At 68.7% G+C, this 48,309-nt stretch carries 49 protein-coding genes and 2 pseudogenes (1 of these 51 only partly in view); 7 read left to right on the top strand and 44 right to left on the bottom strand.

All coding sequences use genetic code 11. The features are described from left to right. Positions 1-594: the 5' portion of a zinc finger domain-containing protein gene (locus BIV24_RS15585; protein WP_071366894.1), read on the bottom strand. Its footprint begins 102 nt before the window's first position; the window shows 594 of its 696 coding nt (coding positions 1-594); its start codon is at positions 592-594; its stop codon lies beyond the left edge, outside the window. 2 nt (positions 595-596) lie between these two features. Further along, positions 597-1,490 (bottom strand): helix-turn-helix domain-containing protein, encoded by an 894-nt coding sequence (locus BIV24_RS15590; protein ID WP_071366895.1) that lies wholly within the window; start codon positions 1,488-1,490, stop codon positions 597-599. A gap of 631 nt (positions 1,491-2,121) precedes the next feature. On the opposite strand from BIV24_RS15590, the gene BIV24_RS15595 reads away from it, so the two are divergent. Further along, entirely contained in the window at positions 2,122-2,565 is a 444-nt protein-coding gene (locus BIV24_RS15595) for a helix-turn-helix domain-containing protein (RefSeq protein ID WP_071366896.1), read from the top strand. An 18-nt stretch (positions 2,566-2,583) separates the two neighbouring features. Here the strand turns inward: BIV24_RS15595 and BIV24_RS15600 are convergent, their stop codons facing one another. Further along, entirely contained in the window at positions 2,584-3,468 is an 885-nt protein-coding gene (locus tag BIV24_RS15600; protein ID WP_071366897.1) for an MmyB family transcriptional regulator, read from the bottom strand. A gap of 514 nt (positions 3,469-3,982) precedes the next feature. On the opposite strand from BIV24_RS15600, the gene BIV24_RS15605 reads away from it, so the two are divergent. Genes BIV24_RS15605 through BIV24_RS15615 form a run of 3 tightly spaced genes read left to right on the top strand, consistent with a single transcriptional unit; the run spans position 3,983 to position 6,284 of the window. Then, positions 3,983-4,510: a hypothetical protein gene (locus BIV24_RS15605; protein WP_071366898.1), complete on the top strand. Its 528-nt coding sequence runs from the start codon at positions 3,983-3,985 to the stop codon at positions 4,508-4,510. Continuing rightward, the gene (locus BIV24_RS15610; RefSeq protein ID WP_071366899.1) at positions 4,507-5,688 is read left to right on the top strand and encodes an MAB_1171c family putative transporter; all 1,182 of its coding nucleotides are present in this window, start codon (positions 4,507-4,509) and stop codon (positions 5,686-5,688) included. Before BIV24_RS15605 ends, BIV24_RS15610 begins: the two co-directional genes overlap by 4 nt. Beyond that, positions 5,685-6,284: a phosphatase PAP2 family protein gene (locus tag BIV24_RS15615; protein ID WP_071366900.1), complete on the top strand. Its 600-nt coding sequence runs from the start codon at positions 5,685-5,687 to the stop codon at positions 6,282-6,284. Before BIV24_RS15610 ends, BIV24_RS15615 begins: the two co-directional genes overlap by 4 nt. A gap of 924 nt (positions 6,285-7,208) precedes the next feature. Here BIV24_RS15615 and BIV24_RS15620 read toward each other — a convergent pair. From BIV24_RS15620 to BIV24_RS15710, 20 genes are all read right to left on the bottom strand, one after another. Further along, entirely contained in the window at positions 7,209-8,423 is a 1,215-nt protein-coding gene (locus tag BIV24_RS15620; RefSeq protein WP_071366901.1) for an IS110 family RNA-guided transposase, read from the bottom strand. A gap of 394 nt (positions 8,424-8,817) precedes the next feature. Beyond that, positions 8,818-8,946, bottom strand: a complete 129-nt coding sequence (locus BIV24_RS36045; RefSeq protein WP_281247750.1) for a hypothetical protein — start codon at positions 8,944-8,946, stop codon at positions 8,818-8,820. A gap of 90 nt (positions 8,947-9,036) precedes the next feature. Next, complete coding sequence (locus BIV24_RS15625; protein WP_071366902.1) at positions 9,037-9,837, bottom strand: class I SAM-dependent methyltransferase; 801 nt, start codon at positions 9,835-9,837, stop codon at positions 9,037-9,039. Between the two features lie 10 nt (positions 9,838-9,847). Then, complete coding sequence (locus BIV24_RS33880; protein WP_143064614.1) at positions 9,848-10,210, bottom strand: hypothetical protein; 363 nt, start codon at positions 10,208-10,210, stop codon at positions 9,848-9,850. 114 nt (positions 10,211-10,324) lie between these two features. After that, complete coding sequence (locus BIV24_RS15635) at positions 10,325-10,864, bottom strand: P-loop NTPase family protein (protein WP_071366904.1); 540 nt, start codon at positions 10,862-10,864, stop codon at positions 10,325-10,327. Between the two features lie 142 nt (positions 10,865-11,006). Then, on the bottom strand, positions 11,007-11,723 hold the full coding sequence (locus BIV24_RS15640) for an HAD family hydrolase (RefSeq protein WP_079168280.1): 717 nt from the start codon (positions 11,721-11,723) through the stop codon (positions 11,007-11,009). 21 nt (positions 11,724-11,744) lie between these two features. Next, positions 11,745-12,503, bottom strand: coding sequence for a phosphotransferase (locus BIV24_RS15645; RefSeq protein WP_079168281.1), 759 nt, complete (start codon positions 12,501-12,503; stop codon positions 11,745-11,747). After that, a complete protein-coding gene (locus BIV24_RS15650; RefSeq protein WP_071366906.1) occupies positions 12,500-13,720 on the bottom strand; it encodes a hypothetical protein in 1,221 nt (406 codons plus the stop codon). Before BIV24_RS15650 ends, BIV24_RS15645 begins: the two co-directional genes overlap by 4 nt. Next, on the bottom strand, positions 13,707-14,747 hold the full coding sequence (locus BIV24_RS15655; protein WP_071366907.1) for a hypothetical protein: 1,041 nt from the start codon (positions 14,745-14,747) through the stop codon (positions 13,707-13,709). The genes BIV24_RS15650 and BIV24_RS15655 overlap by 14 nt, the downstream gene beginning before the upstream one ends. Before the next feature lie 21 nt (positions 14,748-14,768). After that, entirely contained in the window at positions 14,769-15,413 is a 645-nt protein-coding gene (locus BIV24_RS34430) for a class I SAM-dependent methyltransferase (protein WP_071366908.1), read from the bottom strand. Further along, positions 15,410-16,516 carry a GHMP family kinase ATP-binding protein gene (locus tag BIV24_RS15665; RefSeq protein ID WP_071366909.1) on the bottom strand — a complete coding sequence of 369 codons (1,107 nt, stop codon included), beginning with the start codon at positions 16,514-16,516 and terminating at the stop codon, positions 15,410-15,412. The genes BIV24_RS34430 and BIV24_RS15665 overlap by 4 nt, the downstream gene beginning before the upstream one ends. Further along, a complete protein-coding gene (locus BIV24_RS15670) occupies positions 16,513-17,532 on the bottom strand; it encodes a monodechloroaminopyrrolnitrin synthase PrnB family protein (protein WP_071366910.1) in 1,020 nt (339 codons plus the stop codon). The genes BIV24_RS15665 and BIV24_RS15670 overlap by 4 nt, the downstream gene beginning before the upstream one ends. Before the next feature lie 35 nt (positions 17,533-17,567). After that, on the bottom strand, positions 17,568-18,080 hold the full coding sequence (locus BIV24_RS15675; protein ID WP_079168283.1) for an NUDIX domain-containing protein: 513 nt from the start codon (positions 18,078-18,080) through the stop codon (positions 17,568-17,570). Next, the gene (locus tag BIV24_RS15680; protein WP_071366911.1) at positions 18,077-18,955 is read right to left on the bottom strand and encodes a phosphotransferase family protein; all 879 of its coding nucleotides are present in this window, start codon (positions 18,953-18,955) and stop codon (positions 18,077-18,079) included. The genes BIV24_RS15675 and BIV24_RS15680 overlap by 4 nt, the downstream gene beginning before the upstream one ends. Next, on the bottom strand, positions 18,952-21,345 hold the full coding sequence (locus BIV24_RS15685) for a pyridoxal phosphate-dependent decarboxylase family protein (protein ID WP_071366912.1): 2,394 nt from the start codon (positions 21,343-21,345) through the stop codon (positions 18,952-18,954). The genes BIV24_RS15680 and BIV24_RS15685 overlap by 4 nt, the downstream gene beginning before the upstream one ends. Then, the gene (locus BIV24_RS15690) at positions 21,338-22,744 is read right to left on the bottom strand and encodes a glycosyltransferase family 2 protein (RefSeq protein ID WP_071366913.1); all 1,407 of its coding nucleotides are present in this window, start codon (positions 22,742-22,744) and stop codon (positions 21,338-21,340) included. The genes BIV24_RS15685 and BIV24_RS15690 overlap by 8 nt, the downstream gene beginning before the upstream one ends. Next, entirely contained in the window at positions 22,741-23,217 is a 477-nt protein-coding gene (locus BIV24_RS15695) for a protein-tyrosine phosphatase family protein (RefSeq protein ID WP_071366914.1), read from the bottom strand. Before BIV24_RS15695 ends, BIV24_RS15690 begins: the two co-directional genes overlap by 4 nt. Then, positions 23,207-24,622, bottom strand: a complete 1,416-nt coding sequence (locus tag BIV24_RS15700; protein ID WP_245766824.1) for a protoporphyrinogen/coproporphyrinogen oxidase — start codon at positions 24,620-24,622, stop codon at positions 23,207-23,209. Before BIV24_RS15700 ends, BIV24_RS15695 begins: the two co-directional genes overlap by 11 nt. A gap of 112 nt (positions 24,623-24,734) precedes the next feature. Next, the gene (locus BIV24_RS15705; protein ID WP_071366915.1) at positions 24,735-25,199 is read right to left on the bottom strand and encodes a GNAT family N-acetyltransferase; all 465 of its coding nucleotides are present in this window, start codon (positions 25,197-25,199) and stop codon (positions 24,735-24,737) included. A gap of 56 nt (positions 25,200-25,255) precedes the next feature. After that, entirely contained in the window at positions 25,256-25,678 is a 423-nt protein-coding gene (locus BIV24_RS15710) for an ATP-binding protein (RefSeq protein ID WP_071366916.1), read from the bottom strand. Between the two features lie 217 nt (positions 25,679-25,895). Here BIV24_RS15710 and BIV24_RS15715 point away from each other — a divergent pair, with 217 nt between their 5' ends. Next, a complete protein-coding gene (locus BIV24_RS15715; RefSeq protein ID WP_071366917.1) occupies positions 25,896-26,753 on the top strand; it encodes a helix-turn-helix domain-containing protein in 858 nt (285 codons plus the stop codon). Continuing rightward, a complete protein-coding gene (locus tag BIV24_RS15720; protein WP_071366918.1) occupies positions 26,750-26,980 on the top strand; it encodes a DUF397 domain-containing protein in 231 nt (76 codons plus the stop codon). Before BIV24_RS15715 ends, BIV24_RS15720 begins: the two co-directional genes overlap by 4 nt. 46 nt (positions 26,981-27,026) lie before the next feature. On the opposite strand, the gene BIV24_RS15725 is transcribed toward BIV24_RS15720, so the two are convergent. From BIV24_RS15725 to BIV24_RS15830, 21 genes and pseudogenes are all read right to left on the bottom strand, one after another. Continuing rightward, positions 27,027-27,767 carry a restriction endonuclease gene (locus BIV24_RS15725; protein WP_071366919.1) on the bottom strand — a complete coding sequence of 247 codons (741 nt, stop codon included), beginning with the start codon at positions 27,765-27,767 and terminating at the stop codon, positions 27,027-27,029. Positions 27,768-27,813: 46 nt separating this feature from the next. After that, positions 27,814-28,497, bottom strand: a complete 684-nt coding sequence (locus tag BIV24_RS15730) for a restriction endonuclease (protein WP_071366920.1) — start codon at positions 28,495-28,497, stop codon at positions 27,814-27,816. Continuing rightward, positions 28,497-28,706: a hypothetical protein gene (locus BIV24_RS15735; protein ID WP_071366921.1), complete on the bottom strand. Its 210-nt coding sequence runs from the start codon at positions 28,704-28,706 to the stop codon at positions 28,497-28,499. The genes BIV24_RS15730 and BIV24_RS15735 overlap by 1 nt, the downstream gene beginning before the upstream one ends. 339 nt (positions 28,707-29,045) lie before the next feature. Further along, positions 29,046-29,570, bottom strand: coding sequence for a nucleotide triphosphate diphosphatase NUDT15 (locus BIV24_RS35410; protein WP_245766825.1), 525 nt, complete (start codon positions 29,568-29,570; stop codon positions 29,046-29,048). Between the two features lie 214 nt (positions 29,571-29,784). Then, a pseudogene (locus tag BIV24_RS35415) lies at positions 29,785-30,336 on the bottom strand (class I SAM-dependent methyltransferase); the annotation flags it as partial. Between the two features lie 31 nt (positions 30,337-30,367). Beyond that, positions 30,368-31,270 carry an NUDIX domain-containing protein gene (locus tag BIV24_RS15755; protein ID WP_245766826.1) on the bottom strand — a complete coding sequence of 301 codons (903 nt, stop codon included), beginning with the start codon at positions 31,268-31,270 and terminating at the stop codon, positions 30,368-30,370. 137 nt (positions 31,271-31,407) lie between these two features. Beyond that, positions 31,408-32,676: a M15 family metallopeptidase gene (locus BIV24_RS31955; RefSeq protein ID WP_177198730.1), complete on the bottom strand. Its 1,269-nt coding sequence runs from the start codon at positions 32,674-32,676 to the stop codon at positions 31,408-31,410. Next, positions 32,673-34,166 carry an NUDIX domain-containing protein gene (locus BIV24_RS15765; RefSeq protein WP_071366925.1) on the bottom strand — a complete coding sequence of 498 codons (1,494 nt, stop codon included), beginning with the start codon at positions 34,164-34,166 and terminating at the stop codon, positions 32,673-32,675. Before BIV24_RS15765 ends, BIV24_RS31955 begins: the two co-directional genes overlap by 4 nt. 143 nt (positions 34,167-34,309) lie before the next feature. After that, positions 34,310-35,332 (bottom strand): NUDIX hydrolase, encoded by a 1,023-nt coding sequence (locus BIV24_RS15770; protein WP_245766827.1) that lies wholly within the window; start codon positions 35,330-35,332, stop codon positions 34,310-34,312. A gap of 94 nt (positions 35,333-35,426) precedes the next feature. Next, positions 35,427-37,367: an ATP-binding cassette domain-containing protein gene (locus tag BIV24_RS15775; protein ID WP_071366926.1), complete on the bottom strand. Its 1,941-nt coding sequence runs from the start codon at positions 37,365-37,367 to the stop codon at positions 35,427-35,429. Between the two features lie 277 nt (positions 37,368-37,644). Then, positions 37,645-38,751: a phosphotransferase enzyme family protein gene (locus tag BIV24_RS15780; RefSeq protein WP_079168285.1), complete on the bottom strand. Its 1,107-nt coding sequence runs from the start codon at positions 38,749-38,751 to the stop codon at positions 37,645-37,647. Positions 38,752-39,147: 396 nt separating this feature from the next. Continuing rightward, the gene (locus BIV24_RS15785; RefSeq protein WP_071366927.1) at positions 39,148-40,152 is read right to left on the bottom strand and encodes a DNA glycosylase family protein; all 1,005 of its coding nucleotides are present in this window, start codon (positions 40,150-40,152) and stop codon (positions 39,148-39,150) included. Between the two features lie 159 nt (positions 40,153-40,311). Further along, positions 40,312-41,031: an HAD family hydrolase gene (locus BIV24_RS15790; protein ID WP_245766828.1), complete on the bottom strand. Its 720-nt coding sequence runs from the start codon at positions 41,029-41,031 to the stop codon at positions 40,312-40,314. Between the two features lie 46 nt (positions 41,032-41,077). Then, positions 41,078-41,659, bottom strand: a complete 582-nt coding sequence (locus tag BIV24_RS15795) for a PIG-L deacetylase family protein (protein ID WP_218149312.1) — start codon at positions 41,657-41,659, stop codon at positions 41,078-41,080. A gap of 26 nt (positions 41,660-41,685) precedes the next feature. After that, entirely contained in the window at positions 41,686-42,558 is an 873-nt protein-coding gene (locus BIV24_RS15800) for a 5'-3' exonuclease (protein ID WP_177198731.1), read from the bottom strand. Further along, on the bottom strand, positions 42,558-43,697 hold the full coding sequence (locus BIV24_RS15805) for a glycosyltransferase family 4 protein (RefSeq protein WP_218149313.1): 1,140 nt from the start codon (positions 43,695-43,697) through the stop codon (positions 42,558-42,560). The genes BIV24_RS15800 and BIV24_RS15805 overlap by 1 nt, the downstream gene beginning before the upstream one ends. After that, positions 43,694-44,251 carry a phosphoribosyltransferase gene (locus BIV24_RS15810; RefSeq protein ID WP_071366930.1) on the bottom strand — a complete coding sequence of 186 codons (558 nt, stop codon included), beginning with the start codon at positions 44,249-44,251 and terminating at the stop codon, positions 43,694-43,696. Before BIV24_RS15810 ends, BIV24_RS15805 begins: the two co-directional genes overlap by 4 nt. Further along, positions 44,248-45,198, bottom strand: a complete 951-nt coding sequence (locus tag BIV24_RS15815; RefSeq protein WP_071366931.1) for a radical SAM protein — start codon at positions 45,196-45,198, stop codon at positions 44,248-44,250. Before BIV24_RS15815 ends, BIV24_RS15810 begins: the two co-directional genes overlap by 4 nt. Further along, positions 45,195-46,229 carry a glycosyltransferase family 2 protein gene (locus BIV24_RS15820; RefSeq protein ID WP_218149314.1) on the bottom strand — a complete coding sequence of 345 codons (1,035 nt, stop codon included), beginning with the start codon at positions 46,227-46,229 and terminating at the stop codon, positions 45,195-45,197. The genes BIV24_RS15815 and BIV24_RS15820 overlap by 4 nt, the downstream gene beginning before the upstream one ends. Next, positions 46,226-46,681 carry a DUF6884 domain-containing protein gene (locus BIV24_RS15825; RefSeq protein WP_071366932.1) on the bottom strand — a complete coding sequence of 152 codons (456 nt, stop codon included), beginning with the start codon at positions 46,679-46,681 and terminating at the stop codon, positions 46,226-46,228. Before BIV24_RS15825 ends, BIV24_RS15820 begins: the two co-directional genes overlap by 4 nt. Further along, entirely contained in the window at positions 46,678-47,187 is a 510-nt protein-coding gene (locus BIV24_RS15830; protein ID WP_218149315.1) for a formylglycine-generating enzyme family protein, read from the bottom strand. The genes BIV24_RS15825 and BIV24_RS15830 overlap by 4 nt, the downstream gene beginning before the upstream one ends. Before the next feature lie 99 nt (positions 47,188-47,286). On the opposite strand from BIV24_RS15830, the pseudogene BIV24_RS31960 reads away from it, so the two are divergent. Further along, positions 47,287-48,287, top strand: a pseudogene (locus BIV24_RS31960) (IS5 family transposase). Positions 48,288-48,309: the final 22 nt, after the last annotated feature.

A 48,309-nucleotide genomic window follows, 5' to 3' on the forward strand; every position in this document is an offset into this window, starting at 1 on the left:
GTCGACGCGTCGGCGTCGGCAGGGCTCGCCCACGGGGGCCTGGCACCATTCGCAGCGGACCGAGAGCGTGTCCGGCTGTCCTTGCGCGATAGCCGCCTCGCGTGCCGCGCGGGCCGGCCGGAAGGGTGAGAGGGCGGCTCGGGCCTCCGGCGGGATACAGGAGCCGACTTCCCTCAGCCGTGCTTCCAGCCTCGGGTCGATCCGGCCGCGTCCGGCGAGCTGCCGGTACTGCACGGGCTGGGCGGTGCCGCTGGCGACGGCGCGGCGGGCGCCGACCAACTCGGCGGTCCAGGCTGCCTGGTCGTCGGGGTCGGCGGACGGGGTGGGGTCGGTGTGCCGCCGGAGGCGGTCGCGCTTGTAGCTCTCCCACGGGCGGGCGATGTCCGCGGGCAGGATCTGGTACGGCGAGACGCGGATGTGCTGGCGGGCGGCGACGCGGGCATCCCAGCCGTGCGGCGTGGCCAAGGGCACGTCACCGAGCAGCTCGTGCCACTGGGCGAGCTGGTCGCGGGCCTCGCCCTGGTCGGTGCGGATAGTGCGGGGGTCGAGTCGGCCGATGTAGGCCAGCAGGGCGGCGATTTCGCGGCGGTCCATGGCTACTCCGTTCCGGTCGGCTCGCCTAGGGCAGCAAGGAGGGCGGCGGTGTGGGCCTCGGCGCGGGTCATGCCCCCGGCGGTGGCAGGGCCGCTGCCCGGCAGGGCGTAGAGGTTCGGGCGGCCGGGGTTGTGCTCCCGGGCGATCCAGGAGCGCCAGTCGGCAGCCCAGGCTCGTGCCGGCTGAGGCTTCCAACCGGAGCGGTGGGCCCGCCACTTCGCGTCGGCAGCTTGCAGGCCTTCGACGCCGAGGCGGGCGAGGTGGCCTTGCTGGCGGGCCCAGGCTTCGGTGGCTGGGTCGATACGCCACCGGTCAGCCGAGGTGACGGCAGCACCACTACTGCTGCCATTCCGGTTCACCTTCGGTTCACTACTGTTCTGGGGGTCGGTTTCCGATCCCCCCGAGGGCCGGAATCCGTACCGTCGAGGGGTCGGATTCCGACGCGAGGGGTTGGATTCCGACCCTGCCGGATTCCGGCGCGAGGGGCCGGAATCCGACCCGTTCTTGGGCCAGATCCCGTACTGCCGAAGCTCCTCGACCCTCAGATCCGGCACCGGATCCGACTCCGTTACCGGACCGGTCTCCGCCTCCGAGCTCTCCTGCGCGGCCTTGACCTTGACCATGAACGCGGCGGCGACGGGCAGGCGGTAGACCGTGGCGCGCTGCGGACCCTGCAGGTCGTCGCGCTGTTCCAACTCGCCGCTCAGGACGAGTTTGTCAAGGGCGTCGCGTACTGCTGTCCGGGACGCGTTGGTACGCTCGATCAGGCTGGACAGGGATGCCCAGGCGGTGCATTGCTCGTCGGGTACTCGGTCGGCGATCGACAGCAGGACCAGACGCGCGGTTCCCCTGCTGGAGCTGTGCTCCCACACCCACTCGCGGGTATCACGGCTCATCGGCCGCTCCCGACGATCCCCCGGGGGGCAGGCGCCGGCGCGTCGCCCGAACGGCGCCGCCCCCCGGTGTGGTTGGGCGAGGGCACGAGGGTGACTGGCGCGCAGACGAGGCCGACGGGCCTTTTGCGCAGGGCAGAGCGCATGCAAGAATCCCCTTTTGTGTTGCCGCGCTGAGACGCCCCCTGGAAGGGATCAGCGTGGTGATGGTGGCGATCTCCGCCCTTGCAGGGGCGGTATGGCCGATTGAGCGTTCGGCGTCCAGGAGTTGGCCCTCCCGGGCGCCGTCGCCGTATACGGGCCTACAAGGCCCGGAGCGCGCGCATACTGCTGCTCCTCGTGCTCGTCGTCCCGCTGGGCGGGCTGCCCGGCAGGACGACGAACATACGCACGACCCCGCGTCAAGATCCAGAGTTGGTTCTTAAACTCTGTAGAAGTCGTTGACGGTCGTGCATGACCTTCTCCCCGGCGACTCTGACCTGCGGTTCGACACTTCAGTGTCGGGTGACGCCACCAAGCTATGTCATGGTGTTCAGTGGCTGTCAACACTTTGGTTCCCACAGAGGGGCGGTGTGTGGGTATCTTGGACACTGAAGTATGTTGTGTGTGCCCTAGGGAGGGAGGTGGAACCGCTATGTCGAGAAGCGATGGCGGCGCAGGTACGCCTCCTGCGGACAAAGCGGTGGTGGCTGCCAGGCTCAGCGCGCTGATGGCCATGAGGAACCCCAGGACGGGGAAGCCGTACACCGCTGCTGACGTGGCTCGGGCTACGGGGATTTCGGCCAGCGCTATTGCCCAGCTCAAGGCAGGGACGAAACCCAACCCCACGCTGAGCACGGTCGAGGCCCTGGCGGACTACTTCGGCGTGCAAACCGACTACTTCAGCAAGCGGATGGACGAAGATCGGGTCCAGAGAGTGGTCGCCGCTCTGGAGCTGCTCGACATGGCCGAAAACGCCGGAGTGCAGGCGCTGTTCGCCCGGGCGAGCGGTCTGTCGGAGCAGAGCCTGGAGATGGTCAAGGCGGTCATTGACACCGCACGCAAAGCCGACGGCCTCGACGACCCCCGCAAGCGCTAGGCAAAGAGTGAGAGGAAGTCAGTGCCGGCGGGCTGCGGTTGACGAAGTCATTGCTGGCTCACCGGGATGATGCCCGCGGTCGGCGGGTACGATGACCATCAAGCGACTGAAGGCCATGTCGTCGATTTTCAATGTCAGTAGGGTCACTTCAAACTCAGTCACTCCCTGGCGGGGCAGATAGAGCCTTCTCGTGGTGGTGGCGCTCGGGTGCGGCAGAACCGGCAGGTTTGGGGAATCCCATAGAGGGCGCGCAACAGGATCCGAGATGACGGTCTGAACCAGCTTCTGCAGTCCGAGGTCGTCCTTCCAAAGCTCGACGCGATAGCGAAGCTGCGCGATCATCGGGAGCGCCCAGTCACTTTCCCAATTGACCAGCTGAGTGCGGGCTTCGGGATACGTCAGCACCCAGCTCATCACGTTGGTGCCGTACAGCATCCAGGGGTAGTCATGCAGAGCTGCTGCGTTGCAGTGCAGCAGATCCCACCGGTGGTCGAATGCATAGGCTGACCAGCTCTGTGCGTCGATGAACTGGCGAACGGCCGGCGGAACCGGTCTTGCGCCGGGAGCGGGCGGCTCGGGGGCCGGGCCGTATCCGGGGCGCTCCTGGGTCAGCCGCCAAACGGCCTCCCACTCGTCCTTGTCGAGTTTCAAGAGGCGCCGGACCGATTCCAGGAAGCCTTTCGAGTAGGTCAGTGGCTTGCCCAGCTCAAGGTTCCGGTACCACTTGGGCGAGACGCCCAGCAGGCAGGCGACTTCCTTCTGTGTCAACCCTCGGCCCTGCTTGGGGCCGAAGGTTGCGGAAAAGCCAGGGATATCGCGAGGGTCGATGCGCTGCCGAGCCTGGCGCAGAACGCGCGTAATGGTCTGCTGCGCGGAACACCGGCTGGCTGAGTCCTCGAACATGATCAATTAGACTTGTGGTTTCGGTCACAACTGGCATTTACGGGTCCGGCAGGCTGCCCGACTTGCGAAGGTTACCAGGGTGTCGCTTACGGCCATTGAGGCGATTAGTCCCCCCTGTGTGCTGCGGGGGAGCGTGAGAGGGGAAGTGATACTTCCCCTCCCCGAATTACGCCAGTGACCGCCACCATGGCCTGCGCCTAAGATCCATACTCGCTGGTAGTTGGATCAAGGTCCGGTCGGTCGAGAAGGTGAGGGTGCAGGCGTGACTCTCCCTTTCAACACCCGTTGCGCTGCGCCGAATTGGCGTCTATACCGCACTCGAAAGGCCACGCCCTGCATCGGCGGCCGAGCCTTTCCGTGTCGGCTTCGTGCGGTTTCGTGTGCCCACCGGTGCGCGGGCGGAGCGAAGTGCCGGACTGATGCGCCGCCCCGTGGGCGACTGTAAGACCCCCGCGCATTAAGGACCTCCATGTTTGATCGGCGGAGGCGCGAGACCTGTGCGCCCCTGAAGGAGATGAACGAGCGTGAAGTGCGTCTCAAGCGGACGTGCAAGGAGGCGCTGGACGGCGTCCGCCTTCAGCGCCCCTTCACCATCGAGTCGTTCTGCGATGCCCTCTCCACCCAGCGCGGCCGTCGCATCGTGCTGCGCGAGATGCCGGACATCGGTGGCCTGGCCGCACCGTGCGGCCTATGGGTCGCCTTCCAGAACGAAGATCACATCTGGCATGTGAAGGCCACAAGCCAGCGGCACCGCAACCAGGTCATCCTGCACGAGATCGCCCACATGCTCCTGGACCACCAGAGCGACGCCGGCAGCTCCAGCCTGCTGGCTGTGCTCCCGCCCGAAATCGCGCCCGCGCGGATACGGAGACTGCTCGGCCGCACGGACTACTCCGCCGAGCAGGAACACGATGCCGAACTGGCAGGCTCCATCCTCGACGAGATCATCGACGGTCTGCCCACGGCACGCTCTACCTCGCGAGACTGCCTGTTCACCAGAGTGGACGAGGCGATGGCCCACCCGCGGAGGCACCGGGGATGAGCTACCAGATACTCGTCGCGGCCCTGCTCTGGGCAGTAGCCCTGTGGAGAGCACCTGCACTGCGGCATTCGCAAAAGCAGCGATCCTTGGAGACGTCCTTCCTCAGCCTTGCTGTGGCCATGACCTTTGAGATACCCGCCGTGTCTTCGAAAGCCGACGCTCTCACCGGTGTCGTCAGCATCGGCTACCTTGCGAAACACATCTTCGGCGTTGTCTCGGCAGCCGCCCTCCTCGACTTCATCATCGCTGTGGTGAGGCCCGGAGGCTGGTACCAGCGGCCTCGACGCGTCATCGCGGCCATGTGCTTGGCGCTGATGTGCATCGCCTTCGCTCTGGCGCCCGACCATGGACGCGAACCCGACGACATCCTCACCAGGCACCAGTCGTCGGTCTGGGCGCTTGCGCATGTCGGCCTCTTCACCGCGTACATCGGCATTGCGATGCTCTTCACGGCCGTCCTCTTCGCGACGGCGGCCCGACACTCCAAGAACCCATGGGTGCGAGCAGGCCACTCGCTGCTGAGCCTGGGCGGAGCGATCGGCGTTCTCTACGCCCTCCAGCGAGTGTCCCATCTCGCGCACATCGCTCTAGGTTCCGTCACGGCGGCGGATGTTCAGCGCGCGGCCGTCATCTCAACCGACCTCAAGGTCGCGGCCATTCTTGCCATCATCCTCGGAAGCTCGTTGTCTCCCGTCTCGGTTGCGGCAGCTGCCTGGCGAGAGCATCGAGCACTGCGGCACCTGGAACCGCTGTGGCTCGGGCTCACCCAGGCGGCGCCTTCGGTCCGGCTCGCCATCGACATTCCCCGGCGCCGTACCCGACTGCGGCTGCACCGCCGACTTGTCGAGATCAGCGATGCCACCCTGGTACTACGCAATTACGTACCCGCCGACGTCCAGCAGCGGGCACAAGAGATGGCGCGACGAGCCGGGTACTCGCCCGACGCCAGCCCGGCAGTCGCAGAAGCCGCCTGGCTGAAGACCGCCGTCCTCGCCGTCGACCACGGTCCATTCGAAGGGGATCACCCGGAGCCGGGCGGTGACGGACTGTGCCCGGCGGAGGAACTCCGCTGGGTCCGCCAGGTCAGCGCCGCCTACGACCGTTGCCCCGCTGTGGCCGCCTTCGCAACGGCCGAAGCAGCAGAGATTCGAGAACAGAACCGGAAACAGCCCGCATGACTTATACCGCGATCGCGAACCCCAGCAGCCAGCGCGCCGCCCGCCTGATCAGCGACAAGCTCCACCCCAAGACCTGGATCGTCGCCGTATGCCTCATGATCGGCTGGCACGCAGATCACCTGCGGGGCGTGGTGTGGAGCCTCGTCGGAGTTCTCTTCGCCGCCGTCATACCGATCCTCTTCATCGACCACGGCATCAAGCAGGGAAGGTGGGGCGACCGCAACGTGGGTGCCCGGAAGGCGCGACTGCTCGTCATGGCCGTCATCCTCCTGTCCGTCCTGACGTGCTTCGCCCTCATGACCACGCTCGACGCTCCGCGCGTCCTCAGCGCTCTCGTCGCCAGCATGCTGGTCACACTCGCCTCGCTGGCCCTCGTCACGTTGGCCTGGAAGATCTCAGTTCACCAGGCCGTCTCAGCAGGCGCCGTCATCATGCTCGCCCAGAGCTACGGACCCTGGGCACTACTGGGCTACATCCTGGTCGCAGTCGTCGGCTGGTCACGTGTCGAACTACGGGATCACACGCCCGCCCAAGTGATCGTCGGAACTCTGCTCGGGAGCGCGGTTGCGGCTGCCACCTTCTCCGCACTCCGGTGAGGAGGTGGCAACACCCAACACTCAAGCCTGAGCTCGCAGGCTTGCTGCGGGCCCGGCTGGAATACGTATACGGCCACCGCGTGATCATCGGGGGATCACGTGGAACACCGGACTTCAACCAAAGAGCGCGAGTCCTGGATCGGCTGGCTGTGGTGGCGTACCCGGGTAGGTCCGGATGGGAAGGCCGAGCTGGACATGGATTGGGCCCTGACGTACCGGCGGGAGCGGAAAGCCGCTGGGGCACCTATCGACTGGCGCCTGTTGAGCGGATCCGAGATCGTGCCCCAGGGACGCGCAGCTGCCGCACGTGGCCGTGGGGAAACCCAAACGGCGCCCCCTCACCGGAACGTTGAAGCACAAGGTTCGTGGGCGGGCACCCAGAGCGCCGGATGCGCGGCGTTGAGACCGGTGTCCGGCGGTTAGGTGATGGCGTCGTCGGCAGCGATCCGGACGATCATGAGCCCGCCAAGGACGGATTGTCTGGCTCCTTCGGCTGCGGCGATCACCTCGGGCGGTGGTTGGTCGATGGATCCTCCAACGCTCGGCTAGCGCTTCTAGGCCGACACGGCAGTCCACGGGCCTGTTTCCCACCACGAGCGGATGGGGGCGGCTCCGCTGCCCTTGGCGAGGGATCCATTCGGGTGGCGGTCCGGCAGGCCCAGGAGCTGCTGCTCGATCGGAGTGAGAGCGGGGTCCCTCCGGAGGTCGGTGGCTGGGTCGTCGACGGGGGGGTGCCCCTATCTGTTCCGTCAACCCTGGCGGGGCTAGTTCGTAGGGGTTCGTGCTGGTTTTCGGGAACGTCGCGCGAAGCGTGACGTTCCCGGCGGATCGGGTGCCGTGTGGGCAGGCCGGTGGCCGGCTCGGCGGGGTGGCCGTGCCGGTGAGCGGGCGTGACGGGGTGGGAAGGGTAGGTGGGTGGGGTGTTCAGGCGGCGAGGTCGAGGGTGCGGGGCTCGTAGAGGGTGCCGGTGCGGATCATCGCGTGGATGACGTTCACGCGTTGCCGTGCCAGGCGGAGGATCGCCTGGGTGTGGGTCTTGCCGCGGGCGCGCTGGCGGTCGTAGTAGACCCGCGAGGAGGGGTCGCTCTTGCAGCCGATCGCGGCGAACGCGGCCTGGAACAGGGCGCGTTTGAGTAGGCGGTTGCCGCGATGGGGTGCGTGCTCGCCGCGGATGGAGGTCCCCGAGGACTTCGTCGCGGGGGCGAGTCCGGCGTAGGAGGCGAGGTGTCCGGCGGTGGGGAAGCCGCTGCCGTCGCCGATGGCGACGATCACGGCGGCCGTGGTCCTGACGCCCATGCCGGGCAGCGACGTCAGGAGATGGAAAAGAGGGAGGGCCTCCAGCAGGGCCGCGATCTCCTGCTCGGTGGCCTGTCGCTGGGCGTGGGCGGCGGCGAGCTGGGCGGCCAGACCGGGCACGATCAGCGCGGACGCCTCGGTGCCGGGAACGACGAGAGTCTGCTCGGCGAGTGCATCGAAGATCTCGGTGGTGAGGTGGTGGGCCTTGCGTGAACCGTGTGCCTTGAGCAGGGCCTCGCAGCGGGCCCGGCCCAGTTTCCTCAGTCTCGCCGGGGAGCCGTGCCGTTGGAGGAGGGCCTGGACATAGGGGTAGGCCAGGCGCGGGCCGAGCACGCGCTCGAGGGAGGGGTGGATCTGGGAGAGCAGGCCACGCAGTCGGTTGGTGGCGCGGTTGACCTCGCCGGCCAGGTCATTGTCGTAGCCGGTGAGCATGGTCAGCTCAGCCAGCACCTCGTCGTCACGGTCCACCGCGCGCAGGGTGTGCGGCATGGTCCGGGCGGTCTCGGAGATCACGAAGGCGTCGCGGGCGTCGGTCTTGGCCTCGCCCGGGTGCAAGTCAGCGGCCCGGCGCATCGACAGCCCAGGCAGGTAGGCCACCCGGCAACCCGCCGCGCGGGCCACCGTCAACGGCAGCGCGCCGATGTTGGCGACCTGGTCCACGACCACCAAAACGGTGCCGAACTTCGCCACCAGCTTGCTGAACAGCTCCAGCAGTTTCGGCTCGGTGTTGGGCAGCCGCTTGTCGTGCACGGTCCTGCCATCCGCGGTCCGGCCGTGGGCGTGGTGGAACTCCTTGCCCAGGTCCAGACCGAGGAAGAGATCTATCGCGGTCGTGTCGACCATGTGCGCATGCCCCTCGCCTCTTGTGTCCCCAATTCTCGGCCGTCCCTGCGGCACCACACGCCGGCAACCACGTTACGCAGACATCCCCGCCCTGAAGCCGTCCGGCGTTGCACCGGACCAGGCGGTCGTCAGGCCCCTCATCAGCGGTCAAGCGGTGCCCCGAGGCCCGGCGGCAACACCCCCCAGGTCATGCGTACGACAGGGGGCAAACAGCCATACCGGACCCGGGGGCCAGGCGCCCCATTGCGGGGCCACGAGAAAGGTAACGGGGAGCCAGCGGTCCGTACTGGAGCATCAGAGCGATGCGGGGCCAGCCGGAGAGGTTGATGCCCCCGGTGTGCCAGGTTCGGTTCTCGAACAGGACGGTGTCGAGGGGGGTCTCCCCACCTGTCCGTCAGTGGACGCGATGCTGCTTGAGCCAGTCGTCGTCGAGGAGAATGAAGGCCCAGTTCTCGGCCTCGGCCTCCTCACGTCCATCGGCGAGGATCTCGTTGAACTCCTCCACGTCGATGTGGATGGTCACTGCTCTCTCCTTGGGGTGTGGCCGTCTGACTGGCGGCGGCGGGAAAGTAGCAGCGGCCTTCTTCTCATCCGCATCCTGAGAATCCGCTGATCACTGGGGTCGAGTAGCGATGATGGCCTCGGTGCGTACGAGTTCGTCGAAGCCGCCCTCAGGGCTGAACTCAGTGAGGGCGCGACGCAGGTCTTCCTCGAAGGCGGCCTTCTTGTCGCCGAACTGGGCGGGACTGCTGTAGCTGTAGGAGAACTGCAAGCCGACCACTTGGTCCAAGTCGCGGGTGATGACGCGGTCCCAGCGGGCGACCTCGATGTGGGAGAACGGGGATCGGGCGAGCACCTCCTGGTGGCCCTCCTTGGGGTGGGCGTAGGTGCCGGAGCCAGCACGGCGTTCCCGGCCGAGGTAGCGAGAGCGGACCTCGTCGACGACCTGCAGCCAGGCGGGCGGTTCGATAGCACCGGGGGTGGGACCGCCGACCACGACGACGGCCCCGTCAGGGGTGATCAGGTTGTCCAGGGCTGACAGGAGGACGTCACGTTCGGTCCAGTGGAAGGCTTGGCCGAGGGTGACGAGGTGGAGCGGGCCGAGATTGAGTTGGTCGAGGTGGTGCGAGTCGCCGAGGCGCCAGGCGATGTTGGTGATGCCGCGTGCAGATGCGAGTTTGCGACCCTCGTTGAGCATGCCGGGGTCGGGGTCAACGGCGGTGATCTCGCGCACGTGCTCGGACAGAGGGATCGCGATCGCTCCCGTGCCTGTGCCGAGATCGAGGGCGTTCTGGGTGCAGTCGAGGCCGAGCCAGTCGGCGAGGTGAGTGAAGAGCTGGGGCGGGTAACCGGCCCGGTATTTGGCGTAGTAGGGGGCGGTGGAGGTGAACAGTTCGTCGGGCTGGTAGCTCACGATGGTTCCTTCAGGGCTGGTCGGGTTGTCGTCGGGGCGGGATGGCGGGCATACCGAGACTGACCTGACGGGTCATGCCGGCGAGCTTGCGTTCGGCTGCGGCGATGCTGATCTCCAGTCCTTCTACCTCGCCGAGCCAGCCGCGTTCGTGGACTTCGTCCAGGCGCTCGCGGAGATTGACCGGACATCGCGGGCAGGCATGCTCATGAGCGCAAGGGGTTCCGTAACCGCGGCCGCAGGTGCCGAGTTCGACCTTGCGTTTGGCGAAGTGTTGGTGGAACTCCTCCCATTCTTCCGGCGTGGGGTCGCGGTACTCCTCGCTCGGGCGGAGCTGGCGGCGCCTGGCGAGGAAGGCGCGGTAGTGGCGGAGCATGTCCTCGGGATAGACCGCTAATGGTGCAGTCGTATCGGAACTCTCCGAATAGCAGAGACAGCATGGTGCCCCCTTTGTCGAGACTGAACATCATTCCCCGGGACTTGACACCTTCTACGCCAGCCAATCCGGAGGCGTAAGGTCTGTCAGTCCGGTATCACGCATGATGCGGTCGATGGTCTCGGCCAGAGTGCTATCGGTCCTAATGACGGTTTCCATAGCATGGGGCAGCAGGTCATGTTCCCGGTACCAGGCGCGTAGCTGCGCCTCGCTGATGTGGGCGAGATCGGGCTTGGTGGCGTGGCGGGCCAGGGTTTCCTCGAAAGGCATGTCCAGGTAGTAGCCGTGGCTCACGCCACGGTGGTCGGCACGTAGTTGGGCCAGTATGTCGCTGTAGTGTTCGGCGTAGAGGACGCCCTCAATCACCGTGTGATAGCCCGCATTGAGGGCATAGCGGGCGACGACGTCGATCAGGCCGATGTTCGCCGCCCCGGGCCGGTCGTTCTCGCATAGAACCGCACAGCGGAGGTTGTCCTGGCTGACCAAGGCCAGTCCGTGCCCGAACCTCTCACGCATGCCGGCCGCGATGCTCGATTTTCCCGAGCCGCTATTGCCTCGAACGATCACCAGCCGCGTCTCTTCGGCGCCCACCATCACCCGCGTCACGCTACGCGAGCAGCGATGCCTGTGGATGCCGGCGACGCCCTACAGGCACGGATACTTTGCATGCGAAGAGGCCCGTGCCGGCTCTGGGCGTTCGAGTGCCGTGGGGGCACTCCTTGGAGGCTCGGCTGGATCATGTTCGGAAACACCGAACGTCCACGACGTGCATGCCTGCGGCCTTGGCCGCTTGCACGCCTTCGGTCGAGTCTTCGTAGACCAGGCAGCGGGCGGGTACGACGGCGAGGCGGGCCGCGGTGAGGAGGAACAGCCCGGGGTCCGGTTTGCCCCGAGGGGCGTCTTCACCGGTGATGACGTCGGTGAACAGAGGGCGTAGGCCGGTGGCGTCGAGGCCGGCGTGGACGGCTCGGCGTGCACCGCCCGAGGCGATGGCCAGGGGCAGGTGGCCGTGCAGGGTCTCGGCAAGCTGGACCACCGGCTGGTATGTCTGCAGGTCGGCGATCTCGTCGAGGATCAGGTCGAGACACTGGGCGGTAACCTCGTCGATCGGCACGTGGGTCCCTGTGGCGGCGGCCAATTCGCTGATCAGCTCTGCACCGGAGGTCCCGATCCTGGACGTGTAGAACGACTCGTTCAGCGTGAGACCCCAGCTGGCGCAGGCGCGGGAGAGTCCGCGGAAGTTGAGGGGATGGCTGTTGACGAGCGTTCCGTCCCAGTCGAAGAGCACCGCGTCGTAGCGGTCCGGGTCCGGAGGATTCCCGTGGTCGCAGGTGCCGGGTGCCGGGCAGCTGGAGTCGGGGGGTGAAGCGGCGCCGAGCGGGTCGCGTTCGTGTGGTGAGGTGGACGAGTGCTGGTCGGCCGGGGGGTCGATGTGAGGGTGACGTGCCTGCATGGGGGCCTCGCTGTCGCGTCGTCAGGTGGTTTTTGTGATCAGGTCTCGTGCGTGGCGCTGGGCAGCTACGTGGTCCGGCGGGGTGGCGGTGACCGCTGACATGAGACGTCCGAGCAGGTGAACGGAGCGGTAGGCGGCCAAGGTCTCCTCTGAGTGCGGGATGCCGTGGTCGGTAAGGAGTCGGCTCAGCTGGACCGGATGGACGGCGAAGGCATGAGCGGCCCGGGCGTAGTCGAGGCTCGGATGCCCGTAGATCGCCAGCTCCCAGTCGAGGCCCGCGGTACCGGCTGGCCCGAACAGGAAGTTCCCGGGTTCCGGATCGTTGTGCAGGAGTCGAGGCGCGTCCGGCTCGGGCGGGGGCGCACTCGCCAGCGCCTCGGCTGTGGCGGCGGCTTCGTGGAATCCGTGGCGGGTGAGCGCGGCCTGATATGAGACGAGCCGCTCGCGCAGGTAGTCTCCCCAGCCTGCGGCCACCGGGTTGAAGAGACGACCGAAGCCGGGGCCGGTGATGTGGTGGACGCGATGGAGGTAGGGGATGACCCGCCTCAGCGCCTCCTCACCACTGCCTGGCGCCGTGCCGTGCAGACGTCGCAGGATCAGCAGTCGGCGGCCTCGGACGGAACCGCCCGCGAGTACGGACGGGGCTCGTATGCCGGCCTCGGAAAGCCTCTGCAGAGCTGCCTTCTCGGTGTGCGCGCGCCAGGGTTCGCGGTAGATCTTGGCCACGGCGCCGGGCAGGCGGAGAAGCCGGTTGCTCGGGGGAATCACTGTGGCGCTCATCGGCTTGAAGCGGGGCTGCTGAAGGCCGCGCGCACGGTTTCGGTGACGGCGGTGTACGGGGTACGGGTGCCAAAGCGCAGGCTGACAGCCGGCCGGTCGGCGAGGGCGTCGACAACGCGGGATCCCTTGCGCGCAAGGTCGTCGGGGCTGCTCGTCCGGATGCCGAGCCAGTCGCTGACGTAGATGTTGTCGCCCGGCGACATGCACTGAGCGCCCAGCAGCTCCCGGGCCGACTCGGGGTGCATCGCCTGCAGATGTAGATCCTGGGAGCCCTGGATGACCTGCGGGAAGACGACGAGATCCACGGTTAAGGTCGTGGCCAATGGAGTGCCGGTGCGCTCATGCCATTCGGAGGGGAGGATGTGTAGTTTGTTGGAGCCGCGGAAGTTCTGCCAGTCGGTGTTCATCGTGGACTGGGGGCGCGTGAGGTCCCACTGCTCGGCGCTCGCGTATCCGAGTGCTTGCAGGGTGCCGCCGTTGAGCCGGATCGGGCCGGGCATGGCGACAGCCTGCGGAGCCGCGCCTGGGGAAGCGGTGATCAAGGTGCGGTCGTTGGAAAGGAAGGCGCCCTTCGCGGTCGCGGCCAGCGCGAGCGCGAGCGTGGACTTGCCGGCGCCGGAGTCGCCGACGACCAGGATGCCGCGGCCGTCCATAGTGGCGGCCGAGGCGTGCAGGCACACCCAGCCGTCGTCCTCGGCTCGCCGGTAGCCGATCTCCCGCAGATGCCGGGCGGCGTTCATCGTGGCGTCGGTGTCGTCGCAGGTGATGACGGTGAAGCTGCCGGGGTGGCGGACGATGAGCTGCGGCGCGATCCCGGCATCGGGATCGGTCAGGAGTACCGGGCCGCCGGGCATCTGGTGCCATGTTGCCGGGGCACCGACGTGCATCAGTGCAGGGCGTAGTGCTCCGGTGCCCCGTGAACGGACACGCTCGGCAACGGCCGAGACGTGAGCACGGGACAGGGCGAGACAGCGCATCGTCGCGGTGACGCCGGTGGCTGCGGCGTTGGGGCGTACGACGCTCCACAGGTTGCTGGGCGGCGTGAACAGGCGCTGTACGTAGGTCGTTGCGGTGCTGGTAGATGCGAGCACCTCGATCGTGAGACCGCTGAGCTGGACGGTGATCTTCTCGGTGCACCACGTATCGAGGGAGGCCGCATTGGTGTCGCCGGCGAGGAAGGCGTCGAGCACGGGTATGACCTGATCAGCGGCAGGCATCGGCATCTCCGGCTGCGAGGAAGTGTTCGATCTTGCTCTGGCCGTTGCGGGCGTGCGGAATGTGGTGAGCCGTCAGGACGGCGGCGACGGTATCGGCGGTCTCGGCCACGGATTGTCGTATCTGGGAGGCGGTCGCGGTGACGGGGACGGCGGTGAAGCAGGCCCCGTACTCGATCTCGACCTGCTGCAGGGTGCCGGGGTGCGGAGCGAGGGTGGTGGTGTCGACGGTGACGGTGGACCAGTGGCCGTCCGTGTCGGCGGGTGAGGGCAGGTCCCAGGTGGCGCGCTGGAGCAGGCCGGCATGAATGAGGCGTGGGTGACCGAGGACTTCTGCCACCTGGGCCAGGGCCTCGTCACGGGTGGCGGCGGGGCTGATGGTTTTGTGGAGCCGGCCGTCCTTGAGGACTTTGGCCTTGGCCCACCAGGTTCCGTCGGAACGGGGTGTGAGGGCGGCGTATTCGCGCCGTCCGGTACCGGGCGGCAGATAGATGTCCGAGCGCAGGACCCGCCGGTGGATGGTGGGGCCGCAGACCGGCACACCGGTAGCGGGCAGGTGATCGCGCAGCAGGCGGGCGACCGCGGCGGGATTGGCCGGGACGGTGAGGGTGATCTTCTCCTCGGCCTCCGGGCCCTGTCCGGAGCGCTGCCCGGGGCGGGGCAGTGGGAAGTTCACCGCAGCACGCTCATCTGCGATGAGGCGGGCCCACGCCGTGAGATCTCCGGACGCGTCGGCGGCCACGGTGGTGCGGTGGAAGGCTGCCAGGACGACGGCGTCTGGACGCCATCCCACGGTGATGAAGAAGACGGCCTCACCTGTGGATTCGTCGACATGGCAGGCCCATAAGGGGACGCGGACCACCCCGGGGACGGCCCCCTTCGGCCGGCCGCCGCCTGGCCCGTGCCACCGCTGACGGCGCAGGGTCGGCCCGTCAAGTACGAGAGCGGGTCCGGACACGGGGACGCTGAGATGAGCGAAGACGACGCCGGGGTCGGTCGGCGCATCGGTGGTGGCCGCGACGAGAAGCACGAGTGGTCCCTTCGGAATGGGCTACGGCCGGGTGAGGATCGCGCGCCATACCGAGCGCTGCCCCGGGTCTCCCGGGCGGAGGTACTGCACGGCTTCCCCGCTCGGGACGAGTCCTGCGGCATGGACGAAGCAGAGCAGGTCCTCGGGGGAAAGGAGCGTCATGTGCTGGCCGTTCGGCAGCGCGTACTGGTCCTCGCCGCGGGGAGTGAGGCACGGGTCGAGGTGATGGGCGGTGAAGAGGTTCAGCGACAGCGTTCCGCCGGGGAGAAGGACCCGGTGCAGCTCGCGCAGCGCCGTGGCGAGAGCGTCACGGTGGTGGAGGTTGTGCAGGACGCCGTGGCACACGACGAGGGACACCCGCCGGTCGTCCAGAGGGAGGCGGGTGACGTCGGCTTCGACGAAGGCGGTCCGGGGTCCGGCGTGGCGGCGGGCCTGGTGCAGCATGCCGGGGTGCAGGTCGATCGCGAGGACCCGGTAGCCCGCGGCAGCCAGAGCGGGCACGTTCCGGCCGGCACCGCAGCCCACGTCGAGCGCGAGGGCGGCGTCGGGCACCGGGGCGGTGAGCAGATCCACGAGGTAGGGCGGCGTGGGCAGCTTGGCGAAAGCAGCGGCCGTGGCGCGGTCGTTCCAGTAGGCGCCGGTGGGCGCTGGTCCAGTGTGGGTCACTGTTCCTCCTGGCCGTGGAGGGTGTAGCCGCTGTTCCAGGACCGGCAGCGCACGGTCCGCAGTCCCGCGTCGGCGAACGCCTGCTCGCACCGTTCGGGCGTGCGGGTGAGGGCGGCGAAGGTGGGACCGACGGAGGACAGGGTGAGGACCTCGGCGAGGTGCTCGGTGAAGATGTGCTCGACCTTCTCGCCGGTGGCCAGCAACTCCGGATGGGAGAAGGCGCAGTTGGCGAGGCTTCCCATCCGGAAGCGATAGTCGAACAGCAGGCTGCCGAGCGGACCGAGGTCCCCGTCGAGCAGGGCGGGCCAGGCGTCGTGCAGGAGCCGGTAGGCGATCTCGGGGCCGTACGTGCGGCCGGTGGTGGTGAAGGCGTCGAAGTGGCGGGCCTCGGCGGCGAGGCTGTCGCGGGCGTCCCAGATCACCGGGTCGTGGGGCATGCCGAGCACGATGCGCATGTCCTCGGGCAGGGCAGCCTGCAGCAGCGGCACGTGCGCACCGGCGATCACCTGGACCGCGCCCGGTATAAGCCCGGCCGCCGCGGATCCGCCAAGACACTGGACCGGCAGAAGGTGACCGTCGTCGTGGTCGATCTCCTCACCGTGGTTGAGTGCCAGGAACTTGACGAGCCGACGGGCGGGGACGGGACGTCCGTAGAGCTCGTTGACAGCCGCGGCCACGGCGGCGATCTGCCCGCTGCTCGAGCCGAGTCCGAGGTGCGCGGGCAGATCCGGGGCGCTCACCCGTACCCGCAGCCGCTCTCGGGTGCCGAGCGCCGCACGCATCAGCAGCGCGGCGTGCCGGGCAAGGACCGGGTGGTCACAGTCGGCGGTGGTCTGGACGGTGGGTCCGTCGCCGACGATCTCGACCTCGACGCGGCGCATGAGGTCGCAGGCGAAGAGGAGTTCGCCCGCTAGGTAGGCGCCCTGACTGGGAACGATCTTGCTGGAGTCCAGGGCCATGGCGTTGATGCGGCTGGGGTAGTCCAGGCGTACGTGATCCGCAACCGGTTGTGGCGGGTTGCTGGGCCTGGGGTCGAGTGTGAGCGGGGAGCGTGGGGCGCCGAGCGGGAAGGGCGGAAAGTCGCTGTCGATGGAGGCGCTCATAGGGGACTCCCGGGGCTGAGAAGGGCGCGGGCACTTTCGGTGACCTCTAGGAGGCGGTCGAGGGCGCTGGTGGTGTAGCCGCCGCTGCCGAGGGCCCCGTTTTCCCGGACGGCCATGTTGTCCCGTGCGAGTTGGCGGTGGGGCAGTCGAAAGCGCAGCAGGTCATCGATGAGCAGGGCGACGGCCGGCCGCAGGTGCGGGCGGTTGCGGGCGAGGCGGGCAAGGCCCGGGGTCCGGCGGGCTGCGTCGACCATGGCACGGTGGTGCGGCGGCAGGTAAAGGACGTTGTCGGTGAGGTACTGCTCGTACCAGGCGGCGAGGTTGCCGGTGGCGGCCTGGCTGAGGATCATCACGTCGAGGACGAGCAGGGGCATCTGGGCACCGCCCGGCGCGTAGTAGGTGGTCCCGTCGATGTCCAGGGGCGGGTAGTACGGACGCAGGAGACCGGTGAAGTACTCCGGTGTCAGCGTGCGTTTGACCGTCAGCAGATGTGCAGCGAAGGCTCGCAGCCGCTCGTGGACGGTCGCGGCGAGGCCGTCGGCCGCTTCCTGGTTGGCCGCCTCGGGCATGCCCGCGCAGTGCCGGATCGCGTCGTCGAGGGCGTGGCTGGCGTCGGTGACCTCGTCGATGAAGACGTGCTCGCCTGGGGTGTCGGTGAAGGAGCGCCTTCGGGGACCACGGGGGTTGCGGGTCGTGTAGGAGTACACGGTCTCCCGGGGGACCTCGTCGGCTGTGGCGCCCAGGTGGAGCATGGCCGTTTCGACGGCAGGCGGCGGGACCTGGCAGGAGGTGTGGCGGGCGAGGGAGGCGGTGATCATGCCCAGGTCCCGTAACGCCGCCCGGGCGGGGGCGACGTCACGGATCGAGACGGCGTGCCGGGAGAGGCGCTCGGCTCGGGTGTGCAGCCACCTGGTGTCGGCCGCGATGTTGGCCTGGGGCAAGGCCCTCATCACCGCGTCGGCGCCGAGCGGGTCGAGCGTGGCCGTGATCGAGTCGAGGTCGTGTGTGAGCGTCATAAGTCCTCTCCCGGCTCCCGGCGTCCCGGGCGCGGTCATTCGATGGGCAGGTCATCCCGGTAGGTCCACACGCGGCCGGCGCTGAGGCTGTCGAGGTAGTCCAGCAGGGGTTCAATCTCGGGTCGGGTCGCGGTAGAAGAGGCCAGGACGGCCTTGGCCTCGGTCAGCGGCAGCAGGACCGCGCCGGTCACTTTGCCGTCCGGGTCGTGCACCGCGATCTCGCCGTCCCACTCGCTGCAGTCGAAGGTCAACACCACGGTGGAGGGGTACCGGTCGGTCGTGGTGTTGACCAGGTAGGCCAGCGGGCCCACCGCCCTCAGGTTCAGGCCGGTCTCTTCCTTGACCTCGCGGACCAGGGCCTCGGTGAGGAGTTCGCCGCGCTCGACGCCGCCGCCGGGGACGGACCACATCTCCTTTCCGTCACGCTGTTCCTGGACGAGGACGATGTGGTCGTCGCGGCGCAGCAGTGCGGCGACGACCTGGACACCGGGCCCGGTGACCGGTTCGGGAGCCGGAACGGCAGTGGCGGCGGTGTCGTTGGCGGTCATGTTCGCTCCAGTTCGGTTCGCAGGGCCGCGGTGCACCCAGGGAGCTGGGTGGGGTCACGGCCGTGCCAGTACAGGAAGTACGACAGGGTGATGACCAGGCGGTGGAAGGCGAGGCGCTGCTCGAACAACGGGTCGGCCACTTCCCCGCGTTGCTGCCAGTAGGCGTCTAGCATCTGTTGCCGGTCGTGGGTGGAGGGCAGGCACCAGCGGTCGAGTTTGACGAAGTCGCTGGCGTATTCCGCTGTGGTGGCGTGGTCGAAGTCGAGCAGGGCGATCTTGCCGCCGGGACGGATGAGGATGTTATCCGGGTGGATGTCCTGATGGGTATTCACGCACTCGTGGTCGCCGAGTGTTTCGGCCAAAGGCAGACCGCGCCTGCGGGCTGCCTCGGCGAGCGCGGTGGGAATCAGCCGGTGTCGGCGCAGGCCGTCCAGGAGGTCGGAAAGATGGCGGGCACGGGAGGCCGGTGTCGCCACGAGGGGACGTGGTGGCTGGATGGAGTGCAGCAGGGCGATCTGGCGTCCGAGCCTCGGCCACAGGTTCGCCTTGATGGCGTTGTCCTGGCGGGCTTCGGCGAAGGTGCGGCCATCCAGCCATTCCTGGAGCAGGAAGGGGCCAAGGCCAGGGTCGGCGCCCACACGCAGGACCTGCGGGACCGCGACGCCGCCCGCCCTCGCGTCGCTCATGGCCGCGGCCATCTGACGCAGATGGGCTTCCCCCTCACGGTTGTTGAGCTTGAGGAGATAGGCGCGGTCGGAGTCGGCAAGGTGCCAGCAGGTGTTGAAGCGGCCTTGGGGCAAGGGCCGGGCGCTGAGGGTTTTGGCGCCGGGCAGGAGACGGCTGAGGGCCGTGTGGTCGAGGGTGGCTGTGGTCATCGTCCGGCTCCCGCGATGACGAGGTCGGCGGGCAGTCCGTCGCGCATGAACACCTCGTGGACGTTCTCGGCGAAGTCGATGACCTGCTCGACGCCGAGCTGGTCCGGGTCTCGAACGTCCAGGCGGGGCAGCGTGCCGTGCAGATGGCGGCCGAGGTCGAAGGGCGCGGCGAGTTCGACGGCATCGGTCCTGGGCTCGGACAGCGTGGTGAGCGCCAGATGCAGGCCGCTGTCGCTGATCCTGCCGTCCACGGTGCACAGTCCGGCGGTGGCGGAGCGTGCCGCCAGTACGGTGCCGATGCTGGTGGGGGCGAGGAGTTCCGCCAGGTAGGCGGTGCCAGTCCAGGTCCGGCCGGCCTCGATGTCCAGCTCGGTGTCGAAGAACCGGTTCGGGAAGCGCCGGAACTGCTCGCGCCGAAGGTGCCGGCGGCGCGGCAGCAGCACATCGGCGTTGTGACGGGCGGTCTGGACGACGGGGGCAGCGGCGCCGTCGGTGCGGCGCACCCTGATCTCGGCCGAGGTGTCGATGGAGAAGGAGTAGTCGTCGCTGTGGGGGCGGAGGAATCCCGCCGCGTCCTTGCCGATCTTGGCGGTGATGGCGTCGAGGAAGATCTGCAGCTCGTCGGCTCCGTGCTCACCGAGGGCCTTGTACTCGGCGGAGCGGAAGGTGCCGTCCGCCGCGAAGTTCAGCAGGACACGCAGGGAGCCCGGCAGCAGCATCGTGGCGTGGATCGCGCCGACCAGGGACAACTGCTGCTGGTGGAGGTCGAGGACTTCGAGGAAATAGCCCTCGGTGCGTACGCCCATCAGCTCATTGGCGAAGGGATTCTTCAGGTCGGGCGCGTAGACCCACAGGTCGCCGCCGGCCTGCGCCTGACCCCAGCGGATGTCCTGCATCTGCTCACCGGTGGCGCGCCGGTGGGCGAAGGTGTGGAAGGAGTAGCCCGGCACCTGCGGGTCACGACGTCCTTCGGGGTGGACGACGAAGTGACGGAAGCAGTCGGTGTGGGTGCGGGTGTCCGCGACCACCTCGGAGGTGATGCTCCGCCCGCTGCCGCTGCCGCTGCCGCTGCCGCTGCCGCTGCCGCTGCCGTTGCCGTCGAGAGCCGTCGCGCGGGCTTGGGTAGTGGCAGCGGCCAGATGCCCGGCGAACGCGGCGATCTGGGGGTCGGTCAGCGAGGCGGAGGCGTAGAAGTGGTAGAAGAGGCGCGTCCCGCCTCCTGCGTGCGGGTCCGGGAGGCTGAGGGGGACGAGCCGGTAGCGGTCGCACAATTCCGGCGGCAGCCGTCCGCCAGGGTGGCTGAAGGCGGCGGAGAGAACGGGCGCGTGCGGGGCGGGCACCAGCAGGGCCTCGGGGTCGGCGGCCCGAACAGCGGCGGCGAGCTGATCGCGGTGTTCGAGGCAGAGAGTGGTCAGGGCGGTGTAGCCGGAACGGCCCAACGTGTGCAGCGTGGCCCACAGGGCTGCCGCGGTGGCGCCGGGGCGGGAGCCCAGCACGGTCTCGTCGGGGATCCGGGTGTGCGGGTCGATGCGGGTGACGTGTTCGAGCAGTCCCTTGCGCACGAGCAGGGCCCCGCACGCGTACGGCATGAGACCGGCCTTGTGGGGATCGACGGCCATGGAGTGCACGCCAGGGCTGCGGAAGTCGAAGGGCAGATCGGGGGCGGTGAAGGGGAAGACGAATCCGCCGTGGGCGGCATCGACGTGCAGGAAGCATCCCGCCTGTCCGGAGTGCTGGAAGGCGAGGTCGCGCAGGTCGGCGGCGATCTCGTCGACGGGGTCGGCGAAGCCGCTGTTGTAGTAGCCGGCGGTGGCCACCACGATGATGCCCGTGATCCCGGCCGTCATCGCCTCCTGTGCGGCGTGGCGGACCTGCTCGCGAGTCAGGGTCCAGGTGGGCCCGGCAGGCAGGCGTACCAGGTCGAGGTCGAGGATCTCGGCGGCCTTGCCGACCGAGGCGTGGCACAGGTCGGAGGTGATCACGCGGACCTGGTGGCCATCGGCACGCAGCAGGTTGCGGGCGATCCGCAGGGCGGCGAGCGTCGCTTCGCTGGCGCCGCCGGTGAGGTGTCCGTCGAGGGCGCCGCCGCGATAGAGACCGGCGAGGACGGCCAGGGCTTCCTTCTCCAGCCGCCTGGTGCCCGCCTTGCCCTCCCCGAAGCGGGTGTGGGTGCCGACGTTGTTGGTGTTGAGCGCGGACCAGTCGCCCAGGACACGTACCGCCTCCGGATGCGGGGCGGCCATCGCGAAGCCGAGCCGGGTCTGCTCGGGGTCGTCCCACGCCGGTATCTCGCCCCGGGCCTGTTCGAGGTGCTCGTCGATCAATGCGCGGCTCCAGCCGGTTTCGGGGAACGCGGTGGGCACGGCCCAGCCGATGTCCAGATCACCCATGAACGGTGCCTCCTCGGGTTTCGGGGGCGATCTCGCCCAGGTGCTCGGTCTTGGTGAATCTCAGTTCCCGGCCGGTCAGTTGGGCGGCACTCGCGCGCACGCCCAGCAGCCACGGACCCAGCGCACTCACCGCGGGCTGCAGCATGTAGGTGGCGACGGCCGCGGCGGGTGGCGGCTGCCGCCAGGTCCCGCCGGCAGGGCCGGCCGCTCGGAACTCGTCGAGGACGCGTCCGCGCAGCCGGTAGGCCACAACCGGCTCGAGGAGGCCCGCTGCCAGAGCGGCAGCCACCAGCGGCCCGTAGTGCCGCCTCACCACCAGGTGGGTGGCGGCGGCGCCCATCACCGCCGGTCCCAGCGCCCAGGCCGCACCATCGGCCAGGGCTCGGGCCGCCAGGAGCCGCTGCCCGGCAGCCGAGAGACGGGTGGGGTGCGCTTTGGCGAAGCGGTAGTCGTGGCGGGTCGCGGCGTTCGCGAAGGCCACGCTGCTGAACGCCCGCGCCATCGCCCCCACGCTCTGGTACGGCTCGACGATGTTGACCGAGGGCAGAACCGCGATCGGCTCGCCGGCCATGCTCAGGCGGTGACCGACGGCGAGGTCATCGTGCGGCTCCTGGAAGAACCCGATGTCCTCGATCTTGTCGCGGCGCACGATGAGCCCGGAGCCCACCCCGTAGACCATCGGGCGCGCGAGCGCGGCCAGCAGCCGGGGGCGCCGGCCGGGAGCACACCAGCGGGCCACTCGGATACGGCGGTACTCGATGCCCAGGGTGCGTCGGAACGCGGCAAGATCCTGGCCGGACATCACCGCCGAGCGCCGCCCGCTGCTATTGCCGGGGAAGGCGGGCAGCATCGGCTGCTGGATCATCGCGGGCCGGCCCTTCGCGGCGCGGGCGAACTGGGAGGCAAGCCGGTCATCGGGGACCGCGTCGGCGTCGAACACCGCAACGTAGTCCCCGGCGGGCGGGGACAGCTTGTCCAACGCCGCCATGGCGTAGTTGAGCTGGGAGGCCCGGCGGCCCTGCCCCGGGTAGGACACGACGGCGAAGACCTCCCTGCCGAGCCTGGTGTTGTGCTGGTGAGCCAGGTTCCGGCACACGTCTTCAGTGGTGGGTCGGCCGCTGGGGGTCTCGGCAGCCTCGCGTGCCGCTGTGACTACCAGGACGCGCAACGTCGGCCACCGGGCGGCGAGCGCGGCGAAGTGCTCCAGCGAGCGGGGCATCACTGTCTGCTCCCGCAGCGCAGGAATGATGACGGTCAGGCCCGGCGTCTCCTCGGGAAGTTCCTCCTCGGCACGGTCGGCCTCGGTTCGCAGGTGCCGGTAGGACAGGGCCAGGGAGGCCGTCATGTAGAGGGCCCTGGCGGTGTAGGCGGCGGCGAGCAGCCGGCTGGCGCGGATCACGCTCTCTCCTGTTCGACGAGGCCCAGTTCGACCAGGCACTGTTCGGCGTCCTCGAAGTAGCGGGGGCGGGCTTGGGCACGGCAGGCCAGGATGCGGGACCGCGCGGCGGAGGCTGTCCATCCGCGCGAGCGCAGAATCGTGTAGGCGGCGGCCGGGGAGCGGTTCACTCCGGCCGCGCAGTGGACGTACAGCCGGGCGTTCTCCTCGCGTGCCGCCCGTTCGGCGAAGGCCAGGCAGGCGGAGTACCAGTCGGTGCCGCGCGAGGCGCCGTCGTCCTCGGTGGGCGCCGAACACCACACCAGGCCGGAGCAGATGGCCGCGGGCGGTGGCATCGGGCGTGGGGTCCGGCAGTCCAGGACGTGCGTGACGCCCAGGCCCAGGAGCTCGTCCACGGCGCGTGTGCTGTCGGGCGCGGCGCCGAGCAGGAGCCAGCTCGTGACCGGATGGGCGTCGAGGCGGAGTTCAGCGCCCATGAACCGCCTCCCGGGCAGCCTGGCGGGGAGCCGTGTAGATCCTCTCGGCGGTGCCGTGGACGAGCCGCCGAGCGATGTCCTGGCCCATGGTGACGGCGTGGTCCATGTTGCCGATCTCGTAGCGCCAGGTGCCGAAGCGTCCCCGCGAGTAGATCTCGTGGCTCTCCAGCCAGGGCTGGATGCGCGCGAGGGCCGTGTCCCGGCCGGTAGTCGGGACCGGGTAGGCGTACGGGATGAGCTCCAGGTGGCCACTGACGCGCTGGGCACCGTCGGGAACCAGACCGCAGCGCCGCAGAGCCGTGTCGCACTCCTCAACCAGGGCGGCCTCGTCGAGGAGGGTTCCGGCAGGCAGCGACGTCTCGGTCATCCAGGCCGAGTACCGGCTGGGGTCGGAGTGAGGGACATTGGCCGGTGCGTACCGGGAGAAGTTCGTCGCCCGGTAGAACGGCGTCTCACGGCCGGGAAAGTACAGCCACGAACGCCGGTCGGTGGTCGGTGACTTGTAACCGAGGCCCACCATGGCCACGGTGGTGTGTTTCAGGGCCGTGGCGGCCTGGTGTACGTGTGCGGGTGCCCCGGCCGTCATCGCGACGAGCTGATCGAGCGCCCCGGTGGCCACCAGGCTCCCGTAGGAGAGGATGCTGCCGTCAGAGGTCAGCAGGGTTTTCGCCGCCTCATCGATGCGCAGGACGGCCTGCCCCGTCCGGACATCGCCGCGTAGGCGGGAGGCCAGCCGCTTCCAGATCGCGCCGGTGCCGCCCGACTCCGGGAAGGCGAACTGTGCGTTGGGGCCCCACCGGCTCGTTGACGTCGTTCCCGACGCCACCCTCCTTCGCGGCGCACTGGTGTCGGCGGGTGCGACCCGTTCCGCTATCCAGGAGGAGGACATCTCGCTCAGGGTGGTGGCCCATATCTTGTGGTTGTACGGGGCGAAGAACTCCTCCACCAGGGCCGGACCGTAGGTGGCCTCCAGCCACACGCCGAAGTCCGTTCCCGAAGAGGCCGGGCCGCGGGCCTGGGCCATGGCCAGATCGTCCAGGCACTTCTGGGCTTGGGCCCGGGGGAGGTGGTGCAGGTGCTGCTGGAAGGGGTAGGGCACCCACCGTCCGCTGTGCCGGACGAACGAGGAGCGCTCGTGACGCAGCAGCTCATGCGGCGCGAACAGCTCGTCCAGTAACGCGTCGAAGCTCCTCACCGTGGAGAACACGACGTGACCGCCGAGATCCCAGGTGAAGCCGGCCTCATCGACGACCGAGGATCCTAAGCCCCCGACCGTCTGCGCGGCCTCCAGCAGTACCCAGTCGCGGTGACCGAGGCGCTGGAGTTCGTGAGCGCACGCGAGTCCGCACGGTCCCCCACCCAAGATCACCACCGGGATGGCGGTGCGTGCTCTGGTGTTCCTCACGACACTCTCCTCCTCGCGCGGCCGGAACTCAGTCGGTGCCTGCCTCTCGGCCTGTTGTCCTCTTGGAGTTGATGGAGGCGGCAGTCCGCGGACCACGGCCTGGGAGCGGACGTCACCCATACGACAGGCGGAGTCGGTAGGTCTGGCGCTTGGCGTCCGCCGACAGGGGCAAGACAGGTGCGAAGCCGAGGTGTTCGTAAAAGCCACGGGCGTCCCGGCCAGGGTGGTCCGGCCCGAACGTCGTCACCTCGACCGTGCCCGGAGCGACGGCGAGGTCGCGCAGAGCGGCGCGAACCAGCAGTCCACCGATGCCCCGCCCCCGCCAGGCGCCGCCGACCGCCAGCCAGCTGATCTCGTACCGCGGGGGATGGACCGACATCAGCAGCCCGCCGGCGAGCGCGCCGCCGGGCACATCCGGCGTATCGCGTACGCACAGGGCGGTCCCGCGCTTGATGTTGCGTTCCACGGCCTCCCGGAACTGCGGATCGTCGACCATGGGGCCGAACAGATCCTCGACCTCGCCCGCCAGGCGCAGCCATGCGGGAAGATCGGCCTGGACGGCGGGAACAGCCTGCATGAGCGCTCTCCTGACAGGACGGGACCGATGTTGCCGCGCGGATCTTTCGTGATCGTTCAGCCATGGTCCGCTTCTTCCTCGTCGCCGACGAGGGGGCGTCCGAGGCGAAACCACACCTGCTTCCCGGTGAGCAGGGGCTGGGTCTGCAGCTCCTCGGTGAGCGCGGCCAGCAGGAACAGGCCCCGGCCGCACTCGGCGTCGTCCACCGGCTCTTTCACCGCGGGGAGCGCGTCGTCGAAGTCAGTGACGCCGACCAGGACGCCGTTGGGCATCTCACGGATCAGGAGCTCGCAGTCGCCCGGAGTGTGTTTCCAGACATTCGTCAGCAGCTCGGTGACGCCGAGCTCGGCCACAAAGCTCAGGTCGCTCTTGTGCCACATCCGTAGCAGAATCCGCACGATCTCGCGCACGGGCTCCATCGCATCGGGGCTGACCTCCGGCAGCACCATGTGGTGCTGCCGGACCGGGCTGATCACCATCCCAGGCACTGGCCCTCCAAGCGGCGCGGACGTGCACTCGAACGCGATGGCGCCACGTAACCGGTACGCCACTGTCCGAGTAGGCGAGACTCGATAATGGACCGCCAACTACCCTTGAGGCAAGAAGTCCTTGAGGAAAGTCTTTCCCTTCGGAGACTTGGCATATTCCCGAACTGGCGCAAGCGCTACCCTGTCGCCGAACACAAGGAGGTGGGGGATGTCGGTTGAGCCGACCCCGCGACGCCGACGCCTGGGCGCGGAGCTCCGGCGTATCCGCGAGTCCCTGCACTGGACGCAGGAGGAGGCGGCCAGCCGCCTCGGGTATCAGTCCCTCTCTACCGTCAGCAAGATCGAGAAGGGAGTACAGGGACTCAAGATCCAGCAACTGCCGCACTTCTTCGAGGTCTACCAGATCGACGACCCGGCCCTGCGCGAAGAACTGCGCAACCTCGTGCGCCGCGCCGGCGAGGCCGACTGGTGGCAGCGGTACGAGGGTGTTGTCGACGACCCGCTTGGGGACTACCTCTCCCTGGTGGAGAGCGCCAGCAGCCTGTTCGTCTTCAACCCCGTCGCCATCCACGGCCTGCTGCAGACGCCCGAGTACGCCAGGGCCGTAACCGAAGGCAGCAGGGCCTGGAAGACCCCGGAGGACATCGACCGCTTCGTAGCCATGCGCCAGGAGCACCAGAAGAACATGCTGGAGCGCGACCCTGCGCTGAAGATCTGGGCGGTCCTTCCCGAAGGGCTCCTACGCCAGGAAGTCGGGGGCAAGGCCGTCATGCGGGCCCAGATCGAGCACCTGATCGGTCTTGCCCGCACAGACCCGAACATCACCATCCAAGTCCTGCCCTACCGGGCGGGCGCGCACGCCGGGATGGACGGGCACTTCATGTTGATGTCCTTCCCGACGGGCCGGGACCTCGTGTGCATCGAGTCCATACGGGCCCTACTCCACCTCAACGAGCCAGACACGGTGGAGGTGTACCGCACCACCAGCGACATGCTCAAATCCGACGCCCTTTCCCAGAAGGCGTCCGTACCGCTCCTCACCACCATCGCCAAGGATCTTGCATGAACAAGAACGAGCTCGACCCGTCATGGGTCGAGTCCCAGCTGCGCGACGCCCAATGGCAGACCAGCAGCAGTGGCGGCCAGACCTGCGTCCAGGTCGCCTTCCTCGACCAGGGCATCGTGGCCCTGCGTGATTCCAAGAACACCAGCAAGGCCCCGCACCTGTTCACCGACGCCGAATACGACGCATTCATCGGCGGCATCCTCCGCGGCGAACTCCGACGCAACTGATCTGCACCGCTTCTGGCTGCCGGCCGGCCCTAATCGGGCTGGCCGGCTACGCCGGGGAGTGCTGTTCGTCGACGACGGCATAGAGGTGCTCGCCATGTGCCCAGCGTTTGAGCTCTGGCCGTCCGATGAGGATGATGTCGTGTCGCTCGGCGAACTCGGTTGCGGGCTTGGTGAATCCGTTGAGAGCGACGATGACGGCGATGTCTGCACCATGCTCGGGACGCGCGGTGCCGTTGAACTTCTGCACCGCTCCGGACCCGACCGGCGCGGTGTATTGTTTGCATTGTGCAACGATCTTGCGGCCTTCTCCGTCCCAGGCCACGACGTCCGCCCCCAAGTCTCCGGAGCCGCCGACCCGGCGGGCCCGTACGAACCCGTCCCGGGCGAGCAGGTCGGCGCACGCCTGCTCGAAGCCGTTCGCGCTCATCGCGGTGAGCTGTTTCATCCGGAAGGTCAGGACCTTGGGCGCATCGGCGACCGGCGCGGTGGCGTGCTCCTCCTCCACGTCTTCGGTGTCGCTGTAGGCGACAACGTAGCCGCCTCGGTCGGAGAAGACCACGAAGCACAGCAGCACCAGGGTGCCAAGGATGATCAGGGCGAACCACCAGGGGTGCCCCATGAGCCATCCCCAGACGTCCTCCGTGAACCAGCCACCCACATCGTCGCGCAGCCAAGGCCACGCGTCCTCAGTCAGCCACTGCCAGGCGACCTTGGCGATGGCCAAGCCGAGGATCAGCCAGAGGATGACCTTCAACACCGGGTCCAGTGACCCGTCCTCGTCGAACAACGTTCCCCCTTCTCTACCCTGACCTGGCCTCTCGGCGATACCCGCGCTATGCGGCCCGTCGCACCGATGTCCTGCGTGGCCTGCGGGCGGGTAGTCCCAGCAGGGTGTGGAGCGGGACTCCGTCTTCAGCCCACTGCCGCAGCCGCTCACGATCGACCCAGTGGATCTGATGCCGATCGCCCCACGCCTTGGCATCGCGGGTGAAGCCGCCGTTGGTGACCACGACCGCGACATCGGCTTTGTGGACGGGCCCAGCAGTCCCCTTGACCTGGTACATCACCTTCGAGTCGACCTTCCCGCCGACGGTGGTGTGCTTCGCCTGCAGCACGATCCGCCCACGATTGGCATGGCGACCGATGACGTCGGCCGCCTGATCGCCAGCCTGCCCGACCCGCCGCGCCGACCAGCCGTCACGGATGAGGAGATCCCGCAGCGCGAACTCGAACTCCGCATCACCGAGCGAGTCGATCCGGTCGAGTGGGAGTCGCAGGACCGCGACCAGCGCGGCCTGGGCCCGCCGCAGCCGAACTCTCCTCACCTGCCACCAGATGACAGACAGCACGGCCGCCACCGCTACGGCGACGGTGAGCGGCCACCCGCGCACGATCGCGTGCCACAGCGCCGTGGCCGCCTGCACCAGCACAGTGGCCACGGCCAGGGCGACGAGGACCGCTGCTCCCTGTTCGCGGCGACCGCGTGGCGCGCGCAGCCGCATCCGGATGCCGCCCATCAACGGCTCGACGATGCGGACACCGACGGAGTGGAGGCCGGCTTGTTCGTCTCGGCCCCGCTGTCACTGCTGCCGAACCCGAAGAGCTGCCCCCACAGCCAGACGAAGGCGACGATTCCCGCGATGGTCCAGCCGCCCAGCTTCTTTCCACGCGGCCGAGGATTCCTGCGGATGTGGCGACGAACCTCGTGAAATCCCTCCGGCGGCATGCCCTTCCCCCTCCTGTGATCTGGCAACTTGATGATGCTGCCCCTGCGGATATGGGTGTATCAGCGGGCACTGACAAAAACTGATGGATCACCACGGCGGTTGGCTCGCATCGATCACAAACCAGACAGAGGCGCTCCAACCGGCACCGTCGATCAATTATTTGAACGAGCGTCCCGCCTCTGACCTGGAGGTTTTCGTGCCATACGGTTGGCCCAACTGGCATGAACACCACCATGCCCTGCCGACTCGCCGCCGGTCGACGACAGTTCACCTGCGTCGACACTGCGAAAGCGGCCCTGGGAAGCGGCGCGGAGTTGGCGTGAAAGCGGAGGCGCTGATCAGGGTCCGCAACCATATTTGGCCACCGTTTTCGGCCCATCCGGAACGGCACTCAGCGCACCGGAAGAAGTACCGCTGTTCCGATCACAGATGTTTCGTGAACAACCCGCGGCGCGGCCTGCGCACACTACCGTCCGGAGCGGAAACCGACGAGATGACAGGAGCGCGGCGTTGGAGAACTTCTTCGTCCCCAAGAAGATCTGGCAGGGCGGAGGCCCCCCGTCGGGGAGCTGATCGAGCGGGTACCACGCCCAGTCGCCGACGCTCTCGTCCGGCTGCGTGGTCGGCTGCCCTTGCCAGGCGTGGACGAGCGCGCCGACGGTGACCCGCAGGACACCTTCGACGTGGTCGACGAGCGTGCCCAGCAGTCCCACGTCGCCAGTCCGAGCGACCAGACCGGTCTCCTCGGCGAGTTCGCGGACGACCGCGTCCTCGAAGGATTCCCCAGCCTCCACGCTGCCGCCGGGCAGTTCGAGGGTGCCGCGGCGGTGTCGGCCCAGCAGGATGCCCTGCTCGCTGAGCAAGATCGAACCGACACCGATGGCCGCGTGGGTCCGGCGCTCGGGTGCTGCGAGGTTGGCTGGAGACGCGCGCCGACCGGTCGGGAAGGCGCCGGACGCGGATGAGTTGCTGGATGACCGTGGCGCTCTCCTCGGGGTGCGGGAGCAGGTCGATGGCCTCGACGCGGAAGCCGTACTCGGTGAGCAGGTTCTCCCACAGCTGCGGTGCCAGGACCCACATCCGCGTCGGCAAAGGCGGGTCGTCCCGCAGCAGGATGATCTGCTCGCGCGGTGCCACTTCCGTGGACGGACCGCGGTCGTGCAGGTGGGTGTGCAGGAGTGAGAGTGTCAGAGGGGCGCCGGGACCCAGGCCGTCGCGCAGTGCGGGCAGAGAGCGGTGCGGGTCGATATAGGCGAGCGTTCCGATCGCGTACGCGGCGTCGAACGGCTCGGCGCCGGCCAGGTACTCGGTCACGTCTGCTTGGACGAACTCGACGTCGGTCACGTCTGCGTGGGCGGATACGGCGCGTTCGTGCTGGGTCGGGGACAGCTCGATGCCAGTGACGCGCGCTCCGTGAGCCCGAGCGAGGTGGACGGCGTGGTGGCCGGCTCCGGAGCCGATGTCCAGGACACGGCGGCCTGTGACGTCACCCAGGACCTCTGCTCCAGGTCCGACCCCTTCCCAGGGCGTCCAGCCGAGCCGGTCGGGAACGGGTGGGGTGTAGGCGCGGGCCAGTTGGCGCTGGCCGTAGATCTGCCAGGCCCGGGTGTTGATCTCCTCGGCGGGCACGATTGCCTCCTGGTGGGCGGGTGTTCAGAGGTCAGGTGTGCGTGATCAGGTAGGCGGGGCCCTCGCCGCGCCGGGCTCGTTCGATGGCGTCGAGGCGGGCGAAGGCGCGCGGCGCCATCAGCTCCTGCCAGGTCGCGAGGTCGTGGACGGCCCACATGTCGTGCTCGGCGGGGTCGAGGCGGATCCGGCCAAGCTGCTCGGCGGTCAGCCGGCCGCCGTCGAAGATGAGCCCCACCTTGTTCAGCGGCTGGCGCGGTCCGGCGTGCAGGAAGTGCGTAAGGAGCAGCTTCGGCGTGTGCAGACCGAGTTCGAGGCCGGTCTCCTCGACCGCTTCGCGCCGGGCGGTCTGCAGCGGGTCCTCGCCCGGGGCGTCGAGGTTGCCGCCCGGGAACTGCCAGAGTCTCGAGCCGTAGACGGAGCGGAGCTGGATTGGCCGGTCGTGCTCGTCGCGGATGTAGAGGCAGCCGTACACCGTGTGGTGGGGGACGGTCTGCGCGTACTGCGTGGGCGTCATCGGCATGGGGCGGCCGGGCCGGGCAGGGCGGTGGCCGAATGAGAGGGCGAGAACGCCGAGGGCTTCCTTGGCCGGCGGGTAGATGCTGCGGAGGTTGGCGAGCAGCTCTCCAGGAGGCCCCTCCGGGTCGATGCGCGCGGCGTCCTCCGAGCTGAGCAGGTCCTCGAAGGAGGGGTACGGGGTGATCCGCTGCACGATGATGTCGAGTTCCCGCCCGGTGTCCCGGTCGTGGAAGACGACCGTGTCGCCCACGGCGACGGCGCGCTTCTGCGGGGTGGCCACCCTCACTTCGATCGTCTTGCGGCCTGCTTCCACTTGGCGGTAGTACCGCCCGAGCAGGTGCATGTGATGCTCGTGTGGTTCGTCTCCGGCCGCCGGGCTCGGGACGGCTGGGATCGCCTGCTGCGTGTCATCAGGCATATGTGCCTCCGTTCGATGTGTTCCGTCCGCCGCGGTCGTGCGGTCGTGCGGTCGTGAGGTCGCGACCGGGTCAGGGGGCTGTGGCCGCGCTCCTGTGTCGGCGTGGGGGCGAGGAAGCGGACGAGGCTGCCGGTGCGTTAGGGCAGTTCGATCGGTCCGTAGCGCGCGTGCGGCTCCTGCCGCATCAGCGCGTCGTACCGGTCCGCTACCGAGAAGTGCCAGAACTCGGTTCCATAGTTCGTAAAGCCCGCGTTCTCCATGGCGTTGAGCAGAAGCGTGCGGTGGTGACGCGCCTGATCGCTGAGGTTCGGGGCGTGCGTGAAGCAGGCACCGTCGCTCTCCTCGGGGGAGGCATTGACGCGGGTGCCGAGGTCGAGTTCGTGGCCGTCCTGGTCGACGAGGGTTACGTCCACGGCCGCGCCCGCGGAGTGGGGCGCGATCTCCGGCGGCGACACGTACCGGCTGGCGGCCTGGTGCAGTTGCTCAGCGGTCCAGCCGGGGTGAGCAGTGGCCAGCTCGTCCCGGTACTCGGTGAAGTAGCGCTGCTGTACGGCCAGCGGGCGGTAGCCCTCGATGAACAGCAGGTCGGTGCCGGCGGGCAGGAGCGAGCGGACGTGCTCCAGCCGGGCCAGGACGCCCTCGCGGACGTGGGCGAAGGCGCCCAGCGGATCTTGCTTACGGGGATCGACACGGAAGTCGTGGTCACGCACGTCGACGAGCGGCTCCCCGCACTCGCGCACCGGGATCGCGGCGACCCGCGGATCGGACATCAACACCAGAGGGTTCACCGAGTCTCCCTGTGACGGCTTGCACTGCGGGGGCGGGGCAGGGGAGGCAGAGGCCAGATCGGTTTCGCGCAGGATCCGCGCGACGGTGTCCTGCAGCGTGCTGTCGGCCGGGATCACGGTCTCCAGACCGCCCGGCAGCAGATCCATCTCGCGGTACCAGGAGGCGAGGTGATTGTCGGTGACTTGCGCCAGGTACGCGGCATCCGCCTTCGACGCGTGTCGGGCAAACGTCGTTTCCAGCGGCACGTCCAGGTAGTAGCAGCAGGAGACGCCGCGGTGGTCCCGTACCAGAGACGTGATCATGTGGCTGTAGCGATCGGCGTACAGGATCCCTTCGAGCACGACGTGAAAGCCGGCGTTCAGTGCTTCGCGTGCGATCCTGCCCAGCAGGGCGATGTTGGCGCCGCGCGCGGTGTCGTGTTCCCTGAGCACGTTCCGGCGGATCACGTCCTGGGCCACGATCGCGATACCGCGGCCGTAGTGATCTCGCAGGCCCCGGGCCACGCATGACTTGCCTGACGCCGAGTTGCCTCGGATCACGACGAGGCGGGTGTCCTCACGGCCGGCCGCAGTTGCAGTGGACAGACAACGGTGTGCGCCGCTCGGTGTGCCGGTCATGCGGGCCAGCCCGTCTCGCTGTACAGCTCCCCGTTCTGGATCTTTTCGATGGCCACCCGGGTGTAGGGGACGAGGTCGTCGGGGAGGGCGGCGGGGTCCCAAAATTTCCACTGGGTGCACTTGTCCGGCTCGCGCAGTTCCGGCTCGCCGCTCCAAGCGTGGGCGCGGAAGAACAGGCCCATGCGGGGCTGGTCCCCGGCTTGGTCGATGTGGTGGACGACGTGGACGAGTTCGACGTCCTGGCGCTCGATGTGCAGGCCGGCTTCCTCCCGGGCCTCCCTGATCAGGCAGGCGATGGCGTTCTCCTGCTCGCAGTGACCGGCCAGGACGTGCCAGGTGGACGGCGCAAACTCTGAGTCGGGGTGACGCAGCCCGAGCAGCACCGTTCCATCGGGGCGCTCCAGGTAGAGGTGGACTCCGATGACGTTGAGGACCGTGCCGCTCGGGGAGATCGGTCGGCGCTCACCCCTCAAGACGGTCTCGGTCCGCGGGGCTGGAGCGGACGTGCCGGCTGTGTGGCTGGCGGCGTGACGCTGCACGAGGCCGGTGGTGGAGGGCGCGATGCGCAGGCGGTGGAGGTCGTCGGGGGCGAACCAGGCCAACATCACCCCTTCCGTCAGGTGGAGTTCGCGTGGGTCTCCGTTCCAGCTGCCGGTGTAGATGGCGATCGGTAGGGTCGCACCGGTGGCGTCGGTTGCTTCCTCGACGCCGAACGGGGCCAGGTCGGGGATGTGCAGGCCGGCTTCTTCGTTCAGTTCGCGCCGCACCGTGTGCTCCAGGGTGGCGTCCTGGAGCTCTCGGCCGCCGCCCAGCAGTGACCACATGCCCGGCTCCCAGATCTGGCCGGGGAAGTAGTCGCGCAGGTGGAGCAGGTACTCGCCGCGGTCGTTGTAGATCAAAGCGGAGGCGTTGGCGGCCCCCGGTTCGACGGCGGGCGTGAGTTTGAGTAGCTTCTCGCGCAGAGAAGGAGAGGTCACCTTGTCCACTGGCCGCCACTCGACTCCGTCGACCTCCTCTTCCTGCAGCACCACCGGCACCTGGGTCGCTGAGTGCAGGCGGAAGAGGAAGCGGAGGTCGAAGTGCTGGTGGCCCGGTTCGCCCTTGCCCGGGCGCGCGTCGATGTGGTGGATGTCGATGTCGAGCGGCACGGCCTCGTATCCGGGCCACGGCGCCACTGCCTGGCGTGGGATCCCGGTCTCCTCGTGCAGCTCCCGCAGGGCCACCGCCGCCAGGGACTCGTCTTCGGGCTCGGCGTGTCCGCCTGGAGGAAGTACCTTCCCACTCGCCCGGTGCAGCACGTTCAGGACGCGGCCGAGCTGGTCGACGACGATGGCGCCGCAGGTGACGTGTCCGGAGAAGGTGGAGCGACTGGTGATGTCCGTCGACCGGTCGAGCGCTTCCAGGAAGCCGCCGAGTCGCGTTCGCTCGTGAGGATGGTGGGCCAGATAGGTCTCGACGGTGGTGCGGATGTGTTCCTGCGACAGCGGCATAGGTTCACCTCGAAGCGGCGGAGGAGCGAAGCGGAAGGGGCCGGGGTGATTGTTCGGCTCAGCTCAGACGCATCCCCTCCGCGGGGACTTCTTCGATTTCGGTGGGGCGTGCGATAGGCAGGCCCCAGCGGACATGGGCTGTTTCAGCGGCGAGTTGGGCTTGCCGCGCGCCTGGCGGGCCCCATCCCAGGAGGGCGGCTGCCTGGATGGGGGGTGGCGAGCAGGCGAGCGAGGCGGTGGCCGGTGGCGGGGTCGATGGTTGCCGGTCCGATGGCGGTGACACGGGCGGCGAGGCGTAAGCGGGCGTTGGGCCCCACGCCGCCGTAGACCTCGCCGGTCTCGTCGAGCACCCAGCCCAGTCGCACGGGGTCGGGCAGGGTGAGTTGGGCTTCTTTGGCTGCTTCCCGGAGGAGGGTGTCCTCGGGGGTCGTGTCGGTCTTCTCCACGGTGCCGCCGGGCAGCATGGGCAGCGCGCCCCTGGGGCCGGGGTCGGCGACGAGTACGACCCTGCCGTCGGGGACGAAGCACCACGCCCAGGCTTGCTGCACGGGGAGCTGGTCGGGGACGGGTTTCCGATGCAGAGGGCTGTCCCACCGGGGGCGGTAGCGGACGTGGACGTCATGGCGATCCAGCGCTGGGACGTCGAGGATGTGCCGGCCGTCGGCAAGATGGGCGGTGGCGGTGCCGCCGAAGCGGGCACGGTAGGCGGCGAGCATGATCTGTCCGTCCACGGGGAGCAGGCGTTGCACCGCGTCCCGGGTCTCGAAGAAGGCGAACTCGGACAGCTCCTCGCGGGGCAGACGGATCGCCTGCACCTGGTCGGGGGTGAGGGTGCCGCCGTCGAAGATGTAGCGGATCTCTCCGGGGCAGGGCATGCCCGGCCTGATGTCGGGGTGGTGCGGCGAAAGGGAGTGGACGGCGAGCACGCGCGGCAAGGCCAGGTCCTGCAGGCCCAGTTCCTCGGCGATCTCGCGTCGGCCGGCGTCCAACGGGTGCTCGCCGGGTTCGGCGGCGCCACCAGGCAGCAGCCATCGGTCGTCCTCGCGGTAGGTGGGGTGCACCAGCAGAACACGACCGACCTGGTCAGTGACGATCGCGGCCGCACTGAGCCACACCGCGTGACGCGAGGCGGCGTACTGGGCTGCCGATGTGGCAGCCTGCGGCACAACGTGATCCGAAGGGGAAACGGAAGAAGTCACAGACTCTGCCTTTCAGAACGGTGTGCTGGAAGGGGGCACGGTGCGGGAAAGGGTCCGGTCGTCAGGCGATCTCGCCGCTCATGCGTCGCTGCAACTCCCACAAGGACTGGAAGAGCCCCGGCTCCTGGGTGAGCTGGGCGTAGGTGCCCTCCTGCACGATCCGGCCCTCGTCCAGGACAACGATCCGGTCGGCGACGGCCACATTGGTGAGCCGGTGCGTGATCAGCAGGACGGCACGGTCCTTTGCCAGTTCGCGCAGGCCGGAGAAGATCCGGTGCTCCGCCCGTGCGTCGAGGGCTGCCGTGGGTTCATCCATCACCAGCAGAGCCGCCTGCCGGTGGAAGGCGCGAGTGAGCACCAGCCGCTGCCACTGACCGCCGGAGAGCTGCTGCCCGCCGAACCACTCGCTGGTCAGGAGGGTGTTCAGGCCGGAGCGCAGGTTGGGCAGCATCTCTGCTGCGCCGGATGCCTCGCACGCGGCGAGCAGCGCCGCGTCACTGGTGTCGCCCTGCCCGAAGGTGATGTTGTCGCGCATCGTCAACGGCAGGTAGGTGAACTTCTGCGGGACCAAAGCGACTTGCTCCCACGCCCCCCAGGGATCCAAGTCCGCCGTGGAGGCGTGGTCCCAGACCACTTCGCCTTCGGTGGGCAGCAACAGCCCGCACAGCAGGCGGGAAAGGGTCGTTTTGCCGGAGCCGTTCTCCCCGACCAGGGCCACGATCTCGCCCCGCCGCACGTGGAGAGAGACTCCGCTCAGGCTGTCCTTCGGAGCACCGTCGTAGCGGTAGGTGACCTCGCGGACCTCGAAGCGCTCCGGGACAGCGGGCAGGGTCGCGGTCCCGCGGGAGTCGACCATGGCCTGACCGTGGGCGTTGTCGAGGAAGTTCTGCCAGTCCTGCACGTACCAGCCGGTGCGCACCAGGCGGGCCCCGCCGCTGATGATTCCGCGCACCGAGCTGGTGGCCGTCTGGAGAGCGAAGACAGCGCCGCCTCCGGCAGCCAGGCTCATGCGGCCGGAGGCGAGGAGCCACAGCAGTGCCGCCCACACCGCGGTCGAGGCGATCCCGCCGGCGGCAGCACCGGCCAGTCCCATCCAGGCGCCTGTGTTCGCGGCCTTGCGCTCGGCCGCATTGACCGAGGCGGCCAGCTTTCGGTACCGGCCGATCAGGAACGGGCCGGCCAGGCAGGCGCGCATCTCCTCGCTGGACTCCATGTAGGCCATGTGCCAGCGCAGTTTGCCCAGCATCCGCCGCCGCCCGGAGGTCTCCAGGCCGGCGAGGTAGATCACGCGCGCGGACCGGACGTAGGCGGCAGCCTGCGGCAGGCAAGCCAGGAAGAGCAGAGGCAGAAGCAGTGGGTGCAGGACCGTCAGGGCAGCCGCGCCGGCCGCCAGCGTTGCGGTCGCCGCGAGCACATTCTGGGCCTCTTCCACCAGGTCGGGGGTAACTTGGGCACCGCGGTCAGCGATGTCGTAGGCGTCGTTGTAGCCGGGTTTGTTGTTGGCGGCCAGTTCCGCGCTGAGCGCAGCCTCGACCATCGTCAGCTCCGCCGCCCGTGCGAGAACCGGGCGCAGACGCCCGGTCAGCCAGACCACGGCAATGCCCAGCAGCGCACGCAGTCCGGCTGCCGCGGCGATGACAGCCAACTGCGGAGCGGCATCCCACAGCCGCTCGGTGATGGCGCCCGCGGAGATCAGCGCGGTGATCGTTCCCGTGACAGCCAGGAGGCCAAGGGCGGCGAGCACGCCGGTTCCGATCTGGCACACCAGCAGCCCGACCGTCGCGCCGCGGTCTACCCGCCAGGCCATCTTCAAGGAACGCAGTACGAGCGCGGGCAGCCGCCGCGCCATTGTGCGGGTCGTCAGGAGCGATCCTGCTTGGAGCCGAGACTCGTCTCGGTAGAGGAATTCCTCTTCTCGAACACTGGCCTCTTCCGGTCTGTCGTTTTGCGGGGTGCCGTTCGGTGGCTGAGGCGGCTGCTCTTGTGTGATAGCCGAGGTCATCGTTCCCCCTGGGACGGTCGCTGCGGCGGAGTCGTGAGGACCAACGACCCAGCATTGATTTCGAACACACGTCATTCGGTCGTGCTTGGGAGCTCGCAATCGCATGCGTGAGGAAGTGTTGCGGGGCAGGATCGCTGGTCCGGCATGGGGCGGCTGGATGCTCACAATGGCCAAAACGCCGACATAGCTGCCGGTCACGCTGGCTGCCTGCCCGGTCAGGTAGCGGCGGAAGTTGCGGTGTGGCCAGAGCGAGGGCCGGGCGCCGGGTGAGGAGGGGTCAGTGCAGGAGGTCATGGAGCACCTCCTCGGCTTCCGTCAGGCGCTTGCGCAGCTCGACCATGGCCGCCTGCCGGTTCCGGCCGTACGCCTCGAGTTCTGAGGTGACGGCCTCCGGGGCGTCGAGGGGCTCGGACAGGGGATACACGGAACACGCCAAGTAGCCGGCCGCGACCCGGGGCACGGCAAGAAGTTCTTCGGTCGGCAGCGCCGGATTGGCTGCCTGGTAGGCGGCGATCGCACTGGCCAGACCGGTGGGCCAGTCCGGTTGTGCCAGGACCGTGCGCGGGTCGAGGACGATCCGCCCGAGCTCCCACACGGGGCTGCGATGGATCGGAGGCCGGAAGTCGATCAAGGCCGCCACGTGCTCTCCTCGCAAGAGCACGTTGGGGGAGGCGAGGTCGCCATGGACGGTCTGCACCGTCAAAGACGCCGGCAGCCCTTCGAGCATGGCGGCCACGGTGGGCAGCGCATCGAGCCGCTGCGCGGCCCTCTCCCGTGCCCAGTCGGCAAACTTCGAGGTGGGGGGTCTCTTGGTGTAGCTGGCGAGCAGTCGTTCGAGGCGCTGCCGGGCTCGTTTCACATCGCAGACCTCCCGGGCGGGGACGCGGCGCGGCGGGCCGGACGGGTGACGGGCCAGGGTCCGGTGCAGGCGGCCGACCGTCTCGCCCACCGCGGCCCACCGGCCGCCGAACAGGACGCCTTCCGCTGTCTCCGCATTCTCGACGTACGCCGCGACCGACACCGTCAACTCGCCATCGACCGCGATGAGATCGCCATCGAGGGTTGGCCGGACAGGCGGCACCGGGATTCCGCCGAGTCGTGCGAACTGGCCGAGCTCCAGCGCCTGGCGCTCCGCGTCCAGATCGGCACTCGCCGGGTAGGCCTTCACGAACCATCGGCCGCCGTCGCTGTCTCGGGCGACGTAGTTGCGGGTCGCGGTACCCGATGGGCCTTCGTCGACCACAGTGGGGATGATCCGGTAGAACAGCGGCAGGATTCTCGCCACGACGTCCGACAGGGCGGCGGGCGGCAGCGAAAGTTCCGCACCGCGCGGAGCCTGCACCGCGGGCCGGCGGATGCCGGATGTATCACTGTCGGCGCTCATGCCCCCCACCCCGTATCCGGTCGGCTTGCGCTGCGAAGGGCGTCAACTCGACGTCGGGACCGTGCCACGCGCGAGACGGCCAGCTGGAGACGTTCGAATGCGACGGGAGGATTCACGAGGGCGGGCACAGGATTCACGGGGTCCTCCAGATGGGCGCATGAGGGGCACTGGTGCTCTAACAACGGCCCCCGGATGGACCCGTCACGGGCAGCTCCGGGGCAGATCATGAACAAACGTTCCATTGGGGGGTGTGCGGCGCTCCAGGGCCGCTTCGTAGGCGAGTGGAGACACTCGAACGCATCGCGTCACCCGTTCGTGGACTTGTCTTGCGGTCGCGAACGGATGGTCGGGGTAGGCAGGGCGCCGGGCGCGCTGCCTTTCACGGAACGGGCCCAGTCAGGTCGCGGGGCGCTCCAAGGCCTCGTTCCAGGCGTCAATGCCGTCCGGGTCGAGCAGCGGTGCCACAGGAGTATTGAGGTACGCGTGCTCGACGACGTACAGGCCGACGGTTCCGGCGTGGCCGGGGAAGAGTTCGTTCAGGCAGCGGGTGACGGTCTCGGGCGCGGCGTCGTCGGCGTCCAGGAGCCGCCGGGCGAGGATCTTGCGGTTCCACACGTCCAGGCCGAAGGTGGCGGGGTCCCGGGACGCGTGCGAGGCCATGATTGCGGCGGTGTACGGGCCGACGCCCTTGATCTGCTGGAAGGTCTGCTCCAGGTCGTCGGCTGCCTGGAGTTCCTCGGCGGGGTGATCGTGGGAGAAGTCGGCGAAGTAGGGAAGGGTCTTGGCGCGGTAGCCGAGGCGATCCTGTTCCTTGAGGGTTTCGGTGGAGACGTGGGCCAGTTCCGCGGGCGTGAACCAGGCCCTGAGCGTGACGCCGTCGAAGCGGACGAGCCACCCGTGGTGGGTGAGGAGGTTGCGGGTCATCTGCGTGGTGCGGGCAATGGTGACGTTCTGCAGGAGCAGGGCGACCACGGCGATCTCGAAATGGTCTTCGGGGCAGCTCTGCCGCATCCCGGACAAGGCCTGGAACGGCTCGCGCATCTGCGGTACGGCGGCGGCGAGTTCCGTGAACTGGCTGAGGTCTTCGTCCAGTCCGTAGGAGGCGGTCAGCCGGCGTGCCAGGTGCTCGCGGTGGCTGGGTTTGTAGTCGCCGTCGGTGTACACCTCGGCGATGACAAGCCGGTCTTCGGCGTGCAGGCGCACCCCGGTGACGAGATCGCCTACCCGGAAGATTCGCCAGGAGCGGGTCGCGGTGTGCGCCTCGAGTCCGGTGGCGTAATGGGACGGCTTCCAGACGGTGTGGAGGAAGTCGAAGGGCCCACCTCCGGTGACGGGAAGTTCGAGGGTGTCGGCGTGCTCAAGACGGCGAGGGATCACGTCATGCTCCTGGGTGGCGGCCATGGGTGGATCTCAGGCGGGAGTCGTCATCGGGACGCCCGGCTGGAGGCGCCGGGCCCGGGGGCGCGGCGGTGTTGTAGACGGCCAGGGTGCGGCGCAGCTGGCCGGCTATCGCCGCACTCAGCTCTTCCGGTTCGGTGACGAACGTTCGGTCAGGCCCGCTTACTCCTCCGGGGGTTGCGGGCAGCGTGGGCCACGGTCGTGGCGGAAGCCGCACGGTGTCCCTGCGGCGGGTGCGGTGCTGCCGAAGCCGATCAGCTCCTGAAGACGTGCGACGGTTCGGTGGGGCTCCGTAGCCAGGATGGTGGTGATCCCCAGGGCACGTGCGGGTTCGAGATTGGCGGCGATGTCGTCCACGAAGACGCAGTCCTCACCTTGGCAACCAAGACGTTCCAGAACGAGCTGATAGATCTCTGTATCCGGCTTACGCATACGGACTTCTTCGGACAGCACAACCACGTCGTGCGCTTCGCTGAGGCGCCACGGCTCGTACGGGTTGAAGGGGTGCATGCCCATGCTGTTGGACAGCACCGCGGTCTTGAGTCCGGCTGCCCGGATCGCGCTGGCGGCGTTGACGACGACCGGTTCAGGCCGGAGCGTGGCGAGCGCCCGGCGCATGAGGTCCGTGCCGTCGATGCCCAGCAGAGAGGCGATGCCTTCGTTCCAGGCTTCCTGGGTGATGTCGCCGCGCTCAAGATCTGCGTACAGGCGACGGCCGGTGGGATGGACGCTGATGGCGTGCAGGTAGGCGCTCTCGGGTAGTCCGCATTCCAGAGAGAAGGTGCGGGCGCAGTCGTCCATGCTGGTGGTGAGGACTCCACCGAAGTCGAATATGACGGCCTTGAGCTGGCAGGTAAGTGTGGATTGACCATCTCGGTGCACGGCTGTCCATCCTTTCGCTACGCGTCAGAAGGAGGAGGCGAGCGGTTCAGAGGTGTGCGGCGGCCGGCAGGCGTCCCAGGATTGGGAGAGGACGGAACGCCTCCGCGCGGGCCGTACCGATGCGCGCGCCCCACAAGGCGCTCAGGTTTTCGGCCATGGGGCCGAAGTGCTCGCTGATCGGCTGGGAGTGGTGTTCAGCGAGCGCCCGCATCTTGCGCTCGTACGTTGCGGATATGTCGATGATCACCGAGGCGGTAACGGGCCCGTTCAGAGTGAGGGAGTTGTAGGTGTCGCAGGTGTAGAGCTTGCGGGGAGCGCCAGTCGCGATGTGTGCCGCGGGCAATCCGGCCAGGACGGCTTGGGCGGTCGCGCGGTGGTCGGGATGGACATCGTCCGTGGGGTGGGTGATGAGCACGTCCGGCCGGTGCCGGCGGATCAGAGTCCCGACCGTGGCTGCGTCCAGGCGCGAGTGGAGTGCGATGTCGATGCCGAGGATCTTGGCGCTGGCTTGCGCCTCCGCATTGCGTGTGGGGTCGTGGGATTGGACGGCGCCGACGACCGATGCGTGCTGGGCGTGAAGGGCAAGGGTGCCGCCGGCCCACAGTTCGAGGTCGTCGGGGTGGGCCATGACGGCTAAGACCGATCCGGGCATGGTTACCACAACCCCAGCTTCTCGACGACGTCTGCGGGCTTGGGGAGGGTTGGGCTCGCCTGGCCGGTGGCCTGCCACGCGACGGGGACGTCGAGTCGCATCCGGCTCAGGTCGCGCCAGCGCAGCACGTCCGTCCACGCCGCCTCGATCGCGGCGCCCTTGGCCCCGGTCAGACGGCCGCTGGAGCGGAGGCCGTCGAGCATGAGACCGCCGGCCAGCAGGTCGGCGGCGGTCTTGGCACCGATGCCCTTGACGCCGGGCAGGTTGTCTGACTTGTCGCCGGTCAGGGCGCGGTAGTCGGGCCACTGGGCAGGGGTGACGCCGTAGCGCTCGTAGACCTCGGTGTCAGTGATGATCCATTTGGATGCCTTGCGGGAACGGTTGATGATACGGACCCGCTCGCCAGCCAGAAGTTGGTAGTAGTCCTGGTCGGCGCTCATGATGCGGATCGTCCGGTCGGCGTAGCGGTGCACCAGGGTGCCCACGACGTCGTCGGCCTCGGCGTCACTGATCTCCACCCAGGCGATCCCGTACGCGTCGAGGGCCTTCTTCATCGGCGCAAGAAACTGCAGAGGCTCCAGGGCGGCAGGGGTGTTCTCCCGGTTGGCCTTGTAGCCGGCGTCGGCGCCCTTGCGTTCGGTGCTGCCGTGCTCGCCGTCGAGGACCACACAGACCTCGGCGGGATCGGTGTCCAGGTCGTCGCGGAGTGTCACTCGCAGGAGGGCGAAAAAGGCGAAAAGCCCGGTCAGGTTCCGCTGCTTGTCCCGCGAGAAGATCGGGGCGGGGAAGCCGAAGTGGCCGCGCCACAGCACGTTGAAGCCGTCAACGAGGAACAGCGGGGCTGTCGAGGAAGAGGACGGGGCTACAGCACCCATCACGACACCGCCTTCAAAAAGAGATCAGCGATTCGGTCGGGCCTGTAGTCCTGAGCCAGGTGGTACATGGCCTGTGAAGCTCGACCGTAGGCTACCGGATTCGCGAGGATGCCATCGACTGCGTGGAGCAGAGTGCCGGGCCCCCGGCGGGGGTCGCCGGTCAACAGCCGCACGGTGTCGGGGTAGCCCTCCCTGAGCGCGGGCAAGTTGCCGACCGGGTAGCTGACGACGGGCACGGCGGCGCTCATGGCCTCCAGGGCCACCAGACCGAACGTCTCCCGCAGGGACGGAACGATCACTGCGGAGGCCGCGCCGAGCCAGCTGGGCACCTCGCGCCAGGTCAGCTGCTGCTCGAGCAGAGTGATGTTCGGTGCCGCGGAGGCGAGTGCTCGGCACTGGTCGAGGAGGTCCGACTGGGAACCGGCGGCTGCCTCGAATCCGGCGTGGGCGACTGTCACCTCCAGGCGGCGAGTCCAGGCGCTCGCGGCCGTCAGTAGCGGAACGAGTCCCTTCTCACGGCCGAGCCGGGCGAGTACCCGGATGGGAGCGAACTGGCGCTGCTGGATTTGTTCCTCGTCCGGTGGGGCAGACGGAGGGTGCAAGAGCGCGTTGGGTACCACGCGCCAGCCATCTGGTGACCAGCCCGCTGCTTGGGCCTCGGCCCGGACCACCGGCGACGGAATGATCACCGTATCCGTCCCGGCCAGCGCGGCGGGCGCATCCTGCGGGTTGGGCAGGACGTGCACGGCCAGCACCCGGCGGACGCCGTCGGGCATGCCGCCGGCCAGGCGTCCCAGTCCCCACAGTGTGTCGGTGAAGACGACGGTATCGGCGCGGTGACGAGCGACGATCTCGCGCAGCTGGGCCTGGAGCTTGTCCTCGGCCTCCTCGATCGCGTCGCGCAGGACTTGGTCGTCGCACGGAAATGCGACGGGAAGGTCGAGGGGTTCGACGGCCACGCCATCGAGTCGGGGGCCTGGCCGCTGCGGGGCTGCGGTGGCGATGGTTACCCGGTGTCCGGCCGCGGCGAGTCCGGCGGCGAGGGCAGCGGTGGCCCGCTCGATGCCGGCCGGGGCGTCCATCTGCCAGGAAGCGAGGACGAAGACGATGCCGCGGGTGGTGGTGGAGGCATCGGTCACGGCGTGAGGATCCTCTCGGGCGAAGGAAGCGGGCGGAGGGTGGTGTCGGGGTGCGGCTCCCAGGGGAAGACGACCCAGTCGTCGACGTCCCAGGCCCACCAGTTGGGGCGAGTGGGGCTGCCGACGTTGCGGCACAGGGCCACGGTGCTTACGTGAGCGTCTGGGGCGAGCCTGTCGGCAAGGGCGTCGGTGACTGCGGTGAATGTGGCGCCCGTGCCGCAGATGTCATCGACTAGGACGACACGGCCGTCCAAGGCATCGGGGAAGCCGTCCGAGGCGGTCACTGTCACTGTGCCCGTGGCCTGGACGTACAGGGCATCGGAGCTGTTGTGTCGGGCGGAGACGTGGCTGACGGGTACACCGAGCCGGGCGGCGAGCTGCTCTGCTGGTGCACTCCCGCCGCCCGCGATGCCGATCACCATGGCGATCGGCCCTGCGGTGATGACGGCGGAGGCGAGAAGCTCGATGGCGGTCCCGTACGTCGACTCGGTGAGAAGGTACGGGCTGCGACGGCGGAAGACCCGTTGGGCTGCGGGGGCCGGGGTCTGGTTCATGCCCGGGCCTCCTGCGGAAGCGGCAGGTGCAGGTCAGCAGCGGTCAGCAGGGGACGTGTGGGCTGGATGCCGGTTGCGCCGTGCACGTTGCGGTACACCTGCCCGTCGGCACGCACCACGGTGAACCCGTCGGCGAGTTCACGGGTCCGCAGCCGTACCCGTAGGCCCTCTGGGGGCTGGGCCGAGGCGACGTGGCCCTGCGCGTCGGTGTCGCTGATCATCTCGGCCGCAGCGAGATGTACGCCGTCCCCGATCGGCAGCATCTGCAGGAAGGTCACCCCGACCGCTCCGAGTTCGGCAGCCAGGTCGACGACGGACTGGGCCCGGTGGGCGGTGGACTGCATCAAGACGGCGTGCAGCTGAACCGGCAGGCCCTGGGCGACGGCGGCTCGGACACCGGCCACGGCTCGGTCGAAGCTGCCCGCGCCTCGCCAGCGGTCGTGGGAGGCGGCGTCGGGTCCGTCGAAGCTGACCCTGACCGCGTCCAGGACCTGGGCGAGTTCGCTCGCCCGCCGCTCGAGGTGCCAGCCGTTGGTCGTGCAGCTGACCGCGGCTGCGCCGCTGCGGAGGATCTGTAGCAGCTGCGGAAGATCGCGTAGGAGAAGTGGTTCCCCGCCGGAGATGTCGTTGCCGAGAGTCCCGCACTCGGCGAGGATGCGGGCGATGCGCTGACGCGCTGCCGCATCCACATCCTTGAGGGTCTTGTCGTCGAGGCACTGAGGACAGGCAAGGTTGCAGCGAACGAGCGGGGACCAGCAGATGTTGAACGGCAGGCGGGTAGCGACCTGGCGTTGAGCGACCGTGGGCCACGTGGCTACCTCCCTGTCGTCCAATAGCAGTCGTCCGGTGGACAGCTGACGGCCGGGTACGTGGGTGAGCTCGGTGGCGGGGTCGTACACCAGGCGCGTGTCGCCAAGCGTGGCGGACGAGAAGATTCGTAGCGTCATCGGGTGATCACCTCGGCGTCGGCCAGGAGCTGCTCGGTGTGGGCGTGGAAGGCGCCGGCGCGGCCCGACGGGACCGGCCCATCGAGCAGCATCCGGTAGTAGGCCAGCGTGTTCGGCCAGCCGGCGAGCTTGGTCTCCCACTGGGCGTCGGCATCCGGCGGATCAAGGTGGAAGCCGACGCACTGCCGCAGCGGGACGACCAGGCAGCCGGAGGCAATCAGGGCAGCACCGAGATGGGTGTCCTCCATGCCCCAGCCGATCCGGCCGAAGGTCGGATCGAAGCCGCCAACGTTGACGACCTTCTCGCGCGGTACGGCCAGCAGCGCGGTGACCACCGTGCGCGGAAGGTCCCAGTCCAGATAGGTGACCCCGTGGCCGAGCTTCTGGAAGTCGTCGGTCTCATCCAGCGGCCGACCAGTGGTCGGTCCGTCCAGCACGACACCGGTGTACAGCTGCTTGCCGCCGTTGCTGCGCCAGGTCACCCGGTGGTCGGCGGCCAGGTCGGGGCTACGCGTGGGAATCTGGGCGCTGCCATCAAGGCCGGGTGTGTAGCGGACGTTGTGCCGGAAGCCCAACAGCACCGTATCCGGGCGGGAGCGGGCCGCCATGTCCGCGAGGACGTGGGGGCCGATGACCATGTCGGCATCCAGGTAGACGATGGTGCCAGCGCTTGCGAGCGCGGTGCCGACGTTCCGTGCGGTTGCTGCGCCGCCTGGATCGCGCAGGCGGATGAGCATGTCGACGGCGGGGTGGGCCTCGGCTATGTCCGCGGTCGAGTCGGTGGAGGCGTCGTCCACCACGATGATCTCGACGGATCCGTGGGTGTTCTGCGTGGCGAGGGCGTCGAGGACGGGCCGCATCGAGTGCGCGGTGTTGCGAGCGGGCACCACCACCGACAGGGCATGGCCAGCCGCCAGGGCGGCGGGGGTCGGAGCGTGCCAGGAGAGACCAGACGCCTTTTCGAAATCGGCGCGAAGGGAGCGGTGGTCGTTTGGACGGGCGGCGAGGGCCTCGGCCAGCGTGAGAGTCACGGCCAGTTCCATTCGTCGAGTACGGCGGCGGCCTGGGGCCAGCCGTGGGGATCAGGGATCCAGTGCACGAGCGGGCGGTCGTCGTCGGCGAGCACGTCGGCGAGCAGGACCAGATAGAGCGGTTCGGCCACGACCAGGAGCCGCACGGGAACACCGAGTTCGTCGATGTGTTGGCGCAGGTGTCGGTATACCTGCGGGCGCAAGGTGTCGGCCTGCTCGGCGGTGAGCGTTTGGTCGTAGGGCAGCAGCGGCGTGTCGGCGTCGACCAGGCCGTGCCGGGCAGACAGGAAGAGGACGCGCTTGCGTAGGTCGGGGAGGTGCCCGACGCGCGCCCGCAAGTTTGGGGCGATGCCACCGATGTACAGCTCCAGGGCGGAGATGGGGATGCTGGTGGGCATCTTTCTGCGTGAGCAGCCCGCGAGCATCAAAGTGCCGGGCAGCGGTGTGGTCATGGTTCGCGCACCACCCGGAAGCCGATACCCGCCGACTTGAGTTCTGTCGGTGCCGCATTGAGAAAGGTCGACCTGGCGTACAAGGCCGGAGAGTCGTGGGAGGCACCCCGCAGCACGAAGCCGTCGCCGAGGGTGGCACTGCTGGTCCACTCCCATACGTTGCCGGCCATGTCGAGCAGGCCCTCAGGGGTCGCGCCGTCCGGGTATGCGTCCACGGGCGTGGTGCGGCCCGGACCGCCCCGCAGGTTGGCGCGCCGGGCCGTGGGCTCCTCGTCGCCCCAGGGGTAGAGACGGCACTCGGGACCGGACGCCGCCCACTCCCACTCCAGCGAGCGGGGCAGGCGCCCGCCCAGCTCCTGCGCGATCCGAGCGGCATCGCAATGAGCCAAACCCGTCAGCGGCTTCTGGACACTGCCGTAGCCGAGTTGTGCCGGGGCGAGCACGGTCCGGGTCCACTCCAGCGTGCGCACCCTGATCGACCGCTTCTTGTCACCGAAGCGGCACACGCCGCCTTCGACCCGGATCCAGCTAGGGCGCGTATCCAGTTGTGATCAATCTGTGGGTCTCGGCTTCGTGGCGGCGCCTGATCCGGTAGATCGGTTTGTGTGACGCGAATACAACTGACTGATGCGGAGTGGGAGTTCATCGAGCCGTACCTGCCGATCGGTGAGTACGGCCCGTACCCGGGGCGGCTGCGGCAGCAGTTCGAGGGTGTGATTTGGCGATTCAAGACGGCGGGGCAGTGGCGGGAGATGCCGCAGGAGTTCGGGGCCTGGTCGACCGTGCACAATCGCTTTCGTCAGTGGAGGGACGCGGGCGTCTTCGAGGCCCTCTTGGAAGGTCTGATCGCGGAAGCCGCGAAGCGTGGTGAGGTGGACTTGTCCCTGGTGAGCGTGGACTCCACCACTGCCAGGGCTCACCACGACGCTGCCGGGCTCCGCATTGATGCCGACACACTCGCCGCCCTGGAGAAGGCCGCAGAGGAGGAGAAGGCCCGGCAAAAGGGGGCAGTCCGGAGGGACAAGTCGGGCAGGACACAGGAGACGACCCAGCCCGAGATGAGCGGCGACGCATCCGGCGCCGCCGCAAGCTCCGGCTGAAAGCCGCCCTGCTCGGACGCTCGAGAGGTGGGCTGACCAGCAAGGTCCACCTCGCCGCCGACCGCAGGTGCCGGCCGTTGGCCTTCGTCCTGACCGCGGGACAGGCTGCGGACAGCCCGCAGTTCATCCCCGTGCTCAGGAAAATACGAGTTCGGGGACCTGTCGGTCGTCCTCGGACCCGCCCTGACGCAGTTGCCGGGGACAAGGCCTATTCGTCCCGCGGCAATCGCGCCCACCTGCGGAAACGCGGCATCAAGGCAGTCATCCCCGAGAAGCTGGACCAGGCGGCCAACCGGGCTAAGAAGGGGAGCAAGGGCGGTAGGCCCGTCAGCCACGACGCCGACCTCTACAAGGAACGGAACACCGTCGAACGGCTGATCAACAAGCTGAAGGCCTGGCGAGGCATCGCCACCCGGTACGACAAGACACCGGAGAGCTACCTCGCCGGCCTCCACTTGCGTGCCTCAATGATCTGGATCAAGGACCTCACGCGAGCCAACTCTTGATCACAACTCAATACGCGCCCTA

The organism is Streptomyces colonosanans (assembly GCF_001866645.1).
GTDB lineage: Bacteria > Actinomycetota > Actinomycetes > Streptomycetales > Streptomycetaceae > Streptomyces > Streptomyces colonosanans.

What these genes read in the sequence shown, in the direction of transcription:
- BIV24_RS15785 (WP_071366927.1), bottom strand. Translation starts at nt 40,152, where the DNA reads ATGGCCGCCACCCAGGAGCATGACGTGATCCCTCGCCGTCTTGAGCAC.
- BIV24_RS15680 (WP_071366911.1), bottom strand. Translation starts at nt 18,955, where the DNA reads ATGACCACAGCCACCCTCGACCACACGGCCCTCAGCCGTCTCCTGCCC.
- BIV24_RS15775 (WP_071366926.1), bottom strand. Translation starts at nt 37,367, where the DNA reads ATGACCTCGGCTATCACACAAGAGCAGCCGCCTCAGCCACCGAACGGC.
- BIV24_RS15620 (WP_071366901.1), bottom strand. Translation starts at nt 8,423, where the DNA reads ATGGTCGACACGACCGCGATAGATCTCTTCCTCGGTCTGGACCTGGGC.
- BIV24_RS15705 (WP_071366915.1), bottom strand. Translation starts at nt 25,199, where the DNA reads ATGCAGGCTGTTCCCGCCGTCCAGGCCGATCTTCCCGCATGGCTGCGC.
- BIV24_RS15670 (WP_071366910.1), bottom strand. Translation starts at nt 17,532, where the DNA reads ATGACGCTCACACACGACCTCGACTCGATCACGGCCACGCTCGACCCG.
- BIV24_RS15605 (WP_071366898.1), top strand. Translation starts at nt 3,983, where the DNA reads ATGAACGAGCGTGAAGTGCGTCTCAAGCGGACGTGCAAGGAGGCGCTG.
- BIV24_RS15795 (WP_218149312.1), bottom strand. Translation starts at nt 41,659, where the DNA reads ATGGCCCACCCCGACGACCTCGAACTGTGGGCCGGCGGCACCCTTGCC.
- BIV24_RS15735 (WP_071366921.1), bottom strand. Translation starts at nt 28,706, where the DNA reads ATGCCGCCGGAGGGATTTCACGAGGTTCGTCGCCACATCCGCAGGAAT.
- BIV24_RS15755 (WP_245766826.1), bottom strand. Translation starts at nt 31,270, where the DNA reads ATGCCTGATGACACGCAGCAGGCGATCCCAGCCGTCCCGAGCCCGGCG.
- BIV24_RS15600 (WP_071366897.1), bottom strand. Translation starts at nt 3,468, where the DNA reads ATGTTCGAGGACTCAGCCAGCCGGTGTTCCGCGCAGCAGACCATTACG.
- BIV24_RS15765 (WP_071366925.1), bottom strand. Translation starts at nt 34,166, where the DNA reads ATGCCGCTGTCGCAGGAACACATCCGCACCACCGTCGAGACCTATCTG.
- BIV24_RS15615 (WP_071366900.1), top strand. Translation starts at nt 5,685, where the DNA reads ATGACTTATACCGCGATCGCGAACCCCAGCAGCCAGCGCGCCGCCCGC.
- BIV24_RS15610 (WP_071366899.1), top strand. Translation starts at nt 4,507, where the DNA reads ATGAGCTACCAGATACTCGTCGCGGCCCTGCTCTGGGCAGTAGCCCTG.
- BIV24_RS15710 (WP_071366916.1), bottom strand. Translation starts at nt 25,678, where the DNA reads ATGGTGATCAGCCCGGTCCGGCAGCACCACATGGTGCTGCCGGAGGTC.
- BIV24_RS15720 (WP_071366918.1), top strand. Translation starts at nt 26,750, where the DNA reads ATGAACAAGAACGAGCTCGACCCGTCATGGGTCGAGTCCCAGCTGCGC.
- BIV24_RS15590 (WP_071366895.1), bottom strand. Translation starts at nt 1,490, where the DNA reads ATGAGCCGTGATACCCGCGAGTGGGTGTGGGAGCACAGCTCCAGCAGG.
- BIV24_RS33880 (WP_143064614.1), bottom strand. Translation starts at nt 10,210, where the DNA reads ATGCTCCGCCACTACCGCGCCTTCCTCGCCAGGCGCCGCCAGCTCCGC.
- BIV24_RS15675 (WP_079168283.1), bottom strand. Translation starts at nt 18,080, where the DNA reads ATGACCGCCAACGACACCGCCGCCACTGCCGTTCCGGCTCCCGAACCG.
- BIV24_RS15780 (WP_079168285.1), bottom strand. Translation starts at nt 38,751, where the DNA reads ATGAGCGCCGACAGTGATACATCCGGCATCCGCCGGCCCGCGGTGCAG.
- BIV24_RS15665 (WP_071366909.1), bottom strand. Translation starts at nt 16,516, where the DNA reads ATGAGCGCCTCCATCGACAGCGACTTTCCGCCCTTCCCGCTCGGCGCC.
- BIV24_RS15825 (WP_071366932.1), bottom strand. Translation starts at nt 46,681, where the DNA reads ATGACCACACCGCTGCCCGGCACTTTGATGCTCGCGGGCTGCTCACGC.
- BIV24_RS15815 (WP_071366931.1), bottom strand. Translation starts at nt 45,198, where the DNA reads ATGACGCTACGAATCTTCTCGTCCGCCACGCTTGGCGACACGCGCCTG.
- BIV24_RS15595 (WP_071366896.1), top strand. Translation starts at nt 2,122, where the DNA reads ATGTCGAGAAGCGATGGCGGCGCAGGTACGCCTCCTGCGGACAAAGCG.
- BIV24_RS15715 (WP_071366917.1), top strand. Translation starts at nt 25,896, where the DNA reads ATGTCGGTTGAGCCGACCCCGCGACGCCGACGCCTGGGCGCGGAGCTC.
- BIV24_RS31955 (WP_177198730.1), bottom strand. Translation starts at nt 32,676, where the DNA reads ATGACCGGCACACCGAGCGGCGCACACCGTTGTCTGTCCACTGCAACT.
- BIV24_RS15650 (WP_071366906.1), bottom strand. Translation starts at nt 13,720, where the DNA reads ATGCCTGCCGCTGATCAGGTCATACCCGTGCTCGACGCCTTCCTCGCC.
- BIV24_RS15810 (WP_071366930.1), bottom strand. Translation starts at nt 44,251, where the DNA reads ATGAACCAGACCCCGGCCCCCGCAGCCCAACGGGTCTTCCGCCGTCGC.
- BIV24_RS15800 (WP_177198731.1), bottom strand. Translation starts at nt 42,558, where the DNA reads ATGGGTGCTGTAGCCCCGTCCTCTTCCTCGACAGCCCCGCTGTTCCTC.
- BIV24_RS15635 (WP_071366904.1), bottom strand. Translation starts at nt 10,864, where the DNA reads ATGGTGGGCGCCGAAGAGACGCGGCTGGTGATCGTTCGAGGCAATAGC.
- BIV24_RS15645 (WP_079168281.1), bottom strand. Translation starts at nt 12,503, where the DNA reads ATGAGCGCCACAGTGATTCCCCCGAGCAACCGGCTTCTCCGCCTGCCC.
- BIV24_RS15730 (WP_071366920.1), bottom strand. Translation starts at nt 28,497, where the DNA reads ATGGGCGGCATCCGGATGCGGCTGCGCGCGCCACGCGGTCGCCGCGAA.
- BIV24_RS15695 (WP_071366914.1), bottom strand. Translation starts at nt 23,217, where the DNA reads ATGGGCGCTGAACTCCGCCTCGACGCCCATCCGGTCACGAGCTGGCTC.
- BIV24_RS15640 (WP_079168280.1), bottom strand. Translation starts at nt 11,723, where the DNA reads ATGCAGGCACGTCACCCTCACATCGACCCCCCGGCCGACCAGCACTCG.
- BIV24_RS15685 (WP_071366912.1), bottom strand. Translation starts at nt 21,345, where the DNA reads ATGGGTGATCTGGACATCGGCTGGGCCGTGCCCACCGCGTTCCCCGAA.